This window comes from Paenibacillus sp. 1182, from assembly GCF_017833915.1.
GTDB lineage: Bacteria > Bacillota > Bacilli > Paenibacillales > Paenibacillaceae > Paenibacillus > Paenibacillus polymyxa_D.
The window spans coordinates 346,029-403,699 of record NZ_JAFICR010000002.1 but is presented as its reverse complement, the minus strand read 5'-3'; the positions used below and the strand labels follow the sequence as shown (position 1 = coordinate 403,699).

60 protein-coding genes and 1 riboswitch (2 of these 61 cut by a window edge) are annotated in these 57,671 nt (G+C 47.5%); of the genes, 19 read left to right on the top strand and 41 right to left on the bottom strand.

The window, feature by feature from the left end:
- The 19 genes from upp to JOD82_RS04820 form a co-directional block, all read right to left on the bottom strand.
- Positions 1 to 65, bottom strand: the 5' portion of a protein-coding gene (upp, locus tag JOD82_RS04910) for a uracil phosphoribosyltransferase (protein ID WP_013312332.1). 565 nt of this gene lie to the left of the window's left edge; only the first 65 of its 630 coding nucleotides appear in the window; the start codon lies at positions 63 to 65; its stop codon lies off the left edge, out of view.
- A 356-nt stretch (positions 66 to 421) separates the two neighbouring features.
- Positions 422 to 1,687, bottom strand: a complete 1,266-nt coding sequence (locus JOD82_RS04905) for an ABC transporter substrate-binding protein (protein WP_069010015.1) — start codon at positions 1,685 to 1,687, stop codon at positions 422 to 424.
- Between the two features lie 15 nt (positions 1,688 to 1,702).
- The gene (locus tag JOD82_RS04900; protein ID WP_069010016.1) at positions 1,703 to 2,539 is read right to left on the bottom strand and encodes a carbohydrate ABC transporter permease; all 837 of its coding nucleotides are present in this window, start codon (positions 2,537 to 2,539) and stop codon (positions 1,703 to 1,705) included.
- Complete coding sequence (locus tag JOD82_RS04895; protein ID WP_397376020.1) at positions 2,539 to 3,447, bottom strand: carbohydrate ABC transporter permease; 909 nt, start codon at positions 3,445 to 3,447, stop codon at positions 2,539 to 2,541. Before JOD82_RS04895 ends, JOD82_RS04900 begins: the two co-directional genes overlap by 1 nt.
- A gap of 147 nt (positions 3,448 to 3,594) precedes the next feature.
- Positions 3,595 to 4,845: a serine hydroxymethyltransferase gene (locus tag JOD82_RS04890; protein WP_013312336.1), complete on the bottom strand. Its 1,251-nt coding sequence runs from the start codon at positions 4,843 to 4,845 to the stop codon at positions 3,595 to 3,597.
- Positions 4,846 to 4,965: 120 nt separating this feature from the next.
- Positions 4,966 to 5,553 (bottom strand): TIGR01440 family protein, encoded by a 588-nt coding sequence (locus JOD82_RS04885; RefSeq protein WP_209947923.1) that lies wholly within the window; start codon positions 5,551 to 5,553, stop codon positions 4,966 to 4,968.
- 220 nt (positions 5,554 to 5,773) lie between these two features.
- Positions 5,774 to 5,855, bottom strand: a riboswitch (ZMP/ZTP riboswitch).
- Positions 5,856 to 5,933: 78 nt separating this feature from the next.
- Positions 5,934 to 6,518, bottom strand: a complete 585-nt coding sequence (locus JOD82_RS04880) for a low molecular weight protein arginine phosphatase (RefSeq protein WP_029518516.1) — start codon at positions 6,516 to 6,518, stop codon at positions 5,934 to 5,936.
- A 103-nt stretch (positions 6,519 to 6,621) separates the two neighbouring features.
- Positions 6,622 to 7,182: a manganese efflux pump MntP gene (locus tag JOD82_RS04875; RefSeq protein ID WP_023990719.1), complete on the bottom strand. Its 561-nt coding sequence runs from the start codon at positions 7,180 to 7,182 to the stop codon at positions 6,622 to 6,624.
- A 142-nt stretch (positions 7,183 to 7,324) separates the two neighbouring features.
- Positions 7,325 to 8,572 (bottom strand): L-threonylcarbamoyladenylate synthase, encoded by a 1,248-nt coding sequence (locus tag JOD82_RS04870; RefSeq protein ID WP_209947796.1) that lies wholly within the window; start codon positions 8,570 to 8,572, stop codon positions 7,325 to 7,327.
- A gap of 154 nt (positions 8,573 to 8,726) precedes the next feature.
- The gene (gene spoIIR, locus JOD82_RS04865) at positions 8,727 to 9,419 is read right to left on the bottom strand and encodes a stage II sporulation protein R (protein WP_209947794.1); all 693 of its coding nucleotides are present in this window, start codon (positions 9,417 to 9,419) and stop codon (positions 8,727 to 8,729) included.
- A 256-nt stretch (positions 9,420 to 9,675) separates the two neighbouring features.
- On the bottom strand, positions 9,676 to 10,869 hold the full coding sequence (locus JOD82_RS04860) for an FtsW/RodA/SpoVE family cell cycle protein (RefSeq protein ID WP_071643366.1): 1,194 nt from the start codon (positions 10,867 to 10,869) through the stop codon (positions 9,676 to 9,678).
- Between the two features lie 75 nt (positions 10,870 to 10,944).
- Positions 10,945 to 11,844 (bottom strand): peptide chain release factor N(5)-glutamine methyltransferase, encoded by a 900-nt coding sequence (prmC, locus tag JOD82_RS04855; protein WP_209947792.1) that lies wholly within the window; start codon positions 11,842 to 11,844, stop codon positions 10,945 to 10,947.
- Between the two features lie 3 nt (positions 11,845 to 11,847).
- Positions 11,848 to 12,915: a peptide chain release factor 1 gene (prfA, locus tag JOD82_RS04850; RefSeq protein ID WP_013312344.1), complete on the bottom strand. Its 1,068-nt coding sequence runs from the start codon at positions 12,913 to 12,915 to the stop codon at positions 11,848 to 11,850.
- A gap of 270 nt (positions 12,916 to 13,185) precedes the next feature.
- Positions 13,186 to 14,286, bottom strand: coding sequence for a redox-regulated ATPase YchF (gene ychF, locus JOD82_RS04845; protein WP_209947790.1), 1,101 nt, complete (start codon positions 14,284 to 14,286; stop codon positions 13,186 to 13,188).
- 131 nt (positions 14,287 to 14,417) lie between these two features.
- The gene (locus JOD82_RS04840) at positions 14,418 to 14,909 is read right to left on the bottom strand and encodes a GNAT family N-acetyltransferase (protein ID WP_209947788.1); all 492 of its coding nucleotides are present in this window, start codon (positions 14,907 to 14,909) and stop codon (positions 14,418 to 14,420) included.
- Complete coding sequence (gene fni, locus JOD82_RS04835; RefSeq protein ID WP_209947786.1) at positions 14,906 to 16,006, bottom strand: type 2 isopentenyl-diphosphate Delta-isomerase; 1,101 nt, start codon at positions 16,004 to 16,006, stop codon at positions 14,906 to 14,908. The genes JOD82_RS04840 and fni overlap by 4 nt, the downstream gene beginning before the upstream one ends.
- Positions 16,007 to 16,272: 266 nt before the next feature.
- Positions 16,273 to 16,731: a DMT family transporter gene (locus JOD82_RS04830; protein WP_029518524.1), complete on the bottom strand. Its 459-nt coding sequence runs from the start codon at positions 16,729 to 16,731 to the stop codon at positions 16,273 to 16,275.
- Between the two features lie 58 nt (positions 16,732 to 16,789).
- Positions 16,790 to 17,494 (bottom strand): Crp/Fnr family transcriptional regulator, encoded by a 705-nt coding sequence (locus JOD82_RS04825; protein ID WP_029518525.1) that lies wholly within the window; start codon positions 17,492 to 17,494, stop codon positions 16,790 to 16,792.
- A 59-nt stretch (positions 17,495 to 17,553) separates the two neighbouring features.
- A complete protein-coding gene (locus JOD82_RS04820) occupies positions 17,554 to 17,979 on the bottom strand; it encodes a DMT family transporter (RefSeq protein ID WP_069010024.1) in 426 nt (141 codons plus the stop codon).
- Positions 17,980 to 18,209: 230 nt separating this feature from the next.
- Between JOD82_RS04820 and JOD82_RS04815 the strand changes: the two genes are divergently transcribed.
- Positions 18,210 to 19,706, top strand: a complete 1,497-nt coding sequence (locus JOD82_RS04815; RefSeq protein ID WP_069010025.1) for a phospholipase D family protein — start codon at positions 18,210 to 18,212, stop codon at positions 19,704 to 19,706.
- A gap of 35 nt (positions 19,707 to 19,741) precedes the next feature.
- Here JOD82_RS04815 and cls read toward each other — a convergent pair whose 3' ends face one another.
- The gene (cls, locus tag JOD82_RS04810; protein ID WP_029518528.1) at positions 19,742 to 21,253 is read right to left on the bottom strand and encodes a cardiolipin synthase; all 1,512 of its coding nucleotides are present in this window, start codon (positions 21,251 to 21,253) and stop codon (positions 19,742 to 19,744) included.
- A 204-nt stretch (positions 21,254 to 21,457) separates the two neighbouring features.
- Between cls and JOD82_RS04805 the strand changes: the two genes are divergently transcribed.
- Genes JOD82_RS04805 through JOD82_RS04790 form a run of 4 tightly spaced genes read left to right on the top strand, consistent with a single transcriptional unit; the run spans position 21,458 to position 23,740 of the window.
- The gene (locus JOD82_RS04805) at positions 21,458 to 22,051 is read left to right on the top strand and encodes a TetR/AcrR family transcriptional regulator (RefSeq protein WP_209947784.1); all 594 of its coding nucleotides are present in this window, start codon (positions 21,458 to 21,460) and stop codon (positions 22,049 to 22,051) included.
- A 44-nt stretch (positions 22,052 to 22,095) separates the two neighbouring features.
- Complete coding sequence (locus JOD82_RS04800; protein ID WP_013312354.1) at positions 22,096 to 22,437, top strand: DMT family transporter; 342 nt, start codon at positions 22,096 to 22,098, stop codon at positions 22,435 to 22,437.
- Positions 22,437 to 22,751, top strand: coding sequence for a DMT family transporter (locus tag JOD82_RS04795; RefSeq protein WP_013312355.1), 315 nt, complete (start codon positions 22,437 to 22,439; stop codon positions 22,749 to 22,751). Before JOD82_RS04800 ends, JOD82_RS04795 begins: the two co-directional genes overlap by 1 nt.
- 56 nt (positions 22,752 to 22,807) lie before the next feature.
- Positions 22,808 to 23,740 carry a 1-phosphofructokinase family hexose kinase gene (locus JOD82_RS04790; RefSeq protein WP_209947782.1) on the top strand — a complete coding sequence of 311 codons (933 nt, stop codon included), beginning with the start codon at positions 22,808 to 22,810 and terminating at the stop codon, positions 23,738 to 23,740.
- A 257-nt stretch (positions 23,741 to 23,997) separates the two neighbouring features.
- Here the strand turns inward: JOD82_RS04790 and JOD82_RS04785 are convergent, their stop codons facing one another.
- The gene (locus JOD82_RS04785; RefSeq protein WP_069010028.1) at positions 23,998 to 24,612 is read right to left on the bottom strand and encodes a LysE/ArgO family amino acid transporter; all 615 of its coding nucleotides are present in this window, start codon (positions 24,610 to 24,612) and stop codon (positions 23,998 to 24,000) included.
- 85 nt (positions 24,613 to 24,697) lie between these two features.
- Positions 24,698 to 25,378 carry a molybdenum cofactor guanylyltransferase gene (mobA, locus tag JOD82_RS04780; protein WP_069010029.1) on the bottom strand — a complete coding sequence of 227 codons (681 nt, stop codon included), beginning with the start codon at positions 25,376 to 25,378 and terminating at the stop codon, positions 24,698 to 24,700.
- 197 nt (positions 25,379 to 25,575) lie between these two features.
- On the opposite strand from mobA, the gene JOD82_RS04775 reads away from it, so the two are divergent.
- Positions 25,576 to 26,784, top strand: coding sequence for an MFS transporter (locus JOD82_RS04775; protein ID WP_039271596.1), 1,209 nt, complete (start codon positions 25,576 to 25,578; stop codon positions 26,782 to 26,784).
- A gap of 199 nt (positions 26,785 to 26,983) precedes the next feature.
- On the opposite strand, the gene JOD82_RS04770 is transcribed toward JOD82_RS04775, so the two are convergent.
- Complete coding sequence (locus JOD82_RS04770; RefSeq protein WP_209018366.1) at positions 26,984 to 28,702, bottom strand: glutamine--tRNA ligase/YqeY domain fusion protein; 1,719 nt, start codon at positions 28,700 to 28,702, stop codon at positions 26,984 to 26,986.
- A gap of 168 nt (positions 28,703 to 28,870) precedes the next feature.
- On the opposite strand from JOD82_RS04770, the gene JOD82_RS04765 reads away from it, so the two are divergent.
- Together JOD82_RS04765 and JOD82_RS04760 are read left to right on the top strand one after the other, a co-directional pair.
- The gene (locus JOD82_RS04765) at positions 28,871 to 29,596 is read left to right on the top strand and encodes a copper amine oxidase (protein ID WP_069010030.1); all 726 of its coding nucleotides are present in this window, start codon (positions 28,871 to 28,873) and stop codon (positions 29,594 to 29,596) included.
- A gap of 84 nt (positions 29,597 to 29,680) precedes the next feature.
- Positions 29,681 to 30,229: a GNAT family N-acetyltransferase gene (locus JOD82_RS04760; RefSeq protein ID WP_029518539.1), complete on the top strand. Its 549-nt coding sequence runs from the start codon at positions 29,681 to 29,683 to the stop codon at positions 30,227 to 30,229.
- Positions 30,230 to 30,326: 97 nt separating this feature from the next.
- On the opposite strand, the gene JOD82_RS04755 is transcribed toward JOD82_RS04760, so the two are convergent.
- From JOD82_RS04755 to JOD82_RS04695, 13 genes are all read right to left on the bottom strand, one after another.
- On the bottom strand, positions 30,327 to 30,821 hold the full coding sequence (locus JOD82_RS04755; RefSeq protein ID WP_069010031.1) for a GNAT family N-acetyltransferase: 495 nt from the start codon (positions 30,819 to 30,821) through the stop codon (positions 30,327 to 30,329).
- A gap of 104 nt (positions 30,822 to 30,925) precedes the next feature.
- Positions 30,926 to 32,176, bottom strand: coding sequence for an MFS transporter (locus JOD82_RS04750; RefSeq protein WP_209947780.1), 1,251 nt, complete (start codon positions 32,174 to 32,176; stop codon positions 30,926 to 30,928).
- Between the two features lie 46 nt (positions 32,177 to 32,222).
- Positions 32,223 to 34,355: a molybdopterin-containing oxidoreductase family protein gene (locus JOD82_RS04745; protein ID WP_069010033.1), complete on the bottom strand. Its 2,133-nt coding sequence runs from the start codon at positions 34,353 to 34,355 to the stop codon at positions 32,223 to 32,225.
- A gap of 371 nt (positions 34,356 to 34,726) precedes the next feature.
- Entirely contained in the window at positions 34,727 to 35,560 is an 834-nt protein-coding gene (locus JOD82_RS04740) for a formate/nitrite transporter family protein (RefSeq protein WP_069010034.1), read from the bottom strand.
- 387 nt (positions 35,561 to 35,947) lie between these two features.
- A complete protein-coding gene (locus JOD82_RS04735) occupies positions 35,948 to 37,309 on the bottom strand; it encodes an FAD-dependent oxidoreductase (RefSeq protein ID WP_209947778.1) in 1,362 nt (453 codons plus the stop codon).
- Positions 37,310 to 37,699: 390 nt separating this feature from the next.
- Positions 37,700 to 38,176, bottom strand: a complete 477-nt coding sequence (locus tag JOD82_RS04730; protein WP_165146103.1) for a glutathione peroxidase — start codon at positions 38,174 to 38,176, stop codon at positions 37,700 to 37,702.
- 87 nt (positions 38,177 to 38,263) lie between these two features.
- Entirely contained in the window at positions 38,264 to 39,067 is an 804-nt protein-coding gene (locus JOD82_RS04725; protein WP_165146100.1) for a (2Fe-2S)-binding protein, read from the bottom strand.
- A 12-nt stretch (positions 39,068 to 39,079) separates the two neighbouring features.
- Positions 39,080 to 39,973, bottom strand: coding sequence for an ABC transporter ATP-binding protein (locus JOD82_RS04720; RefSeq protein ID WP_029518547.1), 894 nt, complete (start codon positions 39,971 to 39,973; stop codon positions 39,080 to 39,082).
- A 232-nt stretch (positions 39,974 to 40,205) separates the two neighbouring features.
- Entirely contained in the window at positions 40,206 to 41,225 is a 1,020-nt protein-coding gene (locus JOD82_RS04715) for an LLM class flavin-dependent oxidoreductase (RefSeq protein WP_209947776.1), read from the bottom strand.
- A gap of 104 nt (positions 41,226 to 41,329) precedes the next feature.
- Positions 41,330 to 42,493, bottom strand: coding sequence for an AI-2E family transporter (locus JOD82_RS04710; RefSeq protein WP_069010039.1), 1,164 nt, complete (start codon positions 42,491 to 42,493; stop codon positions 41,330 to 41,332).
- Between the two features lie 150 nt (positions 42,494 to 42,643).
- Complete coding sequence (locus tag JOD82_RS04705; protein ID WP_013312376.1) at positions 42,644 to 43,657, bottom strand: LCP family protein; 1,014 nt, start codon at positions 43,655 to 43,657, stop codon at positions 42,644 to 42,646.
- Positions 43,658 to 43,748: 91 nt separating this feature from the next.
- Positions 43,749 to 44,651, bottom strand: a complete 903-nt coding sequence (locus tag JOD82_RS04700; protein ID WP_029518550.1) for a cation diffusion facilitator family transporter — start codon at positions 44,649 to 44,651, stop codon at positions 43,749 to 43,751.
- A 157-nt stretch (positions 44,652 to 44,808) separates the two neighbouring features.
- The gene (locus tag JOD82_RS04695) at positions 44,809 to 46,455 is read right to left on the bottom strand and encodes a DEAD/DEAH box helicase (protein WP_209947774.1); all 1,647 of its coding nucleotides are present in this window, start codon (positions 46,453 to 46,455) and stop codon (positions 44,809 to 44,811) included.
- A gap of 350 nt (positions 46,456 to 46,805) precedes the next feature.
- On the opposite strand from JOD82_RS04695, the gene JOD82_RS04690 reads away from it, so the two are divergent.
- From JOD82_RS04690 to JOD82_RS04660, 7 genes are all read left to right on the top strand, one after another.
- Entirely contained in the window at positions 46,806 to 47,408 is a 603-nt protein-coding gene (locus JOD82_RS04690) for a hypothetical protein (protein ID WP_245248915.1), read from the top strand.
- A gap of 39 nt (positions 47,409 to 47,447) precedes the next feature.
- Positions 47,448 to 48,092, top strand: coding sequence for an immunity 50 family protein (locus JOD82_RS04685; protein ID WP_069010042.1), 645 nt, complete (start codon positions 47,448 to 47,450; stop codon positions 48,090 to 48,092).
- The gene (locus JOD82_RS04680) at positions 48,085 to 48,492 is read left to right on the top strand and encodes a hypothetical protein (protein ID WP_069010043.1); all 408 of its coding nucleotides are present in this window, start codon (positions 48,085 to 48,087) and stop codon (positions 48,490 to 48,492) included. The genes JOD82_RS04685 and JOD82_RS04680 overlap by 8 nt, the downstream gene beginning before the upstream one ends.
- A gap of 178 nt (positions 48,493 to 48,670) precedes the next feature.
- Complete coding sequence (locus JOD82_RS04675) at positions 48,671 to 49,300, top strand: hypothetical protein (RefSeq protein WP_165146079.1); 630 nt, start codon at positions 48,671 to 48,673, stop codon at positions 49,298 to 49,300.
- Between the two features lie 83 nt (positions 49,301 to 49,383).
- A complete protein-coding gene (locus tag JOD82_RS04670; RefSeq protein ID WP_029518557.1) occupies positions 49,384 to 49,911 on the top strand; it encodes an SMI1/KNR4 family protein in 528 nt (175 codons plus the stop codon).
- Positions 49,895 to 50,455, top strand: a complete 561-nt coding sequence (locus tag JOD82_RS04665; protein WP_069010045.1) for a hypothetical protein — start codon at positions 49,895 to 49,897, stop codon at positions 50,453 to 50,455. The genes JOD82_RS04670 and JOD82_RS04665 overlap by 17 nt, the downstream gene beginning before the upstream one ends.
- 2 nt (positions 50,456 to 50,457) lie before the next feature.
- Positions 50,458 to 50,901 carry an immunity 26/phosphotriesterase HocA family protein gene (locus JOD82_RS04660; RefSeq protein WP_029518559.1) on the top strand — a complete coding sequence of 148 codons (444 nt, stop codon included), beginning with the start codon at positions 50,458 to 50,460 and terminating at the stop codon, positions 50,899 to 50,901.
- 61 nt (positions 50,902 to 50,962) lie between these two features.
- Here the strand turns inward: JOD82_RS04660 and JOD82_RS04655 are convergent, their stop codons facing one another.
- Both JOD82_RS04655 and JOD82_RS29710 read right to left on the bottom strand, forming a co-directional pair.
- Positions 50,963 to 51,502, bottom strand: a complete 540-nt coding sequence (locus JOD82_RS04655; RefSeq protein WP_209947771.1) for an SMI1/KNR4 family protein — start codon at positions 51,500 to 51,502, stop codon at positions 50,963 to 50,965.
- 213 nt (positions 51,503 to 51,715) lie between these two features.
- Positions 51,716 to 51,799 carry a putative holin-like toxin gene (locus JOD82_RS29710; RefSeq protein WP_223822146.1) on the bottom strand — a complete coding sequence of 28 codons (84 nt, stop codon included), beginning with the start codon at positions 51,797 to 51,799 and terminating at the stop codon, positions 51,716 to 51,718.
- Positions 51,800 to 51,926: 127 nt separating this feature from the next.
- Between JOD82_RS29710 and JOD82_RS04650 the strand changes: the two genes are divergently transcribed.
- Both JOD82_RS04650 and JOD82_RS04645 read left to right on the top strand, forming a co-directional pair.
- Entirely contained in the window at positions 51,927 to 52,586 is a 660-nt protein-coding gene (locus JOD82_RS04650) for a hypothetical protein (RefSeq protein ID WP_029518561.1), read from the top strand.
- Complete coding sequence (locus tag JOD82_RS04645) at positions 52,567 to 52,926, top strand: DUF7716 domain-containing protein (protein ID WP_176715670.1); 360 nt, start codon at positions 52,567 to 52,569, stop codon at positions 52,924 to 52,926. Before JOD82_RS04650 ends, JOD82_RS04645 begins: the two co-directional genes overlap by 20 nt.
- On the opposite strand, the gene JOD82_RS04640 is transcribed toward JOD82_RS04645, so the two are convergent.
- The gene (locus JOD82_RS04640) at positions 52,916 to 54,550 is read right to left on the bottom strand and encodes a DUF6138 family protein (RefSeq protein ID WP_209947769.1); all 1,635 of its coding nucleotides are present in this window, start codon (positions 54,548 to 54,550) and stop codon (positions 52,916 to 52,918) included. The genes JOD82_RS04645 and JOD82_RS04640 overlap by 11 nt on opposite strands.
- 157 nt (positions 54,551 to 54,707) lie before the next feature.
- Here JOD82_RS04640 and JOD82_RS04635 point away from each other — a divergent pair, with 157 nt between their 5' ends.
- Both JOD82_RS04635 and JOD82_RS04630 read left to right on the top strand, forming a co-directional pair.
- Positions 54,708 to 55,484, top strand: coding sequence for an SMI1/KNR4 family protein (locus JOD82_RS04635; protein ID WP_209947767.1), 777 nt, complete (start codon positions 54,708 to 54,710; stop codon positions 55,482 to 55,484).
- A gap of 17 nt (positions 55,485 to 55,501) precedes the next feature.
- Positions 55,502 to 56,923 (top strand): SMI1/KNR4 family protein, encoded by a 1,422-nt coding sequence (locus tag JOD82_RS04630; protein ID WP_209947765.1) that lies wholly within the window; start codon positions 55,502 to 55,504, stop codon positions 56,921 to 56,923.
- Between the two features lie 68 nt (positions 56,924 to 56,991).
- On the opposite strand, the gene JOD82_RS04625 is transcribed toward JOD82_RS04630, so the two are convergent.
- Positions 56,992 to 57,606, bottom strand: a complete 615-nt coding sequence (locus tag JOD82_RS04625) for a TetR/AcrR family transcriptional regulator (protein ID WP_029518565.1) — start codon at positions 57,604 to 57,606, stop codon at positions 56,992 to 56,994.
- 25 nt (positions 57,607 to 57,631) lie between these two features.
- On the bottom strand, positions 57,632 to 57,671 hold the 3' portion of the coding sequence (locus tag JOD82_RS04620; RefSeq protein WP_209947763.1) for a phytoene desaturase family protein. 1,445 nt of this gene lie beyond the right edge of the window; 40 of the gene's 1,485 nt are visible here — the last part of the coding sequence; its start codon lies beyond the right edge, outside the window; the stop codon is at positions 57,632 to 57,634.

Here is a 57,671-nt window from a genome sequence, read left to right as displayed (position 1 = left end):
ACATCGCGGATAAATGTAAGTTTGTGTTGGATCAAAGGGTGATCACAAACCACCAGTTTCGCCATAATATATTCCCTCCGGTATTATCGTCACGTTCTTTCGCACCAGCATATCGAACTATCCTGAGTCGAAAGGATCTATGTAACCTATTTGTACAAACCAAATAAGCACAGATGCAATGCGTGCCTGTAAATCCTGTTTATTATAACATTCCCTTGATTGATTTAACACCTGCCACCGTAACCTTTTGTCAAGGGAAAGATATGACATGTAAAATAATGAATAGGACCGCTTTACGTGTGACTTTCATCACATAAAAACACAACAAAAAGGCTCTGGCGGCCCTTGACCGCCAAAGCCTTAAGGCTTTATACTTCCTGCCCGAGCTATAGCCTTTGCATCCTCATGCAGAGGTATTCTTTTATCTATACTTCAAATTGTCCCATGCCCCCTGAAATTGTTGAAGCATTTCATCCTTTGTGATAACCCCTGCAATATAGGCTTGCATACTGCTGCTTAAATCCTGATTCAGCCCCTTCGGAAAGCGTTGGAAGTTCCAACTCCATATCTTGCCTTCCCTCACATGCCGAGATATTTCTGCACCTAGATCGCCTGTCGTCTCGTCGCTGGACGTAATACTTTTGAAGGCGGGAACAAACTTAAATTCCTTGGTGATATAATGCTTGCCTGTTTCTGATGTGACCAACCAATTGAGAAATTCTTTTGCCTCCTGCTTCACAGGCGAATTTTTGTTGACCACCCAGTTCGAGGCTACTCCCACCGCGAGTCTACCTCCTGTGGAGGGATCATTGTCTATAGGCGCAGGCAGAATACCCAAATTCAAGTTAGGATTAATTCCATCCATTTGTGGCTGCGTCCAGTTCCCCTGGTGCATCATAGCAGCCTTACCTGTGGAAAACAGTGTCACTTGTGTATTGTAATCCGTCGTGAGCGGATTGCGGTTCCCATATTTTATAGTCAGGTCAAGCAACTTCACCCACTGATCGAACACGGGGTTACCAGGGATGCGAGCCGCTCCTTTGTTTAAGTCCTCAACATAACTTTCCGGGTTCGGCTGTCTGGCAAACGGGATATTGATAAAATGGTTCCCCAGAACCCACCATTCCGCATACCCGTTAGCAAAAGGTATAATCCCTGCCGCTTTCAGTCGCTTGGCTGCTTCCTCCAGTTCATCTATCGTCTGAGGTAGTTTGGTTATGCCCGCTTTTTTGAACAAATCCTTGTTATAAACAAAACCAAATCCTTCTAGGTTCATAGGCTGTCCATAAATCTTACCGTTAACCGTCATCGGCTTACGAGCGAAATCGTCCAGATCCTTCACCCATGGCTGATCCGACAAATCCTCCAAGTACTCCAACCACGTATCGCGGTCCTGGTAGCCCTCATTTGTAAAAATGTCCGGCTGATCGCCTGATGCGAATTTAGCCTTCAACGAAGCACCGTAGTCCGTACCACCACCGACAGATTGGATATCCAGCTTGATGCCAGGGTGCGTTTTTTCATATTCTGCCTTCAGCTTATTTAGTGGTTCCGAAATCTCTACTTTGAATTGATAAATGTGTATCGTTTTCGTCTCACTCTGTTGAGCCTTCGTATTTCCACAACCTGCAAGTGTACATGCGAGCAGCACCATCAAGGAGATGACAAGTAACGCTGTTTTTTTCATCGATTATCCCTCCCATCAGCCTTTGACCGCGCCGGCTGCAATGCCAGAAACGATGTATTTTTGCATCACCAGAAAAAACACAACAATTGGCGTGATTCCCAACACCAGTGCTGGCAGCGCCAAGTCCCATTGCTTGGTGTACTGACCAAACAACATATAGGTTGCAATCGGAATGGTACGCAGCTCAGGATCATTCAAAATGAGCGAAGGCAACAGATAGTCATTCCAGATCCATAAGGTATTCAAGATAAGCACGGTTACGAACATAGGCAGCAGCAGTGGACAAACGATGCGAAAGAACACCCCGTACCGGGATGAACCGTCCACCCTTGCCGCCTGCTCGATCTCAATAGGTACCGTTTTAATAAAGCCATGAAAAAGAAAAACGGATAAAGGCGCTCCAAAACCCAGATAACATAAGATCAGTCCCGGTATACTGTTGTTCAAGCTCAATACGTTGGACACTTCCATAAGCGGCAACATAATCGATTGAAAGGGAACTACCATCGCAGCCACAAGCAAACCGAACAGGAACCGGTTAAAACGAGTGTCATGCCGAACCATCTGGTAAGCGGCCATCGAGCTGATGAGCAGCAAAAGCGCATTACTGACGATCGTGACAATCAGTGAATTCCCCAGTGCTGTGGGAAAGTTTATTTTATTCCAGGCGTTAGCATAGTTTTCAAAACGGAAGGTTGTCGGCCACGAAGCGGAATGGGCCAAAATGTCACCAAAGGATTTAACGGAGTTTACGAGCAAAAAATAGAATGGAACCAGAAAAATTAACCCGATCACAATAAGCAATATTTCAGCAACCCATGTGCCCAAACGGTAGTTTGACGTTTTTTCCATTACATTTCGACCTCCTTTTTCTTCGTGAGACGTACCTGAATGCTGGTAATGATCGCAACGACCACGAAGAAAATCATAGCCTTGGCAGTTCCCAATCCAAGTCGATTATTTGTAAACGCTTCATTATATATGTCCAACGCTACAGACTCTGTCGACTTGAAAGGTCCCCCCTTGGTGAGAGCCAAATTCAATTCAAATACTTTAAAGGACCAGGATATCGCCAGGAACAAGCAGACGGTCACCGCTGGCATAATAAGTGGCACTACAATATGACGCAAAATCTGTCTTCGGCCCGCGCCGTCAATTTGAGCCGATTCAATCAGGGCAGACGGGACATTATTTAACGAAGATATGTAAATAACCATGAGATAACCTGCATATTGCCATACAAACACAATGACAGTTCCCCAAAAAGCAGTTGGCCCATCACCCAGCCACGGCAGTTTAAAAAAGGAAAGCCCTGTTGCCTCCCCTACCGCAGAAAAGCCGCGTACAAATATAAATTGCCAGATGAAGCCGAGCAGCAAGCCGCCAATCATATTGGGCATAAAAAATACAGTTCGCAGTGCATTACGGGTACGCAACGGTTTGGTAAGTGCATAGGCTAGGAAAAAGCCAATCAGGTTCGTCAGAATGACACCACATACGGTAAACCGAACCGTAAACCAGAACGCATTACGGAAATCTGGATCGTCCCTAAAAATATGAACGTAATTCCCTAGCCCGAGCCATCGGATATTTTCAGATACTCCATCCCAGTTCGTCATGGAATAATACAGCCCCAGCAGGAACGGAATGACCATAATCAAGACAAAAAACAACGCCATCGGTCCTACAAATACGAGTTGCTGCAAAAATTGCGCGGATTTTCTTTGACTCAATGCAATCACTCCTTTGTCGTAGATCATGAAGGATAGCGCGCATAAACCCTTACTGTAATCGCTTATTACCCAAAAATGTATGTTTCGAGTCGTTCGGAAGCAAAAAAAGACTGTTCTCCTCCGGCTTACGGAAGGAAAACAGCCTATAACATAAAAATTATGAATGTCGATGAATTAGTATTGAGTTCCTGGATAAATCGGGAACTTGTCTGTCAACTCGCCAACCGCTTGGCTTGCTTTGGACAATACAGTATCATCTTTCGGGTTTTTAAGGGTTTCGGCAATGATTTTACCGATTTTGACCATAGCCTCTTCATCCATACCACGAGATGTTGCAGCAGGTGTACCAATACGAATTCCGCTTGTTACGAATGGACTGGTCGGGTCAAAAGGAATCGCATTTTTATTGACCGTGATGCCCACCGAATCCAATACATGCTCTGCTTCTTTACCTGTGATATTCAAATTGCGCGTATCCAACAGCATCAGATGGTTATCCGTACCACCGGATACAATGTTAATCCCTTCAGCCAACAGTGTTTCAGCCAGCACCTGTGCGTTGCGAACTACGTTTTGCGCATAGGTTTTGAACGATGGCTGGAGCGCTTCACCCAAAGCAACCGCTTTGGACGCGATCACATGCATCAGTGGCCCCCCTTGAGTACCAGGGAAAATAGCTTTATCAATCGCTTGCGCCCATGCTTTGCGAGTCAGAATCAGACCCCCGCGCGGACCACGCAGCGTTTTGTGTGTTGTTGTTGTTACAAATTGGGCATGCGGAACTGGACTTGGGTGAATTCCCGCTGCCACGAGACCTGCGATATGTGCCATATCCACCATGAACAGAGCACCTACATCATTGGCAATGGAAGCAAATGCTTCAAAATCAATAGTACGCGGATATGCACTCGCGCCAGCTACAATCAGACGAGGGCGGTGCTTAAAGGCTGCCTTGCGCACTTCATCGTAGTCGATGCGGAAGTTGTCTTCGCGTACACCGTAAGCAGCAAAGTTATACAACAAGCCGGAAGCGTTAACCGGACTTCCGTGTGTTAAATGGCCACCATGCGCCAGATTCATACCCAGTACAGTATCTCCAGGTTTGAGAGCTGCCAGATACACCGCCATGTTGGCTTGTGCTCCAGAGTGAGGCTGCACGTTAGCATGCTCGGCGCCGAACAATTCTTTTGCGCGGTCACGTGCGATGTCTTCAACGATATCTACATGCTCACAGCCACCATAGTAGCGTTTGTTCGGATAACCTTCAGCATATTTATTCGTCAGCACGGAGCCCATGGCTTCCATTACTGCTTCACTGACAATGTTCTCGGATGCGATTAGCTCGATATTGTGGCGTTGTCGTTTCAGTTCAAGTCCCATTGCTTCCATCACTGCCGGGTCACTTTTACGCAGGTGTTCCATCATGATTGATTACTCCCTCTCCATAGTCAATTGTTGGGTATACAAGCAAACGCCTGCTCCTCTGTTGGGTACCTCATCATCAATGCAAAAAAGATTAGTACAAACATGCCGCCATGCCAAATGCTAATCGCAGTTTCCGCCGACTTCTTGCTCCAGACTATACACTGCCCGTTGTCCACCAATAAGTGGAGGACGGGTGAATGCCGCTGTCACACGTGCTTCGCCAATCCAGCGAAGACTTGGGCGAAATGGAACAGCAATGGGTCGCAGATGCATGCCAATCAGCGTTTCGCCGATGTCTATCCCGGCATGGGCCTGCACGTTCGCCGCCAAACACGCGTCACTCATAGAACGATAGGCGACGGTGGCCATAGAGCCTCCTGCTGTACGAACAGGAACAGCTGCAACCTCCGTCAGTCCCAGTCGCTCCAGCACAGCCCGTTCAACGACCAGCGCTCGGTTTAAATGCTCACAGCATTGAAACGCCACATCAAAGCCATACTCCCTGCGAACGGACTCTACTCCAGACAACAGTTGCTGAGCCACATCGAGCGCTCCCGCCGTACCAATCCGACTTCCAGCCACTTCACTTGTGCTAACACCAATAACCAGCAGGCGGCCAGCCTTGAGACTGGCTGCTTCTGCGATTTCCCGCACAACAGAAGTGGTCTGTGCTTCCAGCGAAATCTCATGATCCAATTGTCCCACTATTGGAACCTCCTTTGGTTGAACAGTCTCTCAGAGACTAGGCACGGTCTCATGCCCCAAGTTCAACACACTCTCTCCTGATCACAATCTGACTATATTATAGCCGATGTTTCAGATTTCGAGCAGAAAAAATGGAAGAACCTTTAAAGGAATCAACTCTCAGCTAACAATCTGGCTCAACTTGTATATGAAAAAAAGAGCAGTCCACACCTATGTGGAATTGCTCTTTTGCCCAGGCGACCGGCCGTATATCCGATGCTCCATCGTGGTTAATCCCACTTTTGTCGCCAGTTACATCGGATTCTCATTTTTCCACCTTATCTTAACGGATTAGCCGCCGAAAATCAACAGATTCCGTACAAAACAGATGAGTAATACCAATTTTATTCGGAAGAAGCCTTTAGCTTGTCCAGCAGCTTGTGCAGCGCCGTACGGATTTCTGCAGCTGTGACATCGTAGTCTTCTCGCGAACCGCCAAACGGATCTGAAATATCAAAGCCCGGAATCCGTTGGTGTAATTCAATCATTCGTTCACGCTCCTGCGCCGATAGCTCTTGTCCGAGTGAAGCCATCAACTGCTGTGAAGCATATAAACCATCCAACTCCTGTACATCATTCAACACCGCATCCCGGTTCTCCACATATTCCTTAAGCGTAAATACTTTGCCCGCCGTTTGGGGAAAGCGCTGAATTACGTGCTGTTTATGCCCTTGCGTCAAGGTTAAGATCAGATGTGCCCACCCGGCAAGCCCGTCGCTCAAAGGGGTTGAAGTGATCTGATCGGATATATCGTGATCACGTAGAACCGCCTCTGCATGTCGGGATATCGGCGTGCCTTCCATCGCTGCCACTCCCGCAGAACGCACTTCCAGTTCTAGTCCATGCTCAGCAGCCAACTTACGCAGCATCCCTTCAGCCATTGGACTACGACAGGTATTCCCTGTGCATACAAATAAGATATTCTTCAACGTTTTCACCCCCCGTATGTTAAAAAATATATAAACAGAGGATTACTATAATCCTAATCCCTTACTTTAACCCTGCACTTATTTTACACTGTCTACGCTAAAATCAAAACATAAACATAAAGCCGAATGCCAACAAAATGGCACCACCCACTGCTTCCCCATAATCTCCTAGATTACGGCTGACCTTGCGACCCAGCAGCAGGCCCAGCATCGCCATTGCTCCCCCGCAAAAACCAAACGCCAGAACGGACAGCACCAGATCACTCTGGAACATACCTAGTGACACTCCTACAGAAAATGAGTCAACGCTCACCCCAAGTGCAAACAGCAAAAGGCCTAAAGGCGAACGATGATCCAATACCTGTACGCCGTCCCCTTTAAAGGAATTATACACCATATGCCCGCCCAAAAGGATGAGTAGACCCCCTGCGAAGTAGGCCGTCACATGACCTAATAAAGAACTCATATAATGGCCTGTGAACATTCCCAGTAATGGCATCAGAATATGAAAAAAGCCAATGACAGTACTGATGCGCAGCACGTCTCGCAGGCGTATCCCCTTCATGCCGATCCCTACGCCCAGCGATAACGCATCCATTCCTAGCGCTACCGCCATGATCAGAATCGTTACAACCTGCCCGGCATGGGCAGAGGCTGCCAGCATACTCCATCCCTCCATTATCCGTCTGTTCTTGTACACGTTATGCGGACAAGGGGCAAATCAGTACAAGCATGTACTGAAAGTACCCAATACCGAGACGAGGAGGGAGGAAAATTTAATATAAGAGGCTCTGATTCGACAGAAGCTACAAGCGGACGATTCGGTGACCTGCCGCTTTAAGCAGGCGGTTCATGACGGCGTCTCCCAATCCTTTCGGCGGACAGGATTCCGACAAAATGTAGGTGACGCCGTCCTCGTCGCAGCGGCGCAGCACGCCGTACAGGCGCTGCGCCGCCTCATGGAGCGCGTCCAGCTTGCCTAGCGTGTAGACGCGTTCTCCGGCGTAGCCGGCGGCATGCTCGTCGAACGCGAGCACTGCCGTGCGCTCCCCGCGCGCGGAAGCCTCCGCCAGCGCGGCGCGAATCCAGCCCGTCACCTCAACGGACGACGGGCCTTGTACCACGCTCAAGCGGCCTCGCGGCGCGTAGTGCGTGTACTTCATGCCCGGCGAGCGCGGCGCTGGGCTGTCCGCGTCTTCCCCGGGCGTAACAGTCAACGCCGGGTCCAGCACGACGGCGCGAGCAACCGCAGCGAGCTGCTCAGCCGTCACGCCGCCGGGGCGCAGGATGGTGACGGTTCCGTCGTCACCCGCCTGCACCACCGTGGACTCCAGCCCCACCCCTGTGGGACCTCCGTCCAAAATGCCGCCAATGCGGCCCTCCAGATCCTCTCGCACATGCTGTGCAAGGGTGGGACTGGGCCTTCCCGACCGGTTGGCGCTTGGCGCAGCCAGTGGACAACCCGCTTCAGCGATCAAACGAAGCGCTATCGGATGATCCGGCATGCGCACACCGACTGTATCCAGCCCAGCTGTCACACGCGATGACAGTGCCTGCGGCACCACTGGCAATACGAGAGTCAGCGGTCCCGGCCAGAACATATTCATAAGCGCCCGGGCTGTATCGTTTATTTCTGCTACCAACCCCTCTAATTGATCAGCATCAGAAATATGTACAATGAGCGGGTTATCGGAAGGGCGTCCTTTGGCAGCAAATACCGTCTCCACCGCTTTTGTACTACGTGCATCGGCCCCCAGGCCGTACACGGTCTCCGTAGGAAAGGCTACCGTCTCTCCAGCTTGGAGAAGTAAGGCGGCCTCGCGTATGCCCTTTTCCGCCGCGATCCGAGTCTGTTCATCCCAAATTTCGTCAGAAACATCCCCGTCAGTGTTGCTCACAGGAACCAAACATCTTACATCCCACCATTGGGTATGGGAAGACTTCAATGCCTGCTTCAGCTCGCAATTTTCCTGTTCGTCCAGCTTTTGCTCCGATTTTTCCTTTTGCACAAAATCTCCGCGCAAGTCTTGCATTTGATTCGATTTATCGCTCATATCAGATCATCCCATATCTTATTGTCATATACAGGCCAGTGATTTCTTCTGATCCTATAAGGCTACTTTGAAAGATCAGTTCATTGGCTCTGCCATGTGTATATCTATCGTAAGTTCCATTATAGCATATGGGGAAACTTACACTCCTCAACGTTTAGGCAAACAAGCCACTCACCCAGCTACACAGTCCCGCAAGTGCATCCCACAGAAAAAAACGTACTTCCGGCTCCTTGTCAGCGGCATTCGTCCGACTTTCTCCGTGATCCGTTTTTGCTGATACCGTTTGTGCCGCTGCTTCCCCACTGCCTGCATCAATAAAGCACAACGGAGGAAACAGCACGCACCACCAATTTTGCCCTTTTCCTTGCCCCAGCGTAACCCGAAGCGCTTCATAATTCCCTGCTGGGTAGACCAGACCACCGTACATTTTCGTCGGGAAAGGTACGCTCGCCAGTTCCACCTGATGATCATATGCAATGCCGCGACGAGCCAGTTCCGTACCTACCAAACGGTCAATTTCAGGTAAATGAGCACCAATCAATGATCTAGCTTGATCTAAGCTTTGCGGGTTTTCCAGCTCACCCACCCAGGCATTCATCTGCTGTACAATAGCGTCCCGTATTTCGCGTTTAACCAGCTGATCCTCCGGACGATCCGAGTTGGCCAAAATACGCAGTCGAATGGAGTCATGTGGAATCACATTCAGCCCTGTTGTAGCTACTCCTGATGCTAAGGTTCCTCTTGTTCCAGTGGTCATAGCAGCATCCGTCTTTTGACCTTCCCAAGACATCATTAATATCGAAATACAAAATAGTATCATTGCAGCTTGCTTGATCCAATTGTTCATCTTCGTCTCCCCCAAACCCAAACTCTATCATGTCTATCAGTCTGTCCGGTTTGGGAGAGTCTAAACCTATGAATCTTATAAAAGATTCAGGAACACTTTACAGATTTTCTTCAATACACCCTCAAATCATGCTACACCAAGCTTCTGACCCTCACCGAGGCATATAAAAAAGCCCAGATTTCACAATCTGGACTCTTTCGTTGCACCGTTTCAACTCACACAAATGCCAATCAGTTTCAAGCCAAATCCACCTGCACTAGGCTTTTTTCGCCTTCGTCAAGCTTACTCTGGAAGGCTGCGGCAGATCGTCCTCCAGCTCTTGGCCGTGCACCTTAATACTCATAACCAAGCCGATACTAGCCATGTTAATAAGCAACGAGGTACCACCATAACTTATGAACGGGAGCGTAATCCCCGTAAGCGGCATAATGCCCAGAAACGCACCAATATTCTCAAAAATCTGGTACAGCAACATGGACACAATCCCGACAATAATATACGGTCCGGCGCGATCCCGGCATTCCAGCGAAATCAGGATCATGCGGTGAATCAAAATAAAATATAACAATAGCAGCACTGAAGAGCCTACAAAGCCAAATTCCTCCGCTACGACCACAAAAATAGAATCCGCGTACGTATAAGGAACACGCCCGGACTGTACCGAGGTTCCTTGCAAAAAGCCCTTGCCCATCATCCCGCCAGAGGCTATCGCCAGCTTGGCATTTTTGGTATGATAAGACGCCTTCGCGGTTGCCTCTTCCGGTACCAACCAAGGGTCCAAACGCTCAACCCAGTGACTACGGCCAATCCCCTTCATAAAGGAGTCAATCTCATCGTGAAACGAAATATAAGCTTTGATCCCGCCACCAACAGCGACTGCAAATACGATGAATCCGATTAACGCATGAGATGCCTTCACATTACCAATCCATAGCATACCGATGACGATGACAATGTAACCGAGCGCATTACCCAAGTCATTTTGTGCCATAACCATGGCAAACGGGACAAAGCTCACCAGAGCGACTGGAAGAACATCCTGAATAAAATACAGCTTGCTCTTGCGCTTTTTGATCAGCATATAAGTCAGAAAAATGATAAGGACCAGCTTGAATACCTCAGCAGGCTGAAGATTCAAGCCACCAATTTTCAAAAAGCCCTGAGAGTTGTTAACCGTCCCGCCAAAAAATCCGAGACCCAATAGGAATATTCCGCCTCCATATACGTACAGGGCTTTTTTAATGAATATCCGAAAATCGACCATCGCTAAACCCAAGATCGCCACAAAACCCAATATATAATACCCGATCATCTTCTGGTAGTCATTGCCGTGCTCTGCCAAGTTCGTAGGGCCCCTACCTGCGCTGTATACCGTTATGATACTAATCGCCATGAGCAAAACCAGAATAAAGATAACCGGACCGTCAATTTTTTTCAATTTCTGAAGCATGATTTCCCCCTGAGCCGTTTCTCGGTCATACCCCTCTTATTCTAAAGGAAAGACTCGCAAAAAGAAAATGCAGCACTACTCCGAGACGCCTAGGACATGTCGTTCGATCCCTGCAAGGTCAGGAACGATTATAATGTCCTTCCAATGACCTGCCTGTTCCAACAGGCCAGCCACGTCTCTGGCCTGTCCCATCCCCAGTTCAAACCCGATTAGCCGGGGCGGAGTCTGAAGGAGTCCGAGCTGCTCCAGCATTGCCCGATACGGGCCGAGCCCGTCAGGACCACCATCCAACGCCATCCGCGGCTCATGGTCGCGTACCTCTGGCTGTAAGCCAGCGATGTCAGCAGCCGGGATGTACGGCGGGTTGGACACGAGAATGTCCACCGCCGTTCCCGCAAATGGCGTCAGCAGATCGCCCTCGCGGAATTCTACGACTGCGCCGTTCGCAGCGGCGTTATGAGCCGCAACTTTTAACGCGGCAGCCGAAATATCCCCTGCCGCCACGCGCCAGCTCGGTCGCTCAGCCGCCAGCGTCACGGCAATCGCACCGCTGCCCGCGCCGATGTCGAGCGCCTGCGGAGCGCCGCTTGGCCACAGCCGATCGCCGTGCTGGAGTATCGCCTCGACGAGCAGTTCTGTCTCGGGGCGTGGAATCAGCACCGATGGCGAAACCAAGAACGGGCGGCCATAAAATTCCTGCCGTCCGATAATATACTGCGCCGGTTCACCCGCAGCTTTACGGGCTATGATCCGTTCCCACGCCTCCTTGGCGGTGGAAGGGAACGGATCACCCAAAGCGGCGTAAAACGCCGTACCTTCCAACCCGAGCACATGCTCCAGCAGCAAACGGGCATTATGCTGCGGCTCCAGAACGCCACAGCTTCCTAAAAAAGAAGAAGCCTCAACTAAGGCTTCTCTGACACTCATGTTCCGTTCCGGCGACATCCGATACACACAATCGCGTTCGTTCCCCAAAACTTAAACCTCTTGTTCCATCAAATCAGCCTGCTCTGCAATCGTGAGCGCCGATACGATTTCTTCGATCTCCCCGTTCATCACCTGGTCCAACTTATGCATAGTTAGGCCAATACGATGATCCGTTACACGGCTTTGCGGGAAATTGTAGGTACGTATACGCTCACTGCGGTCTCCAGTACCTACTTTGCTCTTACGCTCGCCTGCATATTTGGCTTCCTCTTCCTGACGCAACATATCCGAAATACGGGCACGCAAAACTTGCAGCGCCTTCTCCTTATTGGAGTTCTGGGATTTTCCGTCCTGACAGGTTGCCATAATACCTGTTGGCATATGCGTTACACGCACCGCCGACTTGGTCGTATTAACGGACTGTCCGCCTGCACCGCTGGAACAGAACGTATCCACGCGAATATCCTTATCGGAAATTTCAATATCCACTTCTTCGGCCTCAGGCATAACGGATACTGTAGATGTCGACGTATGAATACGCCCACCTGATTCCGTCGTCGGAATCCGCTGTACGCGGTGTGCGCCGCTTTCGAATTTCATTTTGCTGTATGCACCACGACCGTTAATCATGAAAATAACCTCTTTAAAGCCCCCGAGATCATTCATGTTCGCGTCCATCAGCTCTACACGCCAGCCTTGGGTATCGGCATAACGAGTATACATCCGATACAAGTCAGCTGCGAACAGTGCCGCTTCGTCACCACCTGCTGCACCACGAATCTCAATAATAACGTTCTTATCATCATTCGGGTCCTTTGGCAGCAGCAAAATACGGATTTTTTCATCCAGCTCCCGCTTGCGAACACTCAGTTCTTCAATCTCCATTTTGACCATTTCACGCATCTCGTCGTCCAGCTTTTCACCCTGCATGGTTTTTGCAGCTTCCAGCTCTTCAACGACATTTTTATATTCGGTATATGCTTCATAAGCAGGCTGTAAATCAGACTGTTCTTTGGAATAATCTCTAAGTTTTTTGCTATCGTTCGCTACATCCGGATCGCAGAGCAGTTCGCTCAGTTTATCGTAGCGGTCCGCCAATGATTGCAATCGGTCCAACAAGCGATTCACCTCTTCAGTTAAATTAATATGAACCAGCTTCAATTTCACTGGCTACAGCTCTTTATTATACCAACTAATTCATGAATTAGCTACAAGAAATACTGACTAATTTAGGATTTTGCAAAAATCCACACAACAGCAATACAATAAAAAAGTCGCCGCCCTAATATAGGCAGCGACCACGTAATCTAGCACTTTTCAGAACACACATACATTAAGTCATCGTCTTTTATATATCCGAATCAGGTATTGTATTCTGGAAATTATATATTAAACATTAAAACGGAAATGCATAACGTCTCCGTCCTGCACTACATATTCCTTACCTTCCAGACGAAGCTGACCACGTTCCTTGGCCCCGTTCATCGAACCAGCAGCGACCAAATCATTGTAGGATACAACCTCGGCACGAATAAATCCGCGTTCAAAATCCGTATGGATTACGCCCGCAGCACCCGGTGCTTTCGTTCCTTTATGAATCGTCCAAGCGCGTACTTCCTGTACACCTGCTGTGAAATACGTATACAGTCCCAACAAGCGGTAAGCCGCTTTAATCAGACGGTTCAATCCGGATTCAGCTAATCCCAGCTCCTCAAGGAACATCGCCTTGTCTTCGCCTTCCAGCTCAGCGATTTCAGATTCTACTTTGGCGCTGATCGGTACCACTTCTGCATTTTCCGCTACGGCAAAATCGCGTACCTGTTGCACATATGGATTGCTGTCGGCTTCCGTTACGCCATCTTCGCTGACATTTGCAGCGTACAGTACAGGCTTCATCGTAAGCAAATGAAGATCGCGTACAATCAACCGTTCTTCATCCGTTAATTCTAAGCTACGCGCAGGTTTATCAGCATACAGCGATTCCTTGATCCGCTCCAGCACTTCTACCTCTTGGGTGTACTGCTTGTTGCCACCCTTCATGTTTTTGCGGGAACGTTCAATACGCTTGTCTACACTTTCGATATCCGCCAGAATCAGTTCCAAATTAATGGTCTGAATGTCGCTGATCGGGTCAATTTTGCCGTCCACATGGGTAATGTTCTCATCTTCAAAGCAACGTACCACATGTACAATCGCATCCACTTCACGAATATGAGCCAGAAATTTGTTACCCAGACCCTCGCCCTTGCTCGCACCGCGCACAAGTCCTGCAATATCAACAAATTCAAATGCCGTTGGCACCGTTTTATTCGGCACAACCAGTTCGGTCAGCTTATCCAGCCGCTCGTCTGGTACTTCAACGACGCCTACATTGGGGTCAATCGTACAAAATGGATAGTTTGCGGATTCCGCACCCGCCTGCGTTATTGCGTTAAAAAGTGTTGATTTGCCCACGTTCGGCAAGCCCACAATCCCCGCTTTTAAAGCCATAATCAGAACAACTCCCGTTTATATAAAATATGCGTTATGCCATCCGTTAGTTTACCAACCCACATTATATATGAGAACCTATACACGCGGCAAGCATACGGTTATGAAATTCAGGATATTGCTATCCCTATTTAGATTTCTTTGCTCATCTGGATATCTGTAATCCGATAGCCCGACTTGCGATATACATGCAAAGCTCGCTCATTATGCCCAAATACATGCAAACCGATGCGGACTGCTCCCAGTCTGCGAGCCTCCTGTTCCAAAGCCCCCATCGCCAGCGTGCCTAGACCCCTCCCCTGATATGAATCGTAGACAAGAATATCCAGTAGGAAAGCTTCTTTTCCTTGCACCCCATCCGTAATATTGAACCAGATGTAGCCAGCTTCCTCCTGACTCTGCCCCCCGGCATCGGAAAACATCAACATATACAGGTGAGCATGAGGTGTGTCTAGTCTCTGTGGCAGGTATCGAGCAAAACTTTCTGCCGCACGTTCTGGTGCTTCTTCTACCGTCCATGTACCTGCTTGGATTTTCTCATCCGCATAGTCGGCAAGCGAGCGTTGTTCAAATCGATCATATTGCTCCGCATTCATCGGAACCAATGTAATAAGTCCGCTCATCCGTTTACCTTCTTTCTTAGTCGAGTCGTATCTTTGAGTCCTTCTATTCCATCTACCCCAATCCCAAACATGACCGTTCGGAGTTCCAGCTCCACCTGCTCCAGGCGTGCTTCCAGCGCTTCGCTGGAGGCAACCGCCGAACCGAGCAAAGAACGCCCGAAGCCTGCCATGTCAGCCCCCAGAGCGAGCGCCTTCGCTGCATCGACACCGTCTCTCAGTCCACCGCTGCCGATCAGAGCACCATGTGGCTGAACGGCTCTGACTTCCACGATACAATCAGCGGTCGAGTTGCCCCAATCCGCAAATGCCTCCGCCGCCGCGCGACGAACAGGATCAGGATTGCGAAATTTTTCCACTTGGCTCCAGCTTGTCCCGCCTGCGCCAGCTATATCTATAAAGGCTGCACCCGCATCATACAGTCTCGATGCCGTCTCGCCATCTATGCCCCAACCTACTTCCTTCACTCCTACAGGCACTGAAAGCTGACGGCACAACTCCTCAATGCGCTGAAGCAAACCGCTAAAATCCAAATTCCCTTCAGGTTGAAAAATCTCCTGCAATCCGTTCAAATGCAGCACCAACATATCTGCTCCAGCAATTTCCACTGCACGGCGACAATCGTCCACGCCAAATCCGTAGTTCAGTTGCACCGCACCCAGATTGGCAAGGATCGGGATACTGGGTGCCAGACGGCGAACCGCAAAGGTTGAAGCCAGTTCCTCCCTTTCCACCGCAGCCCGTACCGAACCGACGCCCAATGCCCAGCCGCGTCTCTCCGCTGTCTCTGCTAACCGCTCATTAATTGCTCCTGTCTCGGCGCTGCCGCCTGTCATGGAGCTAATAAGCAACGGTGTTCGTACAGCCTGTCCTAAAAAAGTAGTATCCAGGCGAACCTCGTCAAAATGCAACTCCGGCAGAGCGCAGTGCTTAAAGACATACCGCTCCAGCCCGCTGGTGATACCTTGTCCGGCCACATCTTCTTGCAAACAAAGGCGGACGTGCTCAATCTTCCGTTCGCCTGTCCGCGCGGCAGGCAACAAAGAGCCGGATCTGTTAAAGCCGTCAGGTGCTCCTTTTTTATTCTCTGTACTACTCATCTATGTTCCACCTCATCCAAAGTCACTCTGTTTATTGTATCAAGTTCAAGAAGCACAAATAAGACCGTTCCCGAACACGGTAACCGATCTATTTATCGTCTCTTATACAAATATCGTATGCCCTTAAAATGGCTATTTTAAGATACTCTCATTGTATCATGGATGGGAAAATATATACACGATCGTGAACATTTTTTCTCCCCCATAGATCATGTTCAAAATACGCAATAAACCAGTTATTTCGGAAACTTTACAGAAAAGCCGCCCTAATTGAGCTGCCGCTTTTCTGCAAAATGTCCAAATTTAAACACAAGAATACCACCGATAATGACCAATACACCGATCAGCTTGTTAATGGTAAACGGAATTTTCTCTAATCCTAGCCATCCTAATGAATCCCACAACAGGGCGGTCCCTAATTGCGCTGTCAATACAATGGAGATCGCATAGGTCGGGCCAAGTCGCTTCATTCCTTGTACCAGACAGAACACAACACCGACACCAATCATGCCACTGAACCAGTACCACGGCTGCATATGCTGTAAAGCAAATGTATTTTTCCCTTCAAAAATAAGACTCCCGAGTAAGGAAGCCAAGAACCCTGTGCCCAGCACCAATGTTGTTGTGGCCCACGATCCTGTCCGTTCATTCACCTTATTATTGAATATCGTTTGCAGACTGACCAAGGCACCTGCGATAACCGCCAATACAATTCCTAATAACATATGTTAACTCTCCCTTGATGATCCTTGATATTCTTCTGTTTTTTACTACATGCTCCTATTACAATGATTCATAAATATTATGTCCTGCCAGTTCACTCAAACCTTTTCTGTCCCGAATGACAATATAGCCTTTTGTCCGTTCAACCCATCCATCTTCAATCATTTTGCGAATAACACGGTTGAGATGTCTATAGCTGGTTCCGATCAAATTCGCCACATCTACCAGACTGGATGCCCGTAATTCCTCATGAAAAGCTGTATTCGATTCGTCAAAAGAAACCGATAGCAGGTAGCTCGCCAGTCTGACTTCCACCGGATACATGAGATTAAAACTGGAAAAGTCGGAGTCCAGGCAAAACTTTCGCGTGACAACATCCAATAGAAATTGCAGCAAAGGAGCATAGTCTTTGCCGTATTTGTTCATCCATTGGTGGTGAATACCGATCACATAGATCGGAGACACTGCCTCTACCGTGTTGATGACGTGACTATTCCGAATATATTCAACATCTCCTATGACCTCGATCGGTGTTTTGAAGCAAAGGATCAGGGTTTTCCCTTCTGTAGAACTGGTATAAATCTTGACCTTGCCCTGCACCAGTATATATAGATGCTCAATGGGATCCCCCTGTAAACAGAGCTTTTCCCCTTGCTCCAAACGATGCAACGACAAATAAGGATGTAGTGGCTCGTAGAGTATGGATTCCAACTCATGCAGCTGCAAAAAATATTTTAGCTGCTCTTGATCCTGAATTTCTCTCATTCCTAAGCTCACCTTCAATCTCTACATTCTAAGCTTTCTTTACAAGTTAAATTTCTATTTTAAAGCTTCAGAATAATTACACCCGCGATCATCATACCAATACCTATAAATTGTGGCAGCTTCATCTTTTGCTTCACTATACCGAACCATCCCTTAATATCTACCAGAAAGGTTAAACACAACTGCGCAATCAACAACGCCGAGATCGTGAACGTAACCCCAATATGTTGGATCGCCGTGACTTCACTAAATATAATAATAGCTGCAAAGGCACCGCCCCAAAGATACATTGGCTTCACCTGTTTCATTTCAGCCACATTGCCATCCCTTGTAAACATCCAGACTAATGCTGCCAAAATAAACCCTATTAGCTGAGTAACAGCAGCAGCCTGCCATGTACCAATATCCTGACTAATCCGTGTATTCGCTACACCTTGTAGCGTAATACACGCTCCTCCCAGAAAAGCAAACAAGATTCCTCTCATAAATCGTTATTCTCCCCATGTAAATGACTTTTCTATATATTAAATTATAGGGCAGACTCTCTATAAAGGACATATGTCCTCAACGAATAGTAAAACATCCTTCATTTCATTCAGTATCCGCGTCAATCCTGCACACTTGCGTTAATAACTTGACAGTATCCCATCATAAAACTGCATGTTCCGGCACGGTAAAACGGAATGCAGCATCCAATTGAGGAGTTGATCGTCATATGACTACACGTGATCCGCTGCATTCTAAGCCGGAATATCAAAGAAAATCCAGGCATAAGGGCCGTGCCCTTAAAATCGCCATTCTGGTACTTATCCTTTGGCTGATTGCCGTCATGCTGTATCAGACCCATAAACCCTTGCCTCCGTTCGTCTCTTATGAGAGCCAGGAGTATTCAACCCATGAGGTAAACTTCTGGACGGATTTGACCTATCCCACCGGGGATGGTAGTACTGCACAGCATGAAGGACAAATTTTGAAGCGTATGCTCGGGATCATTGATGAAGCCGAGCAATTTATCGTCATCGATCTGTTTCTGTTCAACGACTATAAGCATAAAGGTCAGCACTTCCCCCAAGTTAGCGCACAAATGACCGATCATCTTATTGCCAAAAAGAAAGCTCATCCTGATATGCCTATCTTTTTCATTACAGATGAAGTCAATACCAACTACAATTCTGCTCCCAACCCTTTGTTGGAAAATATGAAGCGAGCAGGGATTCAGGTCGTGCAGACCGATGTAGATCCCCTGCGGGACTCTACACCCATCTATTCGGCGGTGTGGCGTACCTTCTTCCAATGGTTCGGGCAGCAAGGCACAGGCTGGATTCCCAACCTGATGGCCAGTGACGGACCGGATGTTACGGCTCGCTCCTATCTTAAGCTGTTAAACGTCAAGGCCAATCACCGAAAATTGGTTGTCAGCGAACAGACAGCGCTCATTTCTACAGGCAATGTGCACGACGCGAGCGCCTACCACTCCAATGTAGCGCTGGAGGTGAAGGGGCCCATCATCGGAGACATTTTACAAACGGAACAGGCGGTGTTGGACTTTTCGGGCGGTGGGCAGCTTCCTGCCTATACACCACAGGCCGAACCCAAAGTTCCATCGAGTAAGGACAGCTATCGAATCAAATATCTAACTGAGGGCAAGGTGTACACCTCGGTTCTGGATGGCATCGGGCAGACGAAGAAAGGTGACAGCATTCATATGGGCATGTTTTATTTGGCTGACCGCAAAGTATTGAATAGCCTACTGGATGCCTCTGCGCGCGGTGTAAACATCCAATTACTGCTGGACCCCAATGAGAACGCGTTTGGTCAGGAAAAAATCGGCATCCCCAATCGTCCGGTCGCCCAAGAGTTGTCCGATAAATCGGGCGGGAACATTCAAATTCGCTGGTATCATACCACCCATGAGCAATTCCATACCAAACTGATTTATATCGCCAAGGCGCAAGGAGAGCATATCATTTGGGGTGGCTCTACCAATCTGACGCCCCGTAATCTGGATGATTTGAATCTGGAAAATGAATTGTGGGTGGCCGCTCCGGCGGACAGCAAGCTGACCCGACAGGTTGCGGCCTATTTTGATAAGCTATGGAATAATCAGGGGGCTGAATACAGCTTGGATCTAGCAGCTTACGAGGATCATTCAACATTTTGGAAAGATATTATATACCGTCTACAGGATATTTTAGGCTTTACTACATTTTAACTACCGAATAGTGCTGTAGCGAATTCGTTTATGACCTACAACAGCGGTGAAAGCAGCCGCGCGAGCGATTCCATCAAACGTTTGAACAGACGTTTTTTCATGAATTCTTCGCGTACGATCAGACTGGCAGAATGCAAATCTCGTTCGTAGTCTGTTACCATCTGCTGCACACTGTGCGTTTGAATTAACAGAGCGTTAACTTCAAAATTCAAATGAAAGCTACGCATATCCATATTGGCTGTCCCGATGGTCGCAACTTCCCCGTCAATGATGAGGAGCTTGGAGTGGAGGAACCCTTTTTCATATTCATATACCTTGACTCCAACCTCCAGTAACGACTGGAAGTACGAATGAGACGCGAGAAAAGGTAGCCATTTATCCGGTTTTGCGGGAAACAGAATACGTACGTCCAACCCGGACAAGGCAGCCATCCGTAAGGCAGTCAGGATATCTTCATCCGGGATAAAATAAGGAGTGGCAATCCAGACTGATTTTCGGGCGGACGTGATCATGGAGAAAAACAGATTTTTAAGCACTCTCCGCTCATTATCCGGGCCGCTAGCAATAATCTGCACGCCTCCGTCTGTAATGGGTTCAATACTGGGAGACAGATATTCGCTATCGAGCACCGACTCACCCGTCATGTGAAGCCAATCCTGTAGAAATATAAGCTGCAACGTCCGCACAGCTTCGCCCTTCACAATCATATGCGTATCACGCCAAAAGCCGTAGGCTTTGTTGCGGCTGAGATACTCATCTCCCACATTTAGACCACCAATTAATCCGATATTACCGTCGATGACTACAATTTTACGGTGATTACGATAGTTTACCCGGCTGGAGAAGAACAAGATCCGAGCGCCGCCGTACGCAACAACCTCTACTCCTGCATCTCTCATTTCTTTCAAAAATGACTTTGACAACTGAATACTGCCCACCGCATCGTACATAAACCGAACCTTAACACCCGCTTTAGCCTTTTCAATCAAAATTTTCTGAATGCTGGTACCGATATCATCCGAACGGAAAATGTAATATTCCATATGGATATGATGCTGCGCCTTGCGCAGCTCTTCTAGCAAAGTGGAGAAGGTTTCATCTCCATTGTTCAGAATTTGAGTTTCGGTCGCAAAATAAATCGGGGAGCGGGCCAGTCTGCGTGCCAAACGCATCAACTGCTGCTGCTCATCTGTAAAGCAGGTCAGATCCCGTTTGACTCGCAAAGCATCCTTTTCTATGCGGTCGTAAGCCTGTTGGTCACGCAATGCCTTTTTATCATACTTGCGACGCTTGAATACATTTTGCCCAAACAGAAAATAGAGAGGAAGTCCAACGACTGGCAGCAATGCCAGCAGCAAAATCCAGGACATCGTAGTGGAGGGATTACGATTCTCCGTAAAAATAATCAGACTGATGGAGATCACTGTCAGGGTGGAAAAAATACTGATGACAGTTCCTTCATTTTTGCCGATGTAATTAAACAAGCCAAAATAATAAATAATAAACACCATAGCCGCGATCAATACGGCTAGTAAGCTTCGCCTCATAACTAACCTCACTTCCAGTGGACTGCATTCGACAAGTATTCTTCATTATATTGTACATGAGCCCCTTATTTCTTCCCACTTTTTTATTAAAATGTTGATAAAAAAATCCAAAGAAAAGCTTTATACAAAACACAATGATGCTGGGTTGACACTTACTTTTTTTCGTGCAAGAATAAACTAACGAACGTTAGGTAGGTGACAATAATGGGAATGGAAGAGATTCGAAAGGCCGCTCTTTTTCAATTTGCCACCAATGGGTATGAAGGAGCATCCTTGAGCAGTATTGCCGCTGAGGTCGGTATCCGAAAACCGTCTATATACGCGCATTTCCAAGGCAAAGAGGATCTGTTCCTACAGGTAGCGAGGTATGCTTTTCAAGAGCAGAATCTACGTATTTTCGAGTACTTTACGGAACGTAAAGATCAGCCGCTTAAGCATACCCTGCATGACTTCTTGTTTTGGATGGGACAGGAATATGAGAGCAACGACTCAGCCAAGTTTATGCTTCGCTTTTCCTTCTTTCCGCCTGTATCGTTGTATAACGAGGTGCTGGATATTGTTAATCCTTTTCTGGACAAAATGGAGCGAAAATTAACTCGTCACCTCCGTAATGCACGGGATCGGGAACCCTTTGGGCATATGGAGCCAGTGAATGTGGCTTTAGCCTTTATGACACTGGTGGACGGAGTCATGGTGGAGCTCCTGTACAGTGGAAGCGTCAACTACCACCGAAGACTGAACGCTGCATGGCCTATTTTTTGGCGTGGGATTACGTTAACCTCACCTCATGAAGCATGAAGCTGTCGAACTTATAAAATTTATTTTTGAGGAGAATATTCATCATGAATCGCAGTTGGATTTACGTCTTTGTTGGCGGCCTGATTGAGGTCGTATGGGTATCGGGTTTGAAGCATGCGGATTCTATACTCGCCTGGGCTGTAACCGTGCTGGCTGTGGTGGCCAGCTTTTATTTGATCATGAAGGCTGCGAAGCGTTTGCCTGTAGGCACGGTATATGCTGTATTTACTGGACTAGGGACAGGGGGAACGGTCGTAGGTGAAATGCTGCTATTCGGGGAACCGTTTCAATGGTCCAAAACGCTGTTAATCGCCCTTTTGCTGGCAGGTGTGGTCGGCCTGAAGTTAGTTACCGACCGTGATGTTCAGGAAGGGAGTGGCGCATAATGGCTTGGATTGCTTTGGTTATCGCGGGATGCTCGGAAGTATTAGGAGTCATCGGTATGAAGGGAGTTACGGTGGGCAAAGGCTGGAAGTCCTTAGTGCTTATGGTCTTATCCTTTGTTCTTAGCTTTTCCCTGCTCAGCTATGCCATGAAAAGTTTGCCTATGGGAACTTCCTATGCCGTATGGACAGGCATCGGAACGGTTGGCAGCACGATTACAGGCATGTTCTTGTACGGTGAGCAAAAAAGCGTACTGCGTGTTTTATTCATCGCCATGATTCTTGCCGCAGCATTGGGATTAAAGCTGATATCTTAACATAAACGAATGGCATCAAATGTTGCAAATTGCTGATCTTAAAGGAGTGATGCCTTGTGATTACCACCGTAACGCTTAACGCGGCTGTGGATAAAATCTACACGGTTGCAGGCTTCGGTTTGAATGCCGTCCACCGCATTGAAGGCGGCCTGACGGTACCGGGCGGCAAAGGCGTGAATGCCGCCCGCGTCATCCGCTCGCTAGGCGAGCCTGTACGAGCGACCGGGTTTGCTGCCGGACACACCGGACGGCTGCTCATTGACGGGTTGAGTGCAGAAGGCGTAAGCGCCGATTTCATCGAAATGGCACATGGGGAAACCCGTCTCGCCATTACCGTGCTCGACCCGTCCGCGCGCACGCAGACCGAGCTGATTGAGAGCGGACCGACCGTTGGGCCGCTTGAATTAGCCGCACTGCGGCGCAAAATCGAGACCCTTGCCGAGGATTCGGCTTGGGTCGTATTCTCCGGCAGCCTGCCACCCGGCTGCCCGCCCGATCTATACGCCGAGCTGTGCACGCTAGCGAAGGCGCGCGGCGCGCGGGTGGCGCTGGACGCGAGCGGTGAGGCGCTGCGCTTGGGGCTGCGCGGAAAACCCGACCTCGTGAAGCCTAACGAGGACGAGGCCGCCCACTTCGCGGGGATCGACGCAGCGCGTCCGGATGCCGCTGAAGCGGCGGCAGCGAAGCTGCTGGACGCCGGAGCGCAGCTGGCCGTCATCTCGCTCGGCGCGAGCGGGGCGCTGGCGGTAACGCACAATGCGCGCTACCGCGTGAGCCTGCCAGACGCGGACATTGTCAGCGCGCTCGGCAGCGGTGACGCCATGGTCGCCGGCCTGGTCACCGGCGCGGCGACGGGGCTGGATCTCCCTGCCATGCTACGGCAGGGAGCGGCCTGCGGCACAGCGGCAGCTCTGCACGCCATGGCCGGGAAGATCGAGCTCCAGGACGTGAAGCGTCTGGAGCAGAACATTATGGTGACGCTGTTGTAATTCAGCGTCACTTTTTTATTTCATCTACACATTCGCTCATTTTCATACCACAAACACAGTTGTTCCGATTCCGAATGTTCTATATTCCAACTATGCGCTTTTCCGATTTACAATCCATCCAACCCTCGGGACGCCCGAATTGCAGGCGGTATAAATGGTGCAGGCTGTCTGGCCTTTATGCTATTTTTGATCGGTGTTCCCTTTGCTTTGAGCGGGGTGTTCGCTGTATTGAAGTATTTCCTCTAACAAGGATTGGGTCACATACTGGTAATGAAATTTATCGCCATATAAATGGCCAAGCCTAAAATAATCAGTGCCGATATTTTGTTGAGCACAGTCCCAAACTTCCCTTCTGAATCCATACGTCCCACGAGACGCCCCGCCGTTGCCAGACCGATAAACCATATCCAAGATACGGACACGGCGGCTAGACCAAAGGCCCAGCGTTCCCCGCCGTCATATTGAAGGGAGCTGGTTCCAATTACGCCAACCGTGTCCAGTATGGCATGTGGATTCAATAGCGATACCGAAGCGGCAAAAATCATCTGTTGTTTCGGCCGCATCGCCTGACTTTCTCCCGAGGAAGCTGCCTTCGATCTCCATAAAGTCCAGGCCATATACAGCAGAAACAAACAGCCCGCCGCATAGAGTACGTTCGTGAGCCATAGAAATTGCTGCAAAATAAGAGATACGCCCCCAACCGCAAGCGTAATCAGGATTGTGTCACAGACACCCGCTGTTATGACAGCAGGCAATGCATTGCGAAACCGCGACTGGCACGCCCCTTGATTAAACACAAATACATTTTGTACCCCCAAAGGCAAAATCAAACCCAGCGCCAATAAAAGGGCATGGATAATAGCTTCCAGCATAAATATATTCCCCCAAATTTAACCCATTATATTTCTCTGGTATTTTCTCTCCTAAATAGTCCCTGAACAGGAAGCTTGTACGTTCCTAATCCTCTTGCATTTCCTTTAAATTCTTCACGCTCTGCGTGGTCTGTTTTATACTATGCTTCAACTGCTCTATAGCAAGCTGGTAGTCCTGCGGATTGTTCATATTGAACACTGCCTTATGCCACATGTCTTCACTCACTCCCGGCAAATCTTCTACTGTCGCATAACGAACGTTCAGCTTGTCCAACCAATCGGTGAGACGAAGCCGTCCACTACGCAAACATTCCTCGGCAGACGGTAGCACGCTCCGATGGTATACAGCCAGCAACGGGTGTATACGTCCATTCATAGAAGGTATCACTGCTTGCAATGCTGGTTCCCTCGTTCCTTGCAACTCCGTCCACTTCTTAGTTACAGCGAGCAGATCATGTAGCACCTTTGGCTGTACAAAAGGCATATCACAAGCGACAACCATCCCCCACTCCGTAGTAGATGCAGATAATCCTGCATGGATACCACTCAAGGGCCCCATACCCCGAAAAACATCAGACACAGTTTCCATACCACTCAGGCCATATCCTTGGTTGTCACGAGTGACTACTACAACCCGCTGGGCCGCCTGCTGCAATGTAGTATACATCCGTTCAAGCATAGTGGCTCCATCAATCTCAAGCAGAGCCTTATCCTGTCCCATTCGTCTGGAACGTCCTCCTGCGACGATAATACCAGTCACTTTCACAAATATGCCCTCCTTTTTTTCTGAAAACAATTGCAAATGTGCATGATGAACTTTTTGAACAAAATTTAATTATTACATAATTGTTAATTAATTGGTTTGTTAACCCTTTCAACACATGATACATTGGAATAAAGAACCTCCCACAGATCGGCATCGATGCGCAGTTCTCTATCGGGCTAAGAAAGGAATGGCTTGTCTTGCAAAAGAGAGAAATTCAAGAGACTCCTCTATATTCCTTAAAACTGTATAATTTTTTTCTATATGGAGCTATGGTCATTTTCTCCAGCTTCTTCCCGTTGTATCTGCAAGATATCGGCATGGACAAGCTGGAGATCGGGAGTCTGATGGCTATCGGACCTTTTGTATCCGTATTCGCGAACCCTTTTTGGGGCTATACAAGCGACCGGAGCCGTAACCTCCGACGTATTCTGCTATTTATGATTATAGGTACATTGTTATTGTTGCAAGCTTTATTTCATGTCCATACGTATATCATGATTTATGTGTCGATGATTGGTTTTTATTTTTTCCAAAGCCCTTTATTTGCGCAAAGCAACAGTCTAATTCTCAGCTATATTGAGGGCACAGACCGGAAATTTGGTGCATTCCGTATATGGGGCTCCTTCGGCTGGGCTGTGACAGCAGCAGTTGCCGGCATCGTTATTGACCAAACGGGGATATCCAGCATATCCACCATCTTTACGGTACTTCTTCTAGCTGCATTGATCTGCACCTTGTCGATTCCACCACTGAAAAGCACTGTGGAGACAGCAACCATTCATTTGCGTGGCTTTGGCAGTGTTTTAATGAACGGATACTTTATATCCTTTATTTTATTGGGGATCCTTGTATCCATCCCGAATTCGATCAACAGCGCCTTTATGTCCCTGTACATCACCGAGCTGGGTGGGTCCAAACAGATGCTTGGTTTTGCTGTTTTTATGTCATCGGTATTCGAAATTATTGTATTTTTGCTGTTTGATCGCTTCTTGAAGAAAAGAATGACCGTAATGGTCGGCTGTTTGGCACTCGTCAGTTTGCTGTTTGCCTTACGTTGGGAACTGATGGCTCTGGCCACAGACCCGATTCAGATCGTGTTTATTCAGGCACTTCATTGCGTCACCTTCGGTGGATACTTCTATGTAGGCACCCAGTTGACCGTCCTATTTACCCCTGCAGCATACCGATCATCCGGACAGGCCGTATATACCTTGACCTGGAGTGGTATATCCGGTATCGTAGCAGGTTTTGCGGGAGGTTGGCTATTCCAGAACTTTGGTGGAGAAATGATGTACCATGCAGGGGTGTTCTTCGCCCTACTTGGATCTGCGGGATTCGCTATCATGTGGTATATGCTGTACAAGAACGGTTATCAGCCAGGACTGCCAGCGGGCACAAACGAATAGAAGAAGTCCCTTAACAACACTAGAGGAATGAGGTATCCTCTCTTCCCTTCTGGCTTGTTAGCAAAGACAATAGAGTATCGTCAAGTCAATGATCATGTATAAAGAGTGTGCATGCGTAAAATAAAGGAGTCTGCCGACGGCAGACTCCTTTTCAACTTGGTCGCACGAAGCTACCATCTCTCCCACACTTTCCAACAGCCTATTGCTTAGGCAATTGGAAAGAGCTTTTCAACGATACAACACGGTTAAATACAGGCTCACCCGGTTTGGAAAGCTTCGGATCGACACTGAAATAACCATGTCGGAAAAATTGGAACTTGTCCTGTGATTGAGCTTCTTTCATGTTCGGCTCGACATAGCCATGAGCAATTTCCAATGAGTTCGGATTCAATTGGTCAAGGAATGTTTTTTCTGATGCATCCTCTTCAATCTCATCCGTGTCCTCTGCGTTAATCAAAGGCTCATACAAACGGAATTCGGCAGGAACCGCTTGAGTAGCCTCTACCCAGTGAATCGTGCCTTTCACTTTACGTCCCGTAAAGCCTGATCCGCTCTTGGTTTCTACATCATAGGTACAGTGGATTTCCGTTACATTTCCGTCTGCGTCCTTAATCACATCGTTGCATTTAATGAAGTAAGCATGCTTGAGACGTACTTCATTACCAGGGAACAAACGGAAGTATTTGCTCGGCGGATTCTCCATGAAGTCCTCACGCTCGATATAAATTTCCCGGGAAAACGGAATTTGGCGTGTACCGAGTTCCGGATTTTCCGTATTATTTTCCGCCTCCAGCATTTCAACTTGTCCTTCAGGATAGTTTGTGATAACCACCTTCAACGGATCTATGACTGCCATGGTGCGAGGTGCCTTAAGCTTCAAATCCTCACGTACAAAATGCTCCAGCACCTGCAAATCAATGACTCCGTAGGCTTTGGAAATACCTGTCTCATATACGAAGCTGCGGATGGCCTCCGGTGTATAGCCGCGACGACGTAAACCGGAAATCGTCGGCATACGAGGATCATCCCAACCATCTACGTGCTTTTCATCGACCAGAAGCTTGAGCTTACGTTTGCTGGTTACGGTTTGAGCCAGGTTCAGCCGTCCAAATTCGTATTGGTGCGGTACCTTTTCCATTTCACATTCAGCTACAACCCAATCATACAGCGGGCGTTGATCTTCGAATTCCAGCGAACAGAGCGAGTGCGTTACTCCCTCAATCGCATCTTCCAGCGGATGAGCATAGGAGTACATTGGATAGATACACCATGTGTCGCCTGTATTGTGATGTGCTGTGTGTGAAATACGGTAAATAATCGGATCACGTAAATTAATGTTTCCCGAAGCCATATCAATTTTGGCACGCAGCACCTTTTCACCATTTTGGTATTTGCCTGCACGCATCTCTTCAAACAGCTTCAGATTATCTTCCACACTGCGATCCCGATAAGGACTATTTTGCCCCGGTTCGGTCAGTGTGCCACGAGTTTCACGGATTTGGTCCGCGCTTTGATCATCCACATAAGCTTTACCCTTTTGGATCAGCAGGATGGCACGCTTGTACATTTCTTCGAAATAATTGGAGGCAAAATGTTTTTCCTCCCATTCATAACCGAGCCACTTCACGTCCTCCTGAATGGAGTTCACGTATTCCGTGTCTTCCTTCGCCGGATTGGTGTCGTCAAAACGCAGATTGGTGCGTCCTCCGAATTCATCTCCCAACGAGAAATTGATCCAGATAGCTTTGGCATGTCCAATATGCAAATATCCGTTAGGTTCAGGCGGAAATCGTGTAACAACCTCCTTTACCTTACCCGTACGTAGATCCTCTTCAATAACATTTTTAATAAAATTGGGGGGAGTGATCGGCTTCTCCACGCTAATCAACCTTTCTTCCGTATAATCTGTGTAAAACATGTTCCCTTAAATATACCCTTTCACACCGCATAACTCAATAAAATGAAAATCCTTATGCTCTCTTCAGCAAAAAAAGTGACAAGTTATGAAAAAGAGTTAACATTTTCGGCAAATAAATTCGTTATAGTGTATATATCTTTTATTTTGCCCGGAAAAGGAGACCCACCCGTGTTTAAGCTGCTCATTGTGATCCTGCTGTCTATGCTTTTGTCCTCTTCCGTCATGACTTCCGGCCATCCTTCACCGGACCCGGTGAACGGAACTGTACAATCTCGTCCACTAGCCAGCGCTTCAGAAGACTCATCCGTCCGCTTATATGCTGTTAGTCCGTCACAGGGATTATTCCATTCAGCTGTATTGGAAATCGGCCAACAACGCCACACATTCCGATGGTCGGGCTCGGCAGATATCTCCACCGCACCACAATTATATTATAGGGATGTGAATGGGGATGGTGTGCGTGAAGCCGTCGTGGTCCTCACGCGTGCCTCGGGAACGGGTGTCGAATTGCAGGAGTTGCATATTGTTAACGCACGGACGATGGAAGAATATGCAGTCGAATCGGCAGCAGATGCTGTGTCCCAGCGCGTTCACAGCTCAGTGGAGCCACGTGACCACAACCGCCAGGTTCATATTGCTGTCACGATTGACGGTGTCACACACACGATGGACCCTAAAGCATCAGTATTTTACGATGATCCAGCCCAATTTACAAAGCATCTCGATTTTAGCTCTGTCGTAATGTATGATGCCGAACAGCTTCCTCTGCAAGCCACTGTATCTGGCAGTGTATCCCCAACCGAATTTGTAGGGGATTTGGATCTGAGATATGTATACGAGCATGAACGGTTCCGGGTGGGACCTATTGAATTTGAAGCTTCCTCTCCCTTTTGACGACTCTCGCAGAATAAGGTAGCATGGGATTAAATGCTAGACTGGCTGGTTTAGCGATTTTCCGAGTGAAAGAGGGGATCAATCATGTTTACATATGCGTTGGACGAACGCACAGTCCTTCGGCCGCTCACCAAGGAGCATGTGCAGCCTCTGTTTGAGCTGATCGAAATGTCCCGTGACCGCCTGCGTCAATGGCTTCCATGGGTAGACTCTACCACGGAAATCAGCCACACAGAGCAGTTCGTGCAGGGCGCCTTGAAACAAGCCGCAGAGAACGGTAGTCTGACCGCCGGAATTTGGATAGACAACGAGCTTGCTGGCATCATCAGCTACCATGAGATCAATTGGACTCACCGCTCCGTTAGCATCGGATACTGGCTTGGACACGGGTACGAAGGACAAGGTCTAATGACCAGCGCCTGCCGCGTATTCGTTGAATATGCTTTGATGGAGCTGGACTTGCATCGGGTCGAAATCCGCTCTGCAACGACGAACCGCCGTAGCCGCGGTATTCCGGAACGTTTGGGCTTTGTGCTCGAAGGCATTGTACGCGAAGCGGAATTGCTGCCCGACGGCTACATGAACCACGCAGTGTACGGTATGCTCCAAAATGAATGGAAGCAACTTCGGTAATATTGTATTGTACAACAACGCCGCAGACCTGAGCAGGTCTGCGGCGTTGTTGGTTTAGGCCGGGCATACAACCGAATTGCTGTCTGTAGCCTCCCGCCTATTTTAAGAAATAGGCCATTAACACATCATCTACGAATTGGCCTGCTATGTAAAACTCCTCATGCAAACGTCCTTCAATCGCGAAACCACTTTTTTCATAAAACATAAGGGCTTCCGTGTTGCATGAGAGTACACGCAAACTCAACTTACGTATGCCCTCCGCAGCTGCAATATCCTTCATGGAGTTCATGAGTGCCGTCCCAATGCCTTTGCGATGATAAGCTGGATGTACAGCTATATTTATTTCGAGTACATGACAATTACTAGCCAACAGCGTTGGAGGACGAAATCCAATATACCCGCAGAGTACTTCCTGTTCGATGGCGACCAGTTGAGAGCCTGGAGGCGTATTACGCAGAAACTCCCCGCGCGACTTCCAGGACAGCGAGGCGGGAGCCGTGCGTTCATTCCATACCAATTCATCCAGCGCAATCAGATCAGGAGCATCCTTCATCTCCGAATGACGTATCGTCAAGAGTTGACTTGTAAACAATTCCTTTCAATCCTTCCTGTGAAGGCTTTCCTGAAGCAATAACTACAATCATCCGTCACTTATTGTACCATAATTACAGCATAATACTGCATTTTTATTAGGACTTAAGAACTGGGAACATCCGCCTTGGACGTCATAGTATTCAAAGTATCCGAATGATGCCGGAAACGGTTCAACCAGCTGTGCAGGACGAAAAACAGGATCGACAACACCGCTACGCCTGATGCAAGCCAAAGTGTAGGCGGTAACCCACCGCCATCATACAACTTCCCCATAATATAAGGCCCCATTACCCGTCCGGCTGCGCCAATGCCCCCCACAAGCCCAATGTAAAAGGGTGCACCCCGACCTCCATGATCAGACAGGAATGCTGGAACCGCAGGTGCAATCAGCATTTCTCCCAGGGTCGCCAGAACCATAGCGAATATCATTCCAGTATAGTTCTGTGTGCCCAGCATGACAATATAAGCCGCCAAATAAAATCCTCCGGCCCATGTCATTTGCGCTGAAGCGTGATGAGCGTACAGTCGTTTTATCCAAAAAATAATGGGTTGTGCGGCAAAAATAAGGATACCATTCAGTGTCCATAGTAACCCATACATCGTTTTAGGCAAGCCCTGCTCAATAATATGGGGAGACACTCCTGTATTCCAGATCGAATTGCCGAACCATAAAAAAAGTGAGCCTAACCCCACAAAGAGATACAATCTGGTATCACGAAACAGCAAACGAGCTGGGATTTCCTCTCTTTTCTTCACAGACTTGCTGAGCTGTACTTCTCCCTCTTCCCGATCCACCCTGCTTAGATAAGACCAGAAGAATCCGGCAAATACCGCAGAAGTCACTCCGTTCATCACAAAGCTGAGCTGATAGGAGAGGTCAGCCAGAACGCCACTCAATCCCGTACCCACTGCAACCCCAATATTGTTAGCGACATAAATAATATTAAATAGCTCTCCACGAAGGTCAGCGAAACGAAAACCTACAAACGCCTGAATCGCAGGTACAGATACGACATTAAAAAAGCCGATAAAGCCCATCATGATGACAAACGCTACCCAATGACCGCTGGTAAATGGAAGCGCGAGAAGTCCCAGCGCGTTCATCGCGAGTGAGCCAACAATCAGCTTCTTGGCTCCAATACGGTGATAGAGGGCTCCGCCCAACACTTGACCAAAAATTCCGCCCAGAGACTGCACTAAAATCGCAATTCCTGCATCTCCCATACTACGGTTTAGCTCGTCAAACACATACATGCTAACCAACGGCCACATCAGGGAACTTCCAGCAGAATTAATCAGGCTGGCAATGAGAAACACTTTCACTTCTTTCGGATAAGACTCCAACCATTTCATATCTTTTGTTTCTCCTTTTGCATCTGACGCCATAAAAGGCATAATCTCATTGGCGCTTCACATTCACCACCGTTGAGAAGAAAGTAGCCCCCTGTCCCATATCCGACAGCCGATCAGAGGTTAACACATTGACACGCTGTCTGCGTCCTTTGCCTTCCCACCATAATCCCTGACTAATCACTGTACCGGGCAGCATCAGATCGGTGACTTTGGCTTTCAGCTCATACGTCCCCCGATCATTCCATACGGTAACCGGCTCCCCGTCCGCGATGCCTCTTGTCTGAGCATCCTCCGGGTGAATTTGTAGCAAGGGCTCCCGCTCCAGTCGCTGATGCTTGGGCAAGTTAGCGAAAGTAGAATTCAGAAAATTATGGTTTGGCGGTGAAATAAACATTAATGGATACCGCTCGTCCGCTTGCGGTCGGTGCTCTCCGTCGTACCCTTCAATCAGCGGCACATAAGAAGGCATCGCGGGCAGACCTGCTTGTTTCATTTTTTCCGAATATAGCTCAATCTTGCCTGAAGGCGTGGTTAAACGATCCAAATAAGTGGCCTTTGGCGTCATATCAAGCTTTACAAAAGGTGACTTCTTTAAGGATTCCAAGGTCACACCGTTGAGATAAGGGTTCGTTGGATTATCAAGCGCGCCTGCGATCATCTCCTCTTCACTTTCCGTAAAGGCAGCTTCATCAAAGCCCATTGCCCGTCCGAGCAGGCTAAACAGCTCATAATTGCTTTTGCTTTCCCCAAGCGGATCAATGACGGGCTGCTGCATTTGGATATAGTGGTGCCAGTACGATTTGTATAGATCTGTTCCTTCAAAAGAAGACGCGGCAGGCAGCACAATATCTGCATAGCGGGCCGTATCGGTTAGGAATAGGTCATGAACGACTGTGAACAAATCCTCTCGTTCAAATCCTTTAGTCACCCGTTCCGAATCGGGGGCTACAACTACCGGATTACTGCAATATACGAATAACGCCTTAATCGGCTGTTCCTTCTGTAGCAGCGCTTCTCCGATCCGGTTCATGTTAATCATCCGGGCATCCGGGTTCTGTCGCAGATCAGGACGCTCCAGATGGGCGCTGTTAATCTTGGCATAAGCGCCGTTGGAGCGTGACGCTCCCCCGCCGTGCTTCAGCCATTGTCCAGTGAGCGCAGGCAAGCATGTAACCGCACGTACGTTCATACCGCCATTATCATGATGCTGAAGCCCATTACCGATATTGATATACGCTGCTCTCGCAGTTCCGTACATTTCCGCCAAACGGATAATATCCGCTTCCGGCACGCCGGTAATCCGCGAAACCCGCTCTGGTGTATAGGTCTTAACATGCTCGCGCAGTTCCTCATGACCTACTGTGTAGCGATGTAAAAATTCGTCGTCCGTCAGTCCTTGAGCGAACAGTACATTCATAACACCCAGCGCGAGCGCTGTATCCGTCCCCGGATATAACGGAATGAACCAATCCCCCCATTGCGCCGTCCGGTTACGATGAACGTCAATAACGACCACCTTAGCACCTTTTTTACGTGCTTTCTCAGCCAAAACGACCTGATGCATGTTGGTGCTAATGACATTACCACCCCACACAATAATGAGGTCTGCATCCTCCGTGTCCTCCGGGCTGGTGCCGCCCTTAAAACCCATAACGGACGCCCAGCCTTCATTCCCAGCCACGCTGCAAATCGTCTGATCCAGTTGGCTTGAACCCAGCGCATTAAAAAATCGGCGATCCATTCCATCCACACTCAATACGCCCATATTGCCATAAAAGCTGTAGGGGAGAATAGATTCCGGTCCGTCCGTACGGATCAGTTCCTTGAACCGACCTGTAATGGTATTGACCGCCTCCTCCCAGCTAATTCGTTCAAACTTCCCTTCTCCTTTGGGGCCTATACGCTTCAACGGATAGAGCACCCGATCAGGATCATATACCCGCTCCGTCATATTGCGAACTTTGTTACAAATAGCCCCTTTGGTAATGGGATGATCTGGGTTTCCAGTCACCTTGATTATCTTTCCTTTTTCCTTGTGAAGCAGGAGCCCACACGTATCCGGGCAATCTAACGGGCATACAGCCGGAAAAATACCGTCCTGCTGCTCCGTCATCCGCTGTCCCCCTTGTAAGTCTTGTTGAAGCGTGGCCTCACGAGGCGCGCTATTGCGATGATCCATAGTGTTGATGCTCCTTTCCGTTACCGTTTCCAAAAATTACACTGATCTTATCATATCCACAGCTTTGGCCGATGGCAAGAGAAGGATTTTCCCACACAGCCGCTCTCCAAAATATTAAAAAAATCCGTCTGCTGCATAGAGCAAAACGGATTTTTTAAGAATTATAATTTTTTTCAACATCCTGTTTCATCATATCTTACTGAGGGTAAAAAAGATCAAGGCATCATGGACGAGAGCACACTCATCCTCCATGCCAAATCATGGACCACTCCCAAAAAAATCCGCCATGACAGGTTTCGTTCCCCCGGGCCTGTCATGGCGGATTTGCTTTGTTCATTGCTGTTTAAAGTACCGTGATTAGGTAGGATCAATCAACGGATTGGATGTGCAACCGAAGAAGTAGTTGGAGATTCATTCACTGGATGTGCGTTGGCTTGAGGCTTTTTCAGATAGGCCAACCAGTAGGCTCCAGCCACAAACAGGCTACCTCCTACCAAATTCCCCAGCCAGACCGGAATGAAGTTCATAACATAATCTGCCCATGAAAAGTGGCCTGCAAAAATAGCCGCCGGAATGAGAAACATATTGGCAACAACGTGCTGAAATCCAATAGCCACAAAGGCCATGGTCGGGAACCAAATCCCCATAATTTTGCCGCCAATGGAGTCTGTGCTATATGCCAACCATACAGCCAGTGCTACGAGCCAATTACATCCTATACCCGATATAAAAGACTGCAAAAAGCTTTCGTGTAGCTTATGTCCTGCCATATCCACCACTTTGTCCAGATAAGGGCCCGTTTCTGTTAAACCCAGCACATGCCCAAAGAAAAATGCAACGAATAACGCACCTGCAAAATTACTGAGCGTAATAATCGCCAAATTACGAAACATGACTCCTGTCTTAATCCGTCCTGCCCATCTCGCCAAAGGGACCGCCATCATATTGCCGGTCAGCAATTCTCCGCCTGCGATCAAAACTAATACCAGACCAATAGGGAACACCGCAGCTCCAATAAAGGTGGCAATGCTTCCCCATTCTTTAGGCGCACTTGCAATAACACGTATATCCAGCAAAAACCCGAGTGCAATAAATGCACCTGCCAAAAACCCCAGTACCACCGCCACAGTCCACGGGTTGTTCGCCTTGGCCACTCCTGTTTCCACCGTCTTTTCAGCAATTTGCCCCGGTTTATAGCTCGCCATATATCCCCGCTCCTTTAATATCTATTCACTAAAATATTCTTCTTTCATATTTTATTTAAAATCAGTGATTAAGTTTGTGAAAAAAATCACTTTCGTAACTATAAAAAAAACAGCCCCTGAAAAAAGGACTGTTTTTCTGTATTATTACATCTACTGCGCTACTACGCGCTTTACATTTAATTGTATTCTTCCTTTTCAACTGCTCTTAAGAACCAAAGAACTCCACCAAGGCCTACCATGGCCACGACTACAAGAAAAAGGATATAAAACAAACCCATAAGTTACTTCCCCCCTGATCCTTATGCTACTCTATATTGTACTATAAGGATTCATCCGTACGCCTCAGATTGTTGACAAACTTATGAACAATGTCACAGACAAATCTAATTATACAGTAACTGGGTTCCGTTCAGATATTGTAGGCAATGCTTGTAAACCTGCCGCGTTCAAGAAATTCCAAGGCTTGTTATAGTGCGGCTGGAAGAAGAAATCGACAAAGGCCAACTGGTCAATGGTCATATGGTTTTGAATGGCTACGGATAGCGTGTTAATGGATTGCGTCAAATCCACCTTCGACATAATTTGAGCACCCAGAATTCTCCGCGTCCCCTGTTCATATACCACTTTCAGTAACACTTTTTCGGAGGTTGGCATAAATTCAGGTCGGTAGCTGTCCTCAATGGTTACAGCTTCTACAGTCATGCCTTCATCTGTTGCCGCAGCTTCCGTCATGCCTGTTCCTGCGATATTGTCTTCGTAAATTTTGATACCCGAAGTTCCTTGGGTTCCCATGTAGGCAATGGTTGGTTGCACCAGATTACGTGCCACCAGCGTACCCATACGAACTGCGTTGGTTGCCAAAGGGATATAAGCCGTTTTGCCGGTCGGATTATAGCGAATTGCACAACTGTCGCCTGCTGCAAACACGTCCGGGCAACTACTTTGCATATAGTTATCCACAATGATCGCACCGTTAGGCAACATATCTACCTGACCTTTGAGCAGATCCGTTTGAGGTCGGAAACCGATGCAGAGAATAACAAGCTCTGTTTCATATTCTCCTTTAGAGGTCACGACTTTACTTACCTTACCGTTCGTACCCTCAAAACGACTCACCGTCTCGCCAAGTACCAGCTTAATGCCATGTTCCTTCAGGGAACTTTCAATCCGGTCTGTATACTCATGGTCCAAATACTTATTCAATATACGATCAGCACTGTCGATCAGCGTTACATTTTTACCATTCATTTGGAAAGCTTCTACCAATTCAACACCAATGTATCCAGCTCCCACGACTGTAATGTTCTGTACGTGCTGGGCTTTCTCAATGATATCATTGGAATGATTATAGTTTTTACAGAGCAAAATATGATCAAGTTCAATGCCTTCCAGCTTTGGAATAATGGGCCATGATCCCGTGGTCACAATTAGTTTATCAAATGTGTCTGTAAATTCCTCACCTGTTTGGAGATTACGGGCATGCAGCGACTTGCCAGCCGTATCCACACTCGTTACCTCATGAAGCATCTTGGTCACTACACCCAAGTCAGACAGTTGATCTGGAGACGAATAAAACAGGCCGTGCGGATCTTTGACGACACCACCTACGTACAGCGCAATACCACAAGATAAAAATGAAATATTATCATTACGCTCGTAAACGGTAATTTCTGCATCTGAATAACATTTAGCTGTGTTAACGATAGCTGCTGTGCCTGCGTGTGTACATCCGATAACTGCTACTTTCATGTTGAATTCCTCCTTGGTGTGTGGGCATAAACTGTATAATAATTGTGAATAGTTTCACGTAAACAGCTCGTTAGTGTTTGTGATTTATTTCACTTCATGCACTTATTATAGTGTGATATTTTTCACATTACAATAGCTTTTTGTGATATTCACAATTTGTCCACATTTAAAAAAGAAAGGATATACGAGATCAACTGTTTGCTGAAATGTTTTTTTGCTCCATTCAGTTTCCCCTGTAGGCGGCCTGATTATGCCCATGGAATCGACTTTCACATGATGCTCCCCCCTTAGACAAATGCACATGTAGAGAACAAAAAAAGGTCCGCTTCCCGGAGACATGCCGGAAATCAGACCTTTTTAAACATATATTTTGGAATGAAGGCAAAGCTACTATAGCAATTGCTCAATGGCTGCTTTCATCGCTTCTGGTGACTCCTTCGGTTCAAAACGACCCACAGGTACACCTTCACGATTCACAATGAATTTCGTAAAATTCCACTGAATTGTCCCATTTTCCTGTTCTCCAGGCTGTTGCTTTTTCAAATATTCAAACAGAGGCGCTGTACCCGGTCCATTGACGTCCACTTTGGCGAATACCGGGAAATTAACCCCGTAATTCAGTTGGCAAAATTCAGACGCTTCCTCGCTGCTGCCCGGCTCCTGACCGCCAAATTGGTTGCAAGGAAAGCCTAATACAACTAATCCCCGATCCTTATATTCGTCATAAAGCTTTTGCAAATCCCCATATTGCGGGGTAAGTCCGCATTTACTGGCGGTATTCGCAATAACCAGCACCTTACCAGCGTAAGTATTCAGAGAAACCTCCTGATTCGCTGGTGTTACGGCATTATGTGAATAGACAGACATACAGCATCCTCCTTCGTGTCACTTGGTTTAGGTTACATAACCTATTTTAACCAAAAGGTGACGGACATGCCAACATCCACAGAGACTTTACCGTGATGCCACCACTTCGAGTCTGCGTTCTTCGCGTTCGGAAGCGGACATTTTGGGGCAAGTATAACAATACCGCTGACCTCCACCTGTCTTGTAATATTGGCAACAGGACGGTTTCATGTAGGTATTTTCACCAGGGCGGTAAGGATTGTCCAATTCAACGAGACGAACCGTAAACGGATTTCTTTTACGCCCGAATATCTCTCCCTCAAGTTCACGTGTCACATACATATAATCTTGTTCAAAGCGCTCCACATCCTGAGGATCAGTCAACGATGGCTGTACTCTATCCTTAAAATACAGCAATGCCAACGGAAACTGTCCCCACATTTGGCCGATAGATGCGCTCCCCACTGTAGCAATTGCTTCCAATAGGGGCCGCATCTGCAAACTGTAAAAGTCTCGTAACACTTGCTGGGCCTGTTCGGAAGAACGGTGATCCCCATTGTTCCACGTATTGTCCAGCTCTGTTAAGTCGATGACCTGAAGACTAATAGAGGGATATTGACCTTCATAACAAATATGAAATCTGAGATTAGAAACGGACAGGTCCCAACGGCGTTCACACAGGGATACCATAAAATGCTGCGCAAACACGAGGCCACGCAACTGGTTCACAAAATAAACGGCTGCGGTTAAAACGTCTTCAGCACGCAGAAGATCGCCGTAATACTCCATCACAGAGCGGATCTTATCTGGTTCAAGCCATTCGGCCACTGGCCCGGAATATACTGCATCCTCCGGCGTGACTCTCACTATGTTTGCTAGTTGCTCAAGCTGATCGTAATCCAGTGGTTTCATGGTATGTCCCCTTTAACCTCTTGCCGCTACTTGTGCTCTAGCATCACGTCGCTCAGCAACAGAACCCACAGGTTGCTTATCTTCCACATTCATTTCTTTTATGGCTTGGCTTACCGCAGGCTGTCCAGCCAAAGCATACGGAAGACAGAGCGGTACACCTGTACGAGGATCTGTTACAATATCAGCCTCAATCCCGAACACTTCACGCAGCACATCAGGGGACATAACCTCAGTTGGAGTTCCTACCGCCTCAGCTTTCCCTTTTTTGATTGCAATCATATGCTGAGCATACCGGGCCGCATGGTTCAAATCATGCACGACCATAACAATGGTGCGCTCCTCCGAAGTATTTAGATACTCCAGCAAATGCAGCACTTCCAGTTGATGCGCCATATCTAAAAATGTCGTCGGCTCATCCAGAAACAAAATATCCGTATCCTGCGCAAGTGCCATAGCAATCCAGGCACGCTGACGCTGACCGCCAGAAAGCTGATCAATCGGACGATCGTGGAACTCGCTCATTCCCGTTACTTGAATGGCCCACTCTACCATTTTGCGATCTTCCGCTTTCATGGAACCAAAACCTTTTTGATAAGGAAAACGTCCGTAAGATACCAGTTCCGTCACGGTTAATCCTTCCGGTGCAGTCGGATTTTGCGGCAAAATAGCCAGCTGCTTAGCTACTTCCCGGGTGGATTGCTTATGAATGGATTTACCGTCAAGCAGAACACTGCCGCCCTTAGGATTCATGATGCGAGCCATCGTCTTCAGAATGGTGGACTTGCCAGAACCATTTGCGCCTACCAAGGCTGTGATTTTCCCTTGCGGTATTTCTACGTTCAGATCTTCTACAATCAATCGATCTTCATAAGCAATATCCAGATTTGCCGTTTTCAGACGAAACATGTGGAATCATCCCTTTCCCTTATCCAATATATATAGTCACGGGCTTAACGCACGACTTTCATCAAAACTTCATTCTATCTTTATATAATAAAGATATTGATAATCATTATCAAGTGTTAACTGGTTTATTTCCTATATCATACAGTGCATATCATCCAATATTTTCTCAAAAAATTCAAAAAAAAGATCACAGCTCCTTGAAGCTGTGATCTTTCAAATCCGGCGAATTGCATTATGACTGTACAGAACACAGTCCAAGTACTTCGGCCATGAGACGTATAGATTTCATTTTGGCATCAAAGTCATGAATAATGCTCGCAACCATGATCTCCTGTGCATTATAGTCCTTACTTAATTGCTCAATCTGACGCTTCACCTGTTCGGGCGAACCGACCACCATACGTTTGCGATTCTCACGTATCCGCATCCGGTCAAACGGCGTATACGGATACGCCAGTGCCTTTTCCACGGAAGGTGTTCCAGCGGAGCGCATTCCCTGCTCTAATAGTACAAGAGATAAGTCCATGCTGGAAGCCAAGCGATTGGCCTCCTCTTCGGTATCCGCACAGATCGCAAATACGGCAACAAGCGAACGTGGTTGGTCACTATGCTGGGAAGGCTGGAAGCTTTCCTGGTATTCCTTCATAGCCCCTGTGCCGCCTTCACCATTAATGAACTGCGCAAACGCAAAGCCCACGCCACGCTCGGCTGCCAGACCTGCGCTATCACCACTGGAGCCGAGCAACCACATTTCCGGTACAGTTTCTATAAGCGGCATCGCCTGTAGCGAACCGAAACGGTGATTATTGCCTGTGCTGTCATGTAAATAAGCTAACAGGTCATCCAACTGCTCAGGGTATAGATCTACACCACCTCGCATTTTGCCTTCTTGCAGGGCTCTGGTAGCAATGGGCATTCCTCCAGGCGCCCGTCCCAGACCTAAATCAATGCGTCCCGGATACAATCCCTCCAACACACGAAAGTTTTCCGCTACTTTATAAGCGCTGTAATGAGGCAGCATCACCCCACCCGACCCCACTCGAATGGCCCGAGTACGGGCGGCCAGATGTGAAATCAGTACCTCCGGGCTGGACCCAGCGAGATTTGCTGCAGAATGATGCTCTGATACCCAAAAGCGATGATAACCCAAGCGTTCCGCCTCTATAGCAAGCTCAGCGGTCTTTTGTAATGCCTGCGCATGCGTCATGCCTTCCGATACCGGAGATTGGTCAAGAATGCTGAGTTTTATCATAAAAGTCTGACCTTTCTATTTGGGAATAAGGATAGGCATTAATTATAGCACGCATAGCCACAGTTACCCAAGAGGGGCCCATATCAATTTTATAGTGGAAAAGTTTATTTTTCGTAAAGACTTGCGTTCCCTTTATCCGCCTCATAGAGATGCGAACGCTTTTTAAAGAAACTATACAAATGTGTAACGATTACTTTCAAGACAGCATACCCCGGAACCGCCAGTACAATTCCCACCACACCAAACAAATTGCCTGCGGTCAGAATAACGAAGATAATCGTGATCGGATGTACCCGAAGAGATTTGCCCATAATTTGTGGAGAAATTAATTTACCCTCAATGAGCTGTACGACTGTCCACACGATAACCATCTTGAGCAGCATAATCGGTGAGGTAACCAAGGCTACAATTAACGCAGGTGTAATGGCAATGACGGGACCTAAGTAGGGGACAACGCTCGTAAAGGATGCAATGACTGCAAGCGTCAAAGAGTAGTCTAATCCAATGATTAGGTAACCAATATACAACAGCGCCCCAATACAGAAGCTGACAATAATCTGCCCACGAATATAGGAACTGACCTGATGATTCATCTCGGTCATAATGCGATCTGTTTCTTTACGAAACATAGGCGGGAGCATTTTCAGGATAAACTGTGGTAGCTTGTGTCCATCTTTTAGCAAGTAGAACAGAATAAATGGAACCGTGGCAATCGCAAGTACCGTTTCTGTAACCACGCCCAAAAAGCTGCCCACACCCGTCCATGCATTATTAATAAAGCTAGATAACTTTTCAGAAGCTTTGGAGGCCAGCTCTGATGGATTAATTTGAATCGTGTTCTGGAACTGGTTTACAAAATCGCTGCCGATCAGTTTCTCGAATTGTCGTTGTACTTGCTCGCTATAGGCAGGGAAATTTTGAATAAGCCCCTGTATTTGATCACGGATCACAGGCACCACCGATGTAACCACAATCGCAATAACCCCTATAATAAGCAAAAACAATACAACAATGGAGTATACTCGTTTCACCTTGTTACGCTCCAGTACATCAACCAACGGGTTGAACAGATAGTACAACACGCCGGATAATATGACAGGGAGAATGATCGTTTTTAACAGCACTATGACAGGTGTGAATATGTATGAAATTTTGGTAAGAACCAAGATATTCAAGCCGATCAGCAGCAGTACCAGCAGGAATAACACAAACTTGTTGTTCAGAAAAAACTTCTTGAATCGGTCTTTCCATGCCGGAGTTATTTCCACACCACATTCCCCTTCTCTTTACACAAATGAGTATACGTTCTTCATAGATACGATATATTTTTGGAACAAAATATACAAGGTTATACCCAAATAAACACAAAAGCAAACAAAGTTGTACGTCATCGTACGAACTTCGCTTGCTTTCGAGGGTTATGGAGTATCATTTATCGTGGTTGCAGCATCCACCGTCGTGGTCACAGGTTTGTTCTCCTGTTCAAAAAGATTCTGTATGAAGCGCTTGAGCTTTCTTTCGTCTACACCCAATACCTGCGCACCCTTAATGGTTTCCCCGCGCACCAATTCATTCGGCGGGATTTGCTGCTTCGCTACTGTTGTTGCATCGATATTAAAGCCCAATGAAGCCAATTGCAGCATTTCCGTAGTACTCAGATTCGTTTCAATATAAGGAGAAATGCTATTTAAAATACTCGGCAGTTTGATTAGAGATGAGGTTGACTGAATTTTACCGCCAAGCTCAGTAATGAATTTGCGTTGCCGCTCCGTACGCGTAAAATCGGAAGTCGCATCATGACGGAAGCGTACATATTGCAAGGCTGTTTTACCGTCCATGTGCTGCATTCCCTTTTTCAAATCAATATCAAACTGGTGTTTATCCGCCTTGGAGGTATAATGCATATCTTTTTCGACATCCAGGTCAATACCACCCACAGAATCAACCAGCGCAATAAAACCATTGAAATCAGTATATACATAATATTGAATTGGTATGCCCAGCAGGTCGCTCACGGTCTGTCTGGTCAAATCCGGTCCCCCGTAGGAAAAGGCAGCATTCAATCGACTTTGCCCATGACCTGGGATATTGACGTAGGTATCACGAAGAATCGACATCAGTGTAGCCTTTTTCGTAACCGGATCAATAGAAGCAACCATAACGGAGTCAGAACGCCCTGAATCCTCTCCACGGGAGTCGCCGCCTAGCAGCAGAATATTCACTCTTTCTGTCCCATCCCATTCCGGTGGGAGCGATACCTCTACAGGTTGTACATTGGTTTGAGTTTGTGCCTGCGGTTTGAATTTCGAATCCTGTCCGGAAGCAACTGAAATTTGATTCGTAAAATGATATATAGAATACGTATAATATCCGCCCACTAAAAGAACCGCCGCAGTCACAGAAATGCCTAACCATTTTAAAAATTTTCGCATATTTTCGGGTAACCTCGCTTTTATTCATCATCGTTCGGCTTTTAAAAGCATACCCTTCCTGCAAGTTATCTGTCAATTCGCGCCGTCTGTTCTAGTGGTCGTCCGCATACCATGGATTCAAATGGACAAGCACCTCATAAACCCGCGGTTCCCGCTTCATGACAGCCCCCTTAATCAGTCGAATAATATCGTGTCCCTGCTGAATCGTCAAAGAGGCATCCACTGAAGCGCGGATATCCACGATAATATAATGGCCGTGCTCACGGGCACGGATACGGTCAATACGTTGAACCTCGGCTACACTCAGTGCGGCTGCGGCGTAGCTCTCAATTTCCTCCGTTGCAATCGCCTTTTCCATAAGCACATCTATGGATTCACGGCCCATTTCCCACGCCAATTTCAGAACTAGCAATGCCACTACGAATCCCGCAATAGGGTCACCGTAAGATAAGATTGAAATGCCCCAGTGCTCCCCAATCAGCCCCAATCCGATACCCAGTACAGCAGCCCCAGAGGCGTACACATCAGCGAGATGATCTTTTGCCGTTGCAATAAGACCCTGACTATTGGCCGCTCTCCCGATACGAATCGTGTAGATATACAGCCACTGTTTCCAGAGCAAGGAAATAATGGCGGCCACCAATGCCAGTATATGCTCCTGTGGCATCGGTTCGAACAGTGCTGCAATCGAATGATAGCCGATGAATATACCCGCTCCAAACAATATGACCGCCACCACGCTTGCACCGATCACTTCTGCCTTGCCGTGACCATAAGGATGGTCCTCATCCGGCGGCTGGCTAGATATGCGCATCGCCCCCAGTGCCGTTGCAGAGGCAATCACGTCCCCAGCATTATGCACACCATCGGCTACCAGCACCTTGCTGTTGAACATAAGTCCTGTAATAATCTTAATGCCGGTTAATAGGATGTTGCTAATCAGGCTGATCCATGCTGAGACCATGGCGCGCTTGCCCATATCCTGTTCCTGCATGATGTATAACCCCTCCAAATTTATCTTTTGAATTTATCTTATGGCGCTGCTCTTTCAGCGGTATGGATGAAGATTACAATAGCCCCGGAAGATGAGCCTCCCCGGGGCTATTATGATAACCATAGTGGAGCATTCTATGAGAATACTCCTATTTTATCTATCTGGACCGTCCGCGACGGCCTCCTTGTCCTTGACCACCACGCGGGCCGCCTTTGGCTTGTCCACCGCGGCCACCTTGGCCTCCGCGCGCAGAAACACTGCTGCTGCGGTCATACCCACCGCGCTCGCTGCTTTGTCCTGCCGAGCGACCTTGGCCTCCTCGTGCGGAACCGCCGCTGCTGCGGTCATATCCACCGCGCTCGCTGCTTTGCCCTGCCGAGCGACCTTGGCCTCCTCGTGCAGAACCGCCGCTACTACGGTCATACCCGCCACGCTCGCTGCTTTGTCCCGCCGAGCGACCTTGGCCTCCGCGTGCGGAACCGCTGCTGCGGTCATATCCGCTGCGCTCGTTACTGCCGCGGCTAGAGCGACGTTCGCCGCCTGCACTGTCACGACGGCCCGCCTGTTCGCGGCCGCTGCCCCGGCGTCCACCGCCGGAGTCGTTGCCACCGTAGGAACGGCGGTCGTTTCTGCCCGAACGGCGTTCTCGACCCTGCCGATCAGCCGTATCGGAAGCAGGTCTACGCTGTCCGCCGCCCTCACTGCTGGTGAATGTGACACCAGCAACTTTCTGGATGTTCCGAAGCTCTGGAATATCCCTTGGCGTAGCGAGCGTCACAGCCACGCCTTTGCCTCCGGCACGGCCGGTACGCCCGATGCGGTGGATGTAGCTTTCGGCATCCTGCGGCATGTCGTAGTTGAAGACATGCGTGACGCCTTCTACATCCAGGCCGCGTGCAGCTACATCAGTCGCTACGAGCAATTGGAGTTTCGCTTCACGAAACGCCTTCATCACTTGCTCCCGCTTGTTCTGGGACAAATCCCCGTGAAGCTCACCGCTCTGAAAGCCCATTTCTTGCAGCTCTTCGTTCAGTTTGGCAGCCCGGCGCTTCGTACGGCAGAAAATAACAGCCAAGTACGGACGATCCGTATTCAGCATATCCACCAATGCCTGTTGCTTACCCCGGTCTGTTGTTTGCACAACGACCTGACGGATTTGGCTCACCGGAACGGAAGAAGCGGATTTCACTTTGACATCTACAGGTTCGTTCATATATACACGAGCCAGTTTGCGAATACCGGCTGGCATCGTAGCGGAGAACAGCATCGTCTGTCTCCGGTAAGGAACTTCCTGAAGAATCGTCTCCACATCGTTCAAAAAGCCCATGTGTAACATTTGATCGGCTTCATCCAGGACCAGCATTTTAATGCCGCCTAGATCCAGCGTGCCACGTCTCAGGTGATCCAGCAGTCGCCCAGGTGTCCCAATAATCAGTTGTGCGCCACCTTTCAGTTTACGAAGCTGACGCTCCACGTCCTGTCCTCCGTAAACAGCTAGTAGAGATAAACTCGGCTCCGCAGCAGCCAAGCATTTAGCTTCCTCTGTAATCTGGAGTGCCAATTCACGCGTAGGTGCAATCACAAGCGCCTGCGGGTGCCGCTTGTCCAAATTCAGCTTTTGTAAAATCGGCAGTAAAAACGCAAGCGTCTTCCCTGTCCCCGTATGTGCCTCGGCAATCACATCCTGACCTTCCATCAACAGTGGAATGGACTCCTGCTGTACAGGTGTTGGCGCTGAGATGCCCTGCTCTTTCAAGGCTTCTACCCAATGTTGCTCCACACCTAATGCTGTAAAATTCTTCAAGTTGTATTCACTTCCCTTATCTGTATTCAATATGTGTCACGTAAAATAGGTTCATGTGCCATATGACATCTATCGTTCCATAGTTCAGAATTCCCATTTTTGTATCGGTTCTCATTCTCCCCTTTTCAGGAAGGGAGCATATCCGTTATCGTTGAATCTGTTCATGTAACTCAACATACGGCCGCAAGGCGGCTCAGGCCGTTCCATATATGACTTTCCTAGTATACGCGAAGTTGAACTGGTTTCCAAACGATTTTAATGAACAGGACCACAGTCTATATAAAAGGTGAATTCGATCTTCATGTCATATATTATGGTATAAGAATTGGTAATTCATGAATAAAGGATGGATGCTTGTGGTTAACAACTTGCATTATAATTTTATAATGGCCGGTTCCTTGTCGGAGAAGCACACTTTGTTTGCTGGAGAGTGCTTTACTAACCTGTTCGATTGTTTTGAAACGTTCCTGAATATATCAGGAATCCGCAATACCCGTGTGTCTATCTATCAATCCACGAAAGCCAAACACGGTAAGATTCGCTGGGACAAGCAGGAGTTGCTTCGTATTGTAACCAATGATGAATTGACTCCTTTGATGCTGGTTATAGAGGCGCCTAGTATCAAATCGTCCTATAACAAAGGGACGACGCCGGAAGTGTACATTCTTTTGTCCAATGACCCCATGTCCCAATCATCCAATAATTGCGGCATACTCGTTTCGATCCGTCAGGACGTTTATGAACGTATCGACCAAACAATCGTCGAAGACGTTATGATGCAGCTCAGCCAGTGGATAAAGGCAAACAAAATGTTACATAGCTCGCGCAACTTTTATGCTGGCAGTAAAGCACGCGCCATTATGGATATTCTTCCATTTATGCTCGAACAGGATACCCCGGATATGAAGTATGTTTTTCAATCGTGGACTCCGTTCCCTTTACCACACACTTAAACAATCCGTCATACTATTAACCCCAGGAGGCTGCAATTTATGCAAATTCAAGTTCAAAAGGTTGAAAAAAAAGAGAACGAATATCTCATTCATTATCAAGCCGGGGGAGCGTTGCCGTTCGTTCCGCATGATATTGTTCTGATCCATGGCAAACAGTATTTTATAGGCACGATTTTGAAAGTAGAGCCGGAACAGGCCCTTGTCCGTATTAATCCGGAATATGAAGACCAACTGGCAGGGTCCATCGGACTGGAGCTGGCTTTCTCTCCAACTGTTTCTATTCAAGGTGCAGACAGCATTGTCGAAAAGCTTGGCTATTTCCCTCCCTTTCATTATGACCGAATTACAGCTGCTAATATGACGAAAGACCAGATTACGCTGACGATTGAGCTATCCTACGCTAGCGTGCTTGTCCCTAAATCACCGGATCTGGAGCCTTCAACTGAGGCACCTGTAATCCCTGAAGCTCCAGCAAAAGACGTCCCACGCTATGCAGTAACTTTTACATTCCTGGAAACTAAAGAGCATGTATTAAGCCCTGTAGAAACAGAAAATATCATTTTGCAACTTGACTTCCGTTATGAAGAGGCTGATATGGTCGTTGACATCGATGCCTTGTCGGGGCTGTCAGGCAGCTTTCTGTGCAGAGGCATCCGTGCAGAGATTACGGAACTTCATGAATAAACAAGAAGCCCGTGAGCTGTTGCGCTGTCATTCTTTTATCCATGATGATCTGGAGCATCCCAAAATGCGAAGCGGATTTTTAGGGATGCTTCGCCCCTTCCAAGGCGAACTGATCGAGGACAATTTTCATGAACTCATGACTATCATTGAAGTTCTGGCAGATGAGTTGGAGAAACCATCCATAGAACGAGAGTTGATTGCCGCACTGTGGGGGATTTGCCAATATACACGGGCATGGGCGTTGCATCCTGATGGTATGCTGCAGCGAAATCATCTGCTGACCGTAGAGCAGATCAACACCCTCGACGATTGGATTGATACAATCTCCTATGCGGTTATGGTGCTGCTGGAGGGTGGCGGACCGGAAGAAGCTTTATCGAGCTACAGACATGAGAGTTGATCCGCAGTGATACATATATCTTAGTCAAGGGGGCCGCTTTTGCATTGCTTCGCGCACATAAAAGCATGCCTTTCGCACAACATGCTCTGAAACAATTAGTTGAGCATGAAGAATTCGGTGCATCTGCCAAACGGGAGCTTTTCACATAATCGACAACCAAAGGAGAATCACTCTACTTATGCGTGTAAGAATATTTATATTCATATTAATTATCGGAATTATATGTGTGCCTGCGTATTTTATTATGAGCAGCTTTGGATTATTTCAAAATGAAAAGGTGCTTGTACATTACAAGCTTGCCATTGAGGTAAAGGATAAAAAGTATGATGCCTGGCCTTTAATCAGTAGCTATGCCGCTATAGATAAAAGAGGGGACAGTCGTCAGCTCTACTACCAGGCGGAGGGCTCAGGCTTAGAGTATCTGTTTCAGCTAGCCTATGGACAATATGAACTCCGACCCTCCAAGGAAAATCCTTTTCTGGACGGAGGAGTCCACTATACCATGGATCATCCCGAGTATGTGCGTGAGGAAAAGGAGTATGAGAATGCTAACGACTACACGGAATTAACCCATTTTTATAATCAGCAGGAACGGATGATTTATACCTATAATCCCGAAGCCAAGCTCGATAAAACATACGTCCGTTCCATCATCACCGCTGGGATGACTCGCACAACTGGTAATTCAAGCCGTCCGGTTAAGGATGACTATATCAATATCAGTAAGCTGTTTAAGGATAAGCTAGGAGTGAATGTGAAGGTAGATGTGGATGAGGACAACAAAATCGTCACCCTATCGATGACATGATTTCACATACGATGTACCGCTGCGTTGTTTCATTTCCAACAAAGAGATTTATGGTTTACTAGGATCAAGGAGGCTGGTTGTTAATGTCATTCGCAATTGAATCAGGGCTTTTGCCTGCCCAGATCGCAGCATTGGAGGAACAGATACAGCGTATATTGCCCGCTGGCTATAAACGTTTTCTTTCACAATATAACGGATTTTATGTAGCCGCCCCTTTTTATTGCAATGTGCCCTTCGATCGAGTGGATAACGGAGACATTGATTTGACTTGTTTTTTCGGATATGAAGTATCCAACAAAAATCATGACCTTCTAGCGATTAATGATGAATTTCTGGATGAAATCAATCATGTCGAGAGCGCTTTGTTGATTGGTGCAGATGCGGGCGACAATTTTTACGTTCTGACATGTAAGGAATACACCCCGTATGTGTACTACTGGGACCGCACACATCTTCATGCTTATGATGACAAACTGAACTATGATATTGCAGAGCAGGACGAATGCGGACATTTGTATCTGGTGGCAACAGACTTTACAACGTTTTTTAATCAGGTAATTGAACGACTCAACGAGCAGAAAGGAAGGCCTACTGATGACAGAAATACATAATGCTAAGCAGGGACCGGCTTATTTGGAGGGTTGGGTTGTACCCGAAAACCCCGAGGCATGGGTCGAGCAGGAGTGGACAGGTACGCTTCGTTCACAGGCAGGACATACGAAATTCCACATTTTTTATTACGGAGAACTTATGGACGAGCTGATCACTGGTACTGAATTTGCACCCCAACTCATTATTGCAGAAGATGCAGTCACAGGTGAACAGATCGTGATTTTTGACGGAACCCGCCATGGTTACGATGCTCTGCTATGCGAAGTTTATACCAAGGAGCAGCAGAACAATCGCACTCCCCTGCTGCCCTATCTGGACGAAGATGGTGAAGATACTTTCGAGGTAAGCGTAACTGCCTTTTATAATGTGGATTGGGATGACGAGTTTGCAGACGATGTAGATGAGAATGGGCAGTTAGAGCTGATCAATGGCGAACGATGCGATTTTGAAGATGCGAAGCGGAACGGCTATGATGCGATCAGCATTACGATTACCAGCGCTAAAGGTCTAAAAACAGAGATCCTTCAGGAAGAGCTGGCCTGACGATGGTGTTCAAAAGAATCAAACATCAGGAAGGCGATATTTTTGTTATCCCCCTGCATGACGGCCGATTTGCGGTATGTCAGGTGATCTGCGCACTGTATGGTAGATTCAAAAAAGCGTTCTCCTTCGGGGTTCTATCCATAGGCCAGAATCAAGCGTACGGAGGTGAAACGACATATCTTCCGTTTACAAATTATCGCGGCCGATTTGAAGTTATATTCACCGCCACCCAAAATCTGACGAAAGGAGTATGGCCCATTATCGATCATCGCCCTCTTTCCGAGGAACAACAGCAGCTAAAATATTTTAATTGCGCGGGCCATCTATACTGTGGGGATGAATATATACGCAATCTGGAACTGGAAGAATATAATCAATATACGGTAATGGGCGTGGCTGGATATGAGTTGGTACAGCAATATTTAGCCCAATATGATGACCGCTAGGAAGAATAGCAGCACAAATAACCACCTTGAAGTTTGAATGCCAAGGTGGTTATTTGACCTGTTAAAAGGGTTCAAACGTATATGGGAATGATGTACGCTCTGTCCCCAATACCGACTTCACGCGCTCTTCATCCACCAACGCTTCGACGAGGCTATACAAATCCGAGGCTGCATACCGAAAATTGCCCCATGTGCGCAGATTCAAAGCATAGATTGGGAATTCCCCCCGTTCACCAGGCGATTGAATATCCCAGATCAGCAAGTCATCCTCTCCACTGGAAGCGAAAGGGACCGCATGCTCCAAAAGCTCCGGAAAACCATCTGGCTCCAGCGCCGCTTCTTGTAAAACCTCTTCTGATTCCAGTACATCATCAAACCAGGCCCGCCAGTTATGACAACGATGAAGCCATGAATCCGGGTGATCGCCAAGAGGAATATGAATGTTCCATAAGCCGCATAGTCGCCCGTAACCAAGAGTTTTGACATAATCTATATAAGAAGGCGGAAAGCCCATACCATTTTCAAAACGATGCTCTATTAGAAAAGCCTCATCATAGTAAGCCTGGAATTGCGGACGCTGTAGTCCTGTAAAAATGCTCATGCTCGCCCTCTCCTTTCGCGCATCTTTATTCACCTTTTCGCTCTTAGGCACATTGAAAAGGTCTTTTTCAAGTGTTAAAATGGGAATAAGATGTATATTCTAAAAAAGAGTGAAGATGCGTCAACATCCTCACTCTTTGGCAACAGCCGCTTTTAAGGGCGGTGGCTGCAAGTTCACGGTATTCGAAATAGACCGGTTCCTACCACGGGCGGTCTATTTCTTTTTATGGAAGGAAAGAATCAGAATCACCAACGTTGCGAATTGAATCATCAACATTAAGGTGTCTTTAACCTCCACAGGCCTCACCTCCCTCACAGGAGACTAGCCGACCGCCCATCTAAGCCATTCTGTTGTTAAGGAATATTATAACATATGAAATATAAAAAGTACGTTTTTACGATCTTTCCGAAAAGGAGGAACGAACATGGAGCAAAAACGCTTCAAAGATGAATATGGATACAAATATGACTTTAGCGCCGTGATTAGAAGAGGAGAACAGGTAACTGTTCACTGCCCCCGTTGTCAGGGCCAAGCTTTTATTTCCATATCCAAAAAAGACTGTTATTACGTCGTTCGATGTTCTCATTGTTACTACACATATCAGCAGCCCGAATCTTATACATTCTATGCACGCGGCGTATGCAACCATTGCGAACGGTATTTTAATATCGAAATCCATGATGACCGAACGAAACTCCATAAAAATACAAATATAAACTGTCCGCACTGTGAGACACGCAATCAGGTTCCGGTGCATCGTGTGCAATCACGCGAATGGCATACGAACGTGATCCAAAACGGAAAAGACCCTATTTTCCAGCTCCAGCTGTACTTCCTAGATTACTATCGGGGGAAACCTGTCTGGGCTCTTAACCGGATACACCTGAATTACCTGCTCTCCTATATCTCTGCCGAGTTGCGAGAAAAGCCTGCATCCGGTATGATGCGTACGGCTTCCCACTCCATTCCCAGGTACATTAAGGATGCGAAGAATCGCCAGTCCATCTTAAAGATATTACAAAAGCTACAGCATAAGCCAGCGGCTAAGAGAGGAGCCTCCATACATGAGCATACAAACTTTTGACAGCCTTGAAGCACTGGTCCATGCCGTTGACCAAACAGAAATCAATGAATGGGTATTTGCCAATCTGAAACATGTTCAAAGTAATCCGCTCAATTCTACCTATTACATCATTCCCGAGGAAGAATTGTGGGAACTGGAGGATGCCGGTCTCACCGTCACCAATCATCGTGATGAAAGTATACCTGCATCTCTGCCAGACCATCAGGTGCAATCTTGGCTGGAGGTGGCGACTGTACAGGATGTCATTGAAGTGTTACGCCACAGCGGAAGCGAGCCGGATATTGAACGCATTGCGCAAGGACTGCGATATTATCATGAATATGATGCTTTTATGGAATAAGCGTTTCCAGCAGCTCTTTTACCTCAGGGACAGCCTGCTTCAGGCTGTTTTTTAGTTTCTTCGCGCCACCCCATATACGATAAACAAGCACCTCTTGTTCGTAGTTCTCCAGCTTCTTAAGCTCCTCCACCAGTACCTGTGCCTGCTCTACGGTTTCAATTCCGGATGACTTCAGTGGTTTGGCAGACTCGTTGCCTGCCAGTAGAACCCTCGTCCAAACGGGTATCGTGTCCGGTGTCAGTCCGTGTGCGTCAGCAAATACAGCGGCGTAACCGTCCTGTACGGACTGATGTTCACTGTCCACCAGCTTCATATAACGATTCACTAATGGGAAATAGTTCTTTCCTTTTAGGCCCAGTCCCATCACCGCATAGGTTCCCGGCATTGCCGACTTTTCACCGGGCTCTACATCGTTATACCACTTGAACTCTTCCATCACGACCTCAGCATATTCAGCCAGCAACGGATGCAGCGCAGGATATTCAAGTGCATTGGCGAAGAAACGATGCAACGTAGATTTAGCCAACTTGGGTACAGGCAGGTAGTTTTTCACCTTGCTTTTGAACTTCATCCGATATTCCTTGGTAAAGCCCTTTCTTAAAATATCGCATAAATATACGAGTGCTTCTCTATAGCTCTCTTCTTCCTCTGAACGAATCTGAACCTCCAGCGTTTGCAAAATATCATTGGCTTGGCAGATGACTCGCTCACTTGTATATAACGCTGGGATGCTTCCTGATCCGTTCTTTAGCCACTGGGCTGCCTGATCCGAACCCAACTGTGCAGCAATCTCCAAATACTTCTGCCGTGCATCGGCATCGGTCGAGCCCACCCGCATCGCGGTAAGCAGGAACATCTCCATGGCTGGCGCGGGAATTTCCGAAGGGAGAATATCGGGCTTCACTTTATAATCCAGTCCATAGCTTTTTTCCCGATCCGCATACTTCAGCAGAAATTCATCCTCAGCCCAATGCTTTAAGCCACTGCTGAGCTGATACCTCCATGCTTCCTCACGCTTGCGGCTGACCTTCACTTTGGCATCCATTCGATTCAGCAACTCATTCATCCGCTGGGCTTTTACAGGGTACAAATGAGGATCAAGCAAGTGTCTCACTAAGAAGAAATCGTCCTCTTCCTTCGGGATAGCTTTACTGGAGGGGTTGAGCTTCTGCTCTACAAACTGTTGGATAGTGGCTAACAGTTGCTGCCGTTTATCTTCATTTAGGAGTGAGAATGTAAAATGATTGGCCTTATTCTCCAAGACCACTTCCAGATGAAAATCCAGTCGATAACGAAAGAACATGGAGCTGAATTCTTCCGAATTAAATAGCGCCTCTATCTTTTCCTTGAACATAGGCATCCATTCGTCCTGCACCTGCTGCAATGTTACCCCATCTGTAAACCCAGAAATTTCCGCATCCGGTCTACGACGATCCCAATCAAACGGTTCGTGGGTATCCACCCACAGCCCATCCTTCTTACAAGTAACTTTTAAGTATTCATGAATCCCTTCGTGAAGGACGCTTTTGATTTGGAATTCGGCGATGCGCTTTTGCTCAGAAGCGTATGTCTGGTCAATCTCCTCAAAAATTGGACCGATGTAGGCTTGTACCCCTGATGTCATAAGATGTGTTCCTCCTTCGTCCCCTCACAAATTGTAGTTCCTACGGAATTAAGATAGACTAATCTATAACTATTTTATTTCCTGATTATAGCATATCTCTCATTTACTTTTGGACTCTACCCCTATAGATAGAGTGCCGGAAAGCAGGTGTATTCATATGTATTGGGTTTCCACACAACATACGACGGTGGCTGCCGAAGAACTGACAACTTTCGAACATACCTATGGATTAACTTTACCACCTCCCTATGTAGCATTCCTCACCCGCTATGGGCCTGGTACCTTTTGCGGACTGCTGGTGATTGAACCGCCTGATGCTCAACTATTACAATCCTATGCGGATTACGAACTGTGGAGGCATGATGATAACTGTCCGATCACCGTGCAACAGCTAGGCGAGTGCGTGGTCATCGGTAGCTCCATAGATGGGGATTTCCTAGCGGTGCACCCTCAGGTCGAAGGTTTGCTTTGGCTACCGCGACATTCGGAGGTCATTACTAAGAAGCCATTAGATGTTCAGGTTCCATTTACAGATACACTGGAGCATATACTACAGGATGAATTCGGAAGAATAGAGCCATTCCCCCGTTATTTCGAACCTGTCAGTCTGGATAGAGCAGCAACATTTCTACTATTTAATCCACCCGAGACGGCGGAAGCTTGCGGTTCAGCCCATCCGAACGATCAAGCCTTGCAAATAGCTCCAGCATCTATACAGGTATTGGCTCAGCGTTTTAAACAGCATTTTGACTCAAATCTATGGATTGAAAACGAGCATATCTGCATGGCTTTTCTTCAGACTCTAGGCGGATATGTGCGTTTTAACTATGCATATGGACGCGAAGTGGCGATCATTTATAAACCCACAGCGATAGCACTTCGTGATGAAATTCTAGCATTCTTGCAAAAAGAGCATTGCCAGGTTGTAGAGTAAGAGGAGGACAAATACGAATGACAGTACATTTTGAACGAACCTTAGAAAAGCTGGGACAGATCGCCGATCGTCTGAGACAAGGTGGGATGTCTGACGTGGTATACCAATGGTCGAAGGGGATTTCTACAAGTGAACTAACTGAGCTGGAGGAACGGCTGCAGATGCCTTTGCCTGCCTCCCTGTCTGAGTTGATAAAGCGGTGTGGCAGCTTACATTTGCTATGGTGCCTCCCTCAACACTGTATTGTAGCCGATGAACCGGCTTGTTCATATGAAAGCAGTAATGGCCTTGAACAAGAACCGAATATCCTCGACGATATCGCAGGAGAATTTGGCTGGAATCATGAGTATATTGGCTATTTTACATCTTATGGGGAAGATACCGACTCAGCAGCGGACGAGCAACGATATCTGATCCTTAATTATAATGGTGCGGGTGATCCGATACTGCTTGATATGGCGACATCCGCAACAGAGCCAGCGGTGTTCTGTTATGATCATGAGTTGGATCAGTTTACGCTGCTCGCGGAAAATCTACCTGCCTATATAGAAACCATGCTCACCTTGCACGGACTATGGCTGTGGGATTGGTCTAATGTGTCAGACGAGCATGGCATTCAGCTAAACAGTCCACCACTACAACTGTGGCAACGCTGGTTGGACATGTTTTGTACGATGAAGCTGGAGGATGCGCAGTCGTTGGAGACGATGATCCATTACACCACCATGCATGGCGTAGATCATCCTGCTGTGGTGCAGGCTTTTCAAGCCTATGATCCAAAGGATATTTTTCTTGCCTGGGAGCAGCACTGGCAGAACATTCAACATAGCCAGGTTCCATTCTCTACATGGGCCGTTTGGGTAGGGGAGACCGCAGGGGGTGGGGCTGCTGATTGGGTCCGCTCCTTGTGGGAACCGGAAACCGCGCAAGTATGGACATCTTTAGCGCAAAACAATACCCTACATGCTAAGGGTGCATTTGCGTCCACACGCGCCTATCTGAGCGCCCGCTGCCTACCCGGGCAGGAAGGCTTGGTATGTGTTTGCAATCACCTGCTACAGCATTCGGTTGCAGATGGCAAATTAGAAGGATACACCGCTAATGGACAGCTACAGCATTTTCATTCACCGCAGGTCATTAACTGGATACGGGATAAGGTCAATCATCCGGTCGATGGCTGGGCAGTACTTTTCGCCTACTCTTGTCCTACAGCTGAGCAGGTGATTGAATGGCTATCCAGTAGTGAGCTTCATCAGAAGATTGCAACGGAGGGGCTAGATATTATGATTCATCGGGATCTTCTGCCCGCTCTGGAAGCAGACGCTTGGGCCAATATCTCAGATCTGCTTCTTGCTTCTTTGCAGCTCGTGATGCTCAAAAAAGATAAACGTCGTATTGAAGCCGTGCTTAAGCAGCTTTCAGATTTGGAACTTCGTTAATCTTTCGGAAGGGTCGTATGCGGATTCACATGTACAGTGATGTGAGGTAAAGAAAGTTAGCCGCTGCATCAGCGGCTTAACCCCTTGAGGAAAGTATCTATAGTAAATGAAATCAATTCATCATTTGATTGTGCCATAGGAAAATCAAAATTCAGGAGCAAAGAAGTCAAGCCGTGCAGCATACTCCATACAGAGCTGGCGAACAAGCGCTCATCTCCTTGAATGATGGAACCCTCCTCCATAACGGCTTTGAGCCCAGCTTCAAGAAGCTCAAAGCCTTTAAGGCTCCCACTGTCTATAAGACTAACCAAGCTTACAGATTCCAGGTTGCTGATAAACAGAATGTTGTAATATTCCGGGTTAGCCGTTCCAAAACGAACATACGCATCAGACACCGCCTTCAGTGTGTCCAGAGCGTTCAATCCCGCTGCCTGTGCTTCATCCGCACGTTGCTGAAGAGCCTGCAGAAACAGGGCATTTCCTTCTAGCAGGAGTTCGATTACAATGGCTTCCTTATTTTCAAAATAATGATAAATAGTTGTTGGTGAATATTCGATCTGATCCGCAATTTTGCGCATGGAGACTTCAGCATACCCTTGATTCAGAAAAAGCGATCGGGCGGCCTCAATGATTTTCCGGCGGATCTCATTGCTTTCACGTTCTCGGCGTTTGATATGTTTCATGAGTAGATGTACTTGCCCTTTCTGCCTACCCCAATTTGGCGGCGATACGATCAGCTTCCATTATA

Excerpts from the sequence above, each read along its gene's own strand:
- JOD82_RS04670 (WP_029518557.1), top strand. The coding sequence starts at position 49,384 with ATGTCATTCGCAATTGAATCAGGGCTTTTGCCTGCCCAGATCGCAGCA.
- JOD82_RS04820 (WP_069010024.1), bottom strand. The coding sequence starts at position 17,979 with ATGAGAGGAATCTTGTTTGCTTTTCTGGGAGGAGCGTGTATTACGCTA.
- JOD82_RS04890 (WP_013312336.1), bottom strand. The coding sequence starts at position 4,845 with ATGATGGAACACCTGCGTAAAAGTGACCCGGCAGTGATGGAAGCAATG.
- JOD82_RS04655 (WP_209947771.1), bottom strand. The coding sequence starts at position 51,502 with ATGAGCATTTTTACAGGACTACAGCGTCCGCAATTCCAGGCTTACTAT.
- JOD82_RS04735 (WP_209947778.1), bottom strand. The coding sequence starts at position 37,309 with ATGAAAGTAGCAGTTATCGGATGTACACACGCAGGCACAGCAGCTATC.
- JOD82_RS04740 (WP_069010034.1), bottom strand. The coding sequence starts at position 35,560 with ATGGCGAGCTATAAACCGGGGCAAATTGCTGAAAAGACGGTGGAAACA.
- JOD82_RS04730 (WP_165146103.1), bottom strand. The coding sequence starts at position 38,176 with ATGTCTGTCTATTCACATAATGCCGTAACACCAGCGAATCAGGAGGTT.
- JOD82_RS04745 (WP_069010033.1), bottom strand. The coding sequence starts at position 34,355 with ATGGATCATCGCAATAGCGCGCCTCGTGAGGCCACGCTTCAACAAGAC.
- JOD82_RS04685 (WP_069010042.1), top strand. The coding sequence starts at position 47,448 with ATGCAAATTCAAGTTCAAAAGGTTGAAAAAAAAGAGAACGAATATCTC.
- JOD82_RS04635 (WP_209947767.1), top strand. The coding sequence starts at position 54,708 with ATGTATTGGGTTTCCACACAACATACGACGGTGGCTGCCGAAGAACTG.
- JOD82_RS04840 (WP_209947788.1), bottom strand. The coding sequence starts at position 14,909 with ATGAGCGGACTTATTACATTGGTTCCGATGAATGCGGAGCAATATGAT.
- fni (WP_209947786.1), bottom strand. The coding sequence starts at position 16,006 with ATGAGTAGTACAGAGAATAAAAAAGGAGCACCTGACGGCTTTAACAGA.
- JOD82_RS04650 (WP_029518561.1), top strand. The coding sequence starts at position 51,927 with ATGGAGCAAAAACGCTTCAAAGATGAATATGGATACAAATATGACTTT.
- JOD82_RS04690 (WP_245248915.1), top strand. The coding sequence starts at position 46,806 with ATGCTTGTGGTTAACAACTTGCATTATAATTTTATAATGGCCGGTTCC.
- JOD82_RS04895 (WP_397376020.1), bottom strand. The coding sequence starts at position 3,447 with ATGATCTACGACAAAGGAGTGATTGCATTGAGTCAAAGAAAATCCGCG.
- JOD82_RS04760 (WP_029518539.1), top strand. The coding sequence starts at position 29,681 with ATGTTTACATATGCGTTGGACGAACGCACAGTCCTTCGGCCGCTCACC.
- JOD82_RS04640 (WP_209947769.1), bottom strand. The coding sequence starts at position 54,550 with ATGACATCAGGGGTACAAGCCTACATCGGTCCAATTTTTGAGGAGATT.
- JOD82_RS04825 (WP_029518525.1), bottom strand. The coding sequence starts at position 17,494 with ATGAGAGAAATTCAGGATCAAGAGCAGCTAAAATATTTTTTGCAGCTG.
- cls (WP_029518528.1), bottom strand. The coding sequence starts at position 21,253 with ATGAGGCGAAGCTTACTAGCCGTATTGATCGCGGCTATGGTGTTTATT.
- JOD82_RS04860 (WP_071643366.1), bottom strand. The coding sequence starts at position 10,869 with ATGCTTCAGAAATTGAAAAAAATTGACGGTCCGGTTATCTTTATTCTG.
- JOD82_RS04625 (WP_029518565.1), bottom strand. The coding sequence starts at position 57,606 with ATGAAACATATCAAACGCCGAGAACGTGAAAGCAATGAGATCCGCCGG.
- JOD82_RS04660 (WP_029518559.1), top strand. The coding sequence starts at position 50,458 with ATGGTGTTCAAAAGAATCAAACATCAGGAAGGCGATATTTTTGTTATC.
- JOD82_RS04715 (WP_209947776.1), bottom strand. The coding sequence starts at position 41,225 with ATGATAAAACTCAGCATTCTTGACCAATCTCCGGTATCGGAAGGCATG.
- JOD82_RS04665 (WP_069010045.1), top strand. The coding sequence starts at position 49,895 with ATGACAGAAATACATAATGCTAAGCAGGGACCGGCTTATTTGGAGGGT.
- JOD82_RS04680 (WP_069010043.1), top strand. The coding sequence starts at position 48,085 with ATGAATAAACAAGAAGCCCGTGAGCTGTTGCGCTGTCATTCTTTTATC.
- JOD82_RS04785 (WP_069010028.1), bottom strand. The coding sequence starts at position 24,612 with ATGCTGGAAGCTATTATCCATGCCCTTTTATTGGCGCTGGGTTTGATT.
- ychF (WP_209947790.1), bottom strand. The coding sequence starts at position 14,286 with ATGGCTTTAAAAGCGGGGATTGTGGGCTTGCCGAACGTGGGCAAATCA.
- JOD82_RS04725 (WP_165146100.1), bottom strand. The coding sequence starts at position 39,067 with ATGAAACCACTGGATTACGATCAGCTTGAGCAACTAGCAAACATAGTG.
- JOD82_RS04720 (WP_029518547.1), bottom strand. The coding sequence starts at position 39,973 with ATGTTTCGTCTGAAAACGGCAAATCTGGATATTGCTTATGAAGATCGA.
- JOD82_RS04700 (WP_029518550.1), bottom strand. The coding sequence starts at position 44,651 with ATGCAGGAACAGGATATGGGCAAGCGCGCCATGGTCTCAGCATGGATC.
- JOD82_RS04905 (WP_069010015.1), bottom strand. The coding sequence starts at position 1,687 with ATGAAAAAAACAGCGTTACTTGTCATCTCCTTGATGGTGCTGCTCGCA.
- JOD82_RS04800 (WP_013312354.1), top strand. The coding sequence starts at position 22,096 with ATGAATCGCAGTTGGATTTACGTCTTTGTTGGCGGCCTGATTGAGGTC.
- JOD82_RS04770 (WP_209018366.1), bottom strand. The coding sequence starts at position 28,702 with ATGTTTTACACAGATTATACGGAAGAAAGGTTGATTAGCGTGGAGAAG.
- JOD82_RS04805 (WP_209947784.1), top strand. The coding sequence starts at position 21,458 with ATGGGAATGGAAGAGATTCGAAAGGCCGCTCTTTTTCAATTTGCCACC.
- JOD82_RS04815 (WP_069010025.1), top strand. The coding sequence starts at position 18,210 with ATGACTACACGTGATCCGCTGCATTCTAAGCCGGAATATCAAAGAAAA.
- JOD82_RS04645 (WP_176715670.1), top strand. The coding sequence starts at position 52,567 with ATGAGCATACAAACTTTTGACAGCCTTGAAGCACTGGTCCATGCCGTT.
- JOD82_RS04675 (WP_165146079.1), top strand. The coding sequence starts at position 48,671 with ATGCGTGTAAGAATATTTATATTCATATTAATTATCGGAATTATATGT.
- JOD82_RS04900 (WP_069010016.1), bottom strand. The coding sequence starts at position 2,539 with ATGGAAAAAACGTCAAACTACCGTTTGGGCACATGGGTTGCTGAAATA.
- JOD82_RS04750 (WP_209947780.1), bottom strand. The coding sequence starts at position 32,176 with ATGAAATGGTTGGAGTCTTATCCGAAAGAAGTGAAAGTGTTTCTCATT.
- JOD82_RS04870 (WP_209947796.1), bottom strand. The coding sequence starts at position 8,572 with ATGAGCGATAAATCGAATCAAATGCAAGACTTGCGCGGAGATTTTGTG.
- JOD82_RS04630 (WP_209947765.1), top strand. The coding sequence starts at position 55,502 with ATGACAGTACATTTTGAACGAACCTTAGAAAAGCTGGGACAGATCGCC.
- JOD82_RS04875 (WP_023990719.1), bottom strand. The coding sequence starts at position 7,182 with ATGCTGGCAGCCTCTGCCCATGCCGGGCAGGTTGTAACGATTCTGATC.
- JOD82_RS04705 (WP_013312376.1), bottom strand. The coding sequence starts at position 43,657 with ATGCGAAAATTTTTAAAATGGTTAGGCATTTCTGTGACTGCGGCGGTT.
- JOD82_RS04830 (WP_029518524.1), bottom strand. The coding sequence starts at position 16,731 with ATGTTATTAGGAATTGTATTGGCGGTTATCGCAGGTGCCTTGGTCAGT.
- spoIIR (WP_209947794.1), bottom strand. The coding sequence starts at position 9,419 with ATGAACAATTGGATCAAGCAAGCTGCAATGATACTATTTTGTATTTCG.
- JOD82_RS04795 (WP_013312355.1), top strand. The coding sequence starts at position 22,437 with ATGGCTTGGATTGCTTTGGTTATCGCGGGATGCTCGGAAGTATTAGGA.